Here is a 56,587-nt window from a genome sequence, read left to right as displayed (position 1 = left end):
TTACCGAGCACCACCTCGTACCCCTCGGGAAGGCTGAAGAGATCCTTCAGGCCACCACGCACCCGTGCAACGACGTCCTTGACGGGCTTCTGACGGTGGCTCGTACCGAACACGGACGCACCGACATCCACCAGAGACTGCAGCTGCTCGGGGCGAACCTTGGACGGTCCGCAGCCGAAACGTCCGTCGGCGGGCAGAAGATCAGCGGGAATGATCGGCAATTCGGCCATTGAGCAGCGCATCCTAAGCATCGAGGGAACTGGCACGTACAGGCTAGTCCAAGGGGGTCGATCACAGGTCGCCGGTCTCCACGCGCACGTTGTCCTGGACGCAAGGGTTGCAACCTGCGCATGGGGCTGGAACCTGCGCGTTCACGGTCCGGTGGAGACCGAATGTGCCGTTCGGTCACCTGGGCGCGCCTGCGCGGGTTGCAGCGACTGCGCGTGTTGCAGTACGCGCTCCCACTGAAACCCGCGCGTCGATCGACCGCCGGACGCTGCGCCGGTGTCAGACGATCTGTCCCCAGCCGTCGACGGATTCGGGAGTGCGTGGTGCGGGGCCGGTGTAGATGGCGGCGGGGCGGACGAGTTTGCCGAGGCGTTTCTGTTCGAGGATGTGGGCGCACCATCCGGCGGTGCGGCCGCAGGTGAACATGGCGGGCATCATCTGCGCGGGTACTTCGGCGAAGTCGAGGATGACCGCGGCCCAGAATTCGACGTTGGTTTCGATGGGACGGTCGGGGCGGCGTTCGCGGAGTTCGGCCAGAGCTGCTTGTTCCAGTGCTGCGGCGACTTCGTAGCGCGGGGCGTTCAGGCGCTTGGCGGTTGCGCGCAGGACGCGGGCGCGAGGGTCTTCGGCGCGGTAGACGCGGTGCCCGAAGCCCATGAGCTTTTCCTTGCGGTCGAGGATGCCTTTGACGAGGGCGCGGGCGTCGTCGTTCTTCTCGACTTCCTCGATCATCGGGAGGACGCGGGCGGGTGCGCCGCCGTGCAGTGGGCCGGACATGGCGCCGATGGCTCCGGAGAGTGCGGCGGCGACGTCGGCGCCGGTGGAGGCGATGACGCGGGCGGTGAAGGTGGAGGCGTTGAGGCCGTGTTCGGCGGCCGAGACCCAGTAGGCGTCGATGGCTTCGGTGTGCGCGGGGTCGGGGTCGCCTTTCCAGCGGGTCATGAAGCGTGCGGTGACGGTTTCGCACTGGTCGATCTTCTTCTGCGGCACGGCCGGCTGGTAGATGCCGCGTGCGGACTGTGCGACGTAGGACAGTGCCATGACCGAGGCGCGGGCGAGTTGGTCGCGGGCGGTGGCGTCGTCGATGTCGAGCAGGGGTTGATAGCCCCAGATGGGGGCGAGCATCGCCAGGCCTGCTTGGACGTCTACGCGGACGTCGCCGGTGTGGATGGGGAGCGGGAACGGCTCGGCCGGTGGGAGTCCTGGTCCGAAGCGGCCGTCGACGAGCAGTGCCCAGACGTTGCCGAAGGTGACGTGTTTGGCGACGAGGTCTTCGATGTCGACGCCGCGGTAGCGCAGCGCGCCGCCGTCCTTGTCCGGCTCGGCGATGTCGGTGGTGAACGCGACGACGCCTTCGAGGCCACTGACGAAATCTTCGGGAACCTGTTGTACAGCCATGACCGTAGGACTCTCCTTGTAGCCTCGCGACTCGCGTTCGAGCTTGCCTGGTCAGAACTGTAGCGCTTCGTACCCGGGAGTAACGTGGCGGTTCGTGCACCGAGACAGGCAACCGAGCGACACCTCCCCTCTGGCCGATATGCGGGTCGACTACAAGCAGGACGCCGACGTGGATGCGGAGCGGCTGCTCGGCGGTTGGCTACCGGTGGCGCAGCAGTGGCTCGCCGACGCTGTCGAGGCGAAGATCGCCGAGCCCAACGCGATGGTTCTCGCGACCGTCGATGCCGACGGACGGCCGTCGACCAGGACGGTGTTGTGCAAGGGTCTGGACGCCGACGGTGTGGTGTTCTACACGAACTACGGATCCGACAAGGCGACCCACCTCGCTCACACCCCGTATGCGTCGGTGACGTTCCCGTGGATCGGTATCGAGCGTCAGCTCACCTTCCGAGGGTCCGTCCGAAAGGTGTCCGCGGAGGACACTGCGGCGTATTTCGCGTCGCGGCCTCGCGGGTCGCAGCTGGGGGCGTGGGCGTCGCAGCAGTCGCAGCCGATCGATTCCCGTGAGGCGCTCGAGGCTGCTCTGGCTGAGGTTGCTCGCAGGTTCGACGGTGTGGATGTGCCGGTTCCGCCCGGTTGGGGTGGGTTCCGGCTGAGCCCGGAGACCGTGGAGTTCTGGCAGGGCCGAACCAATCGGTTGCACAACAGAATTCGGTTGACGACGTCGACTCGGCTGGTGGAGCGCCTGCAGCCGTGAATGCTCTTCGCGGTGTCCTGGCCGACACCACTCCGCTGAAGACTCCTGCCTATCGGCGCTTGTGGCTGGCCAACATCATCACCGTCATCGGTGCGCAGTTGTCGATCGTCGCTGTGCCGCAACAGGTATTCCAGATCACGCTCAGCTCGGCGTACGTCGGGTTGACGGGCGTGTTCGCGTTGGTTCCGCTGATCGTGTTCGGGCTGTGGGGCGGTGCGCTCGCCGACGTGATGGATCGTCGAACGTTGTTGATGTGCACCACGTTCGGTCTGATCGGTACGTCCGCGCTGTTCTGGCTGCAGGCGTTCCTCGATCTGAACAACGTATGGGTGGTTCTGGTTCTGCTGGCCGTCCAACAGGCGTTCTTCGCGGTCAACCAACCGACGCGTAGTGCACTGTTGCCGCGCATCCTGCCACCCGGACAGCTCCCGGCCGCGAATTCGCTGAACATGACGGTGATGAATTTCGGCGCCATCGCAGGACCGTTGAGCGCCGGAATCCTGATCTACTACATCGGCTTGGAGACGCTGTATCTGATCGACACGGTGTTCCTGTTCGCGACGCTGTGGGCGGTGATCAAGCTCCCCGCGATCCCTCCGGCGTCGGCGGGTCAGCGTGCCGGTCTGCGTTCGGTGTTCGACGGTTTCGCCTACCTGGCGACGCAGAAGGTGCTGCTCGCGTCGTTCGTGGTCGACATCATCGCGATGGTGTTCGGGATGCCCCGTGCACTTTTTCCGCAGATCGCGCACGAAAGTTTCGGTGATCCGGCGTCGGGTGGGCCGGTTCTCGGCATGCTGTTCGCGGCGATGTCGGCGGGCGCGGTGGTGGGCGGTGTGTTCTCGGGATGGCTTCCGCGTGTGAAACGGCAAGGCATGGCTGTGATCGTCGCGATCATGGTGTGGGGTGCGGCGATGATCGGGTTCGGTGTCGCGGTCGGCCTGGCGTCCGACGGTGCGACGACGGTGGCGTTGTGGTTCGCGCTTGCGTTCCTCGCTCTGGGCGGCGGCGCCGACATGATCTCGGCTGCATTCCGGTCGACGATGTTGCAGACGGTCGCGACGGACGAGATGAGAGGTCGGCTGCAGGGAGTGTTCATCGTCGTGGTTGCCGGTGGCCCCAGGATCGGTGACGTCCTGCACGGCGCTGCGGCGGCGTCGGTGGGTACTGCGGCGGCGGCAGCGGGCGGCGGAGTGCTCGTCGTGATCGGTGTATCGCTTGCCGCGCTGGCTCTTCCGGCATTCATTCGGTACCGGGTCAGGAGCGTAGCCCGCGGAATGACCGAATAAGCCTGTCAGGTAGTGGACAATGGCAGCCATGGCTGACGCATATTCGATCTCGAGCGGGAAGTACCGGGCGGAGATCGCCGCGGCAGGCGCCGGTCTGAGGCTGCTCGAGTTCGACGGATCGCCGCTGACCGAGACGTGGGAAGTGGGCACCATACCACCGCTCTCGGCGGGATTGGTGCTCGCTCCGTGGCCCAACCGTGTCGCCGACGGTGCATTCACTTTCGGTGGTAGCGACCACCAGTTGGAGATCACCGAACCGTCTCGCAACAATGCAAGCCACGGTTTCGTGCGCAGGGTCGACTGGACTCTCGTGGACAGATCGGAGTCTCGCGTCGAGCAGTCGGTGGACATCGGGCAGCACCCGGGTTGGCCGTACAGCGTGGAGGTGACGGTCGTGCACGAACTGTCGAACAGCGGGCTCGTCGTGACCGCGTCGGCGACCAACACCGGTGAGTCCGACGCTCCCTACGGCATGGGTTTTCACACGTTCGTGCGCGTCGGCGATGTTCCGCTCGACGACTGCACGTTGGAGTTCTCCGCCGGCACTCGGCTGCAACTCGACCCTGTTCGCAACCTGCCCAACGGTCCGTCGGTTCCGACCGCGGGTTCGGAGTTCGATTTCACGGCGCCGCGGCTCATGACGGACGTCTGGCTGGACACTCCGTTCAGCGCCGAAGTACCCGACGCCGACGGCAAGGCCTGGCACGTTCTCCGCGGGCCGGACGGCACGGGTACCGGACTGTGGACGGACCGCGAGTTCGATTGGGTGCAGGTGTTCACGGCCGACCCCGGACATGATCAGGCGTACCCGGACCGTGGGCGCGCGGTGGCCGTGGAACCGATGACGTGCCCGCCCGACGCGTTCAATTCCGGCGTAGACGTGATCGTGTTGACGCCGGGGCAAACCTGGACCGGCTCATGGGGAATGGAGTTTCTGACGCGATGACGATTCTGGTGTGCGGCGAGTCTCTCGTCGATCTGGTTCCGGTGCACGAAGGCCCGTTGCTCCCTCCGAAGCTCGGGGGTGGCCCGTTCAACGTCGCGGTGTCGCTCGGTCGTCTGGGCACGAACGTGTCGTTCCTGTCGAGGGTGTCCACGGACGCGTTCGGGGAGCAGATCCTCGCCAGCCTGCGTGATGCAGGCGTCGACACCACATGGGTGCAGCGCGGCGCCGAGCCGACCACGTTGGCGATGACCACCCTGGCGGACGACGGTAGCGCTCAGTACTCGTTCTACGCGGACGGTACGGCCGATCGGCTCGTCGCTGACCCGGGCGAGTTGCCGGACGAGATCACGACTCTGTCCTTCGGCACGCTGTCGCTTCTGTACGAGCCGGGCGCGTCGATGTACGCGGCCCTGCTGCACCGTGCGCACGCGGCGGGGAAGCTGACGATGCTGGACCCCAACATCCGTCCGGCTGCCATCGACAGCACCAGTGGAGACATCACGGCCGACGGTTTTCGTACCCGATTCAAGTCGTGGTTGCCGTCGGTGGACATCTTGAAGGTCAGCGAGGACGACGCGCACTGGTTGGGACTCGGACCCGAGGGGACGACGGTCGACGACTGGCTCGCGGCAGGCGTCGCAGCCATCGTGATGACGCGCGGAGGCGACGGTATCTCGGTGTTCACTTCGGCGGGCGAATTCTCGGTTCCCGGGGTGCCCGTCGACGTCGTCGACACCATCGGTGCAGGTGACACCGTGCACGGAGCTTTACTCGCGTATTTGACAAACGAGACCATTGTCACAACGCGTGACCTGAATGACATGGGCGCGGGAGACTGGAAGGCAGCACTGAGGTTCGCCGCGCGAGCAGCCGCCATCACGGTTTCTCGCCCGGGTGCCGACCCTCCGTGGGCGTCCGAGGCGCCGAGAGACTAGTTTCTCTATCGACTGCAGTAAGTGTCCGATTTAAGTACGTGTCCGTTACATGAGTTCGAGAGGGACCATTCGTGCCCGCTGAGAATGACGCAAAAGCCACCCTCGTTTACCCCGGTGGCGAACACAGCATGTCCATTGCCAAGGCAACCGAAGGCAATGACGGCATCGAGCTGGGTAAGTTGCTGGCCGAGACCGGCTACACGACGCTCGACGGCGGATTCGTCAACACCGCGTCGACGAAGTCTGCGATCACCTACATCGACGGTGCTGCAGGGATCCTGCGCTACCGCGGTTACCCGATCGAACAGCTGGCCGGCAAGTCGAGCTTCATCGAGGTCAGTTACCTGCTGATCTACGGTGAGCTCCCCACGGAGGACCAGCTCGAGAAGTTCACCGACAAGATCCGCAGGCACACACTGCTGCACGAGGACCTCAAGCGATTCTTCGACGGTTTCCCGCGCAACGCTCACCCGATGCCGGTGCTGTCCAGTGCGGTCAACGCGTTGTCCGCGTACTACCAGGATTCGTTGGATCCGAACAACCCCGAGCAGGTCGAGCTCTCGACCATCCGCTTGCTCGCGAAGCTGCCGACCATCGCGGCTTATGCGTACAAGAAGTCCGTCGGTCAGCCGTTCCTGTACCCGGACAACTCGAAGAGCCTGGTCGAGAACTTCCTGACCATGACGTTCGGATTCCCGGCGGAGCCCTACGAGGTGGACCCGGAGATCGTGAAGGCTCTGGACATGCTCCTGATTCTGCACGCGGACCACGAGCAGAACTGCTCGACGTCGACGGTTCGTCTGGTCGGATCCTCGGACGCGAACCTCTTCACGTCCATCTCGGGTGGCATCAATGCTCTGTGGGGACCGCTGCACGGCGGCGCCAACCAGGCCGTCCTCGAGATGCTGGACAAGATCAAGGCGGAGGGCGGCGACGCCACCGACTTCCTGCGTCGGGTGAAGAACAAGGAAGACGGCGTGAAGCTCATGGGCTTCGGGCACCGCGTCTACAAGAACTTCGATCCGCGCGCCACGCTGGTCAAGGAGACCGCGCACAACATCCTCGGCAAGCTGGGCAACGGTGACGAGCTCCTCGACATCGCGCTCAAGCTCGAGGAGACGGCGCTCACCGACGACTACTTCGTCGAGCGCAAGCTGTACCCGAACGTGGACTTCTACACCGGGCTGATCTACCGCGCGATGGGCTTCCCGCCGCACATGTTCACGGTGCTGTTCGCCATGGGACGTCTCCCGGGCTGGATCGCGCACTGGCGTGAGATGCACGAGGATCCGACCACGAAGATCGGTCGGCCGCGTCAGATCTACACCGGTTACACCGAGCGCGACTACAAGGACGTGTCCTCGCGCTAGTCGTCACCGAGCGAAGAGCCGCCTGAACCTGTCACGGGGTCCAGGCGGCTTTCGTCGTTTCGGGGTGCACGTGTCAGTCGAGCACGGCCGTGGCCTCGACCTCGACCATGATGTCCGGTTCGCCGAGCGCGACGACTCCGATGAGCGTGATGGGTTTGACGGGGTCGATGCCGAGCTTCGCTGCGGCCCGCCCGACGCCTTCTCCGAGCAACGGCATCTTCTCGGCCGTCCAGTCGACGACGTAGACCGTCAGCTTCGCGACATCGTCGAACGTCCCGCCGACGGCGTTCAGCGCGGTGGCGACGTTGAGGTAGGCCTGTTCGACCTGCGCCGCGAAGTCGTTCTCCCCGACGCGGTTGCCGTCGGCGTCGCGGGCGACCTGGCCGGAAAGGAACACGAGCTTCGATCCTTCGGCGACCGAGAGTTGGCGGTAGACATCGGGTTTGGGCAGACCGTCGGGGTTGTGCAGGGTGATGGTCATATCTGGCTCCTTCGTCGGGGTTCCGAAAATATAACACTGTTATGTATTGTTGGGGAATGGTCAGAACCAAAGATCCTCGGATCAGGTCGATGCTCATCGAACGAGCCGCGCGAATGTTGGGGGACAGGCAGCCCGTGACGCTGCGTGCGCTCGTCAAGGACACCGAGGTCTCGACCATGGCCGTGTACACCTACTTCGACGGCCTCGACGGTCTGTGGATGGCCGTGCGGCAGGAAGGTTTCAAGAGGTTGGCCGCCATGTCGGAGGCCGCGGAGGTCACGGCGGATCCGGTCCGTGACCTGGCGTCGCTCGGATCGGTGTACACACGTAACGCGTTGGAGAATCCGGATCTGTATCGAGTGATGTTCGACGCGACGGTCGATCTGGAGGATCCGGGCGGCGCTGATGCGGTTCTGCAGCATCTGGTGCTGGGGATCGACCGTGCAAAGGATGCCGGACGATTCCGGGCGGATGTGGATTCGGTGGATCTCGCGCTTCAGGCTTGGATCGTCGGGCATGGGCTGGTCTCGCTCGTCGTGACCGGGCCGCTCGACGAGGCTGCGTTGGCCTACGGGGCGTCGATGCTCACGGCGGTGTACGTCGCCGCCGGCGACGACGAAGCCCGCTGCCGTGAATCCGTGGCAGCGGGCTGGGAGTTCGGGTGACCCGTCAGAACTGTCGGCGGTTCTTCAGGACCGGTAGGTTCTGGCGCACCGACTCGACCTGTGTGGTGTCGATCTCCACGGTCAGCATGCCGGGAGTCGTGTCGAGTTGACCCAGTACCTCGCCGGTGGGGGAGCTGACGATGGAGTGGCCGACGCCCAGGGGCGCGGTTCCGTTCGACTGCTCGGGTTGTGCTTGGTCGCAGGCGGCGATGAACGCCGTGGAGTCGAGGGCGCGGGCTCGGGCGAGCAGCGACCACTGTTCGGCCTTGCCCGGACCGGAGCCCCACGACGCGGCGACGACGACCAGTTGAGCGCCGAGGTCGCCGAGCTTCTGGAACAACGCGGGGAAGCGTATGTCGTAGCACGTCGCGAAGCCGATGCGTACACCGTCGATGTCGAGGACGAGCGGTTCGGAACCCGGTGCGACCGTGTCGGATTCGGCGAAACCGAAGGCGTCGAAGAGGTGGATCTTGTCGTAGCTCGCGTCGACGCCGTCGCCGGTGACCAGGAGGGTGTTGGCGACACGGTCGTCGTCGGCGGGGGTGAACATTCCCGCGACGATCGTGATTCCGACGCTGGACGCGATCGCACGGACGCCGTCGGCCCACGGGCCGTCGAGGGGTTCTGCGACGCCGCGAATCGGTCCGCCGAAGCACCGCATCATCGCTTCCGGGAAGACGACGACGGAGGATCCGGCTTCTTTGGCTGCGCGGGCGTGGGTGTCGATGATTCGCAGATTGTCCGATGGTTCAGTTCCACTGGTGACCTGGGCAAGGCTGATTCGGAGGCTGGTGCTCATCTGCTGATCTCCTGTTTCGTGGGCGCTGTGCATGGTTTCGTAGCGCGTCGAGAGGTATACATATCGTATGCAATCGGTGTCGGGTAGGGACAAGGCGTACTCGTTCGTTCGTGACCAAGTGCTCACGTCACCTGCGGCCACCGGAACATTTCTGAACGAGCAGGACCTGGCGACTCGAATCGGGGTGTCTCGCACGCCGGTTCGTGAAGCCCTGTTGATGTTGCAGGCGGAGGGTCTTGTCGAGATGGTACCCAAGCGGGGTGCTCACGTTCCCGCGATGTCCGGCCGCCAGATCGGTGAGTTGATGGAGTTGCGAGGCGTGCTGGAGCGTCACGCGGGCTCGGTGGCCGTCGGAACCGGCACCCCGCCGGTGGCCCTGATGCGCGACGCCCTCGGTGCTCAGGAGGTGCTCGCCGAGGTTCGAACCGATGATGCTGCAAAGGAATTCATCGACCTCGACGGCAGGTTCCATCAAATTCTGATCGATTCCGCCGGCAGTGAACTGCTGTCGCGGACGTACGCAGGCCTGCGGGCCCGTCAGCTGCGCGTCGGATTGACCGCGTTGTTCGCGGCGTCCGATCGCCAGCGCAACGTGTGCACCGAGCACGAGGCCATCGTCGTCGCTCTCGAGAGCGGCGACGAGGACCTCGTGCATCGGGCGATCGACGATCATCTGGAAGTCACACTGCAGATCCTGTTGAGGGCGTAGTCGCGCGAATGACCTCGTACTCCTCTTCCTCGGCCCGGTCGGGGTTGCGTCCGAGCGCGAGGCCGAGGACGGTCAGGGCGCCGACGACGGCGACGTAGGCGACGATCAGCGTCCAGGTGTCGGTCTTGTCCAGCAGGAAGACGAAGATCAGCGGTGCCATGGCTCCACCGACGACTCCTGCGAGGGTGTAGGCGAGCGAGCTGCCGGTCGATCGCAGGCGCACGGTGAACTGCTCGGTGACGAAGGCTGCCTGCGGTCCGTACATGAACGAGTGGAACGCCAGTCCGACGACGACGCCGAGGATCAGCAGCGGCAGCGAGCTTCCGCCGATGATCAGGAAGAACACTGCGCTCCAGGCGACTCCACCGACGGCGGCGACGCCGTAGACGAGGCGGCGGTTGATGCGGTCGGACAGGGCGCCGGCGAGCGGGATCAGGCCGAGCTGGAATGCAGAGCCGATGAGAATGGCGATCAGAACTTCGCTGCGTTCGAAGCCGAGCTTCTGTGTGCCGTACGTGATGGAGAAGACGGTGAACAGTGCGTAGATGACGTCGGGGGCGATGCGGGACAGAATCGCGGCGATAAGAGGGCGACGCTGAAACTTGAAGACCTCGCTGATCGGCGCTTCGGAGCGATCTCCGCTTTCCTGGAGTGCCTTGAACACCGGAGTGTCCTCCAGCTTCAGGCGAATCCACAGTCCGAAGCCGACGAGTACTGCGGAGAGCAGGAACGCGACGCGCCAGCCCCAGGATTCGAACTGCTCCTCGGTCAGGGCGAGGGTGAGTGCGGCGAGAGCACCGTTGGCGAGGAGGTTTCCGGCTGGGGGACCGATCTGTGCGGCCGACGACCAGAAGCCGCGCTGACGGGGGTTGCCGTATTCGCTCGACAGAAGTACCGCGCCGCCCCATTCGCCGCCGACGGCCACGCCCTGGGCGAAGCGCATCGTGACCAGGAGGATCGGGGCGACGATGCCGATGGTGTCGTAACCCGGGATCAAACCGATGAGGAATGTGGTGACGCCGATCAGCAGCAGCGTGATGACCAACAACTGCTTGCGGCCGATGACGTCGCCGAGGCGTCCGAAGACGAATCCGCCGACGGGGCGTGCCACGTATCCGACCGCGTAGGTCGAGAAGGCCAGCAGGGTGCCGGTCAGTGGATCGCTGTCGGGAAAGAAGACGATCGGGAAGATCAGGGCGGCCGCCGCGGAGTAGACGGCAAAGTCGTACCACTCCAATGCGGTGCCCGTCAGGCTGGCCGCAAATGCCTTGACCAGGCCTTTCTTTTCGACTGTCTGCGCAGTCATGGCAACTCCTTCGTCTGTGCCTTGGATCACTGTATCCGTTGTACTGATTCCATACTTGCTGTATACAAGACGTATGCGCAAGCTTTTCGGCGTATTCGAAACAATCAATTAACGAGAGAGGCATTCACGATGCTGACGTTCACGCTTCCGGACGGAACCACCGAGACCGTCGAACCGCTGAATCTGCTCAACGCCGGCTACGCGGGCCGCAATCAGGAAGAAGTTGCTCATCACATCGCCGAGTTGGCCGAACTCGGTGTTCCGGCACCGACCGTCACGCCCGCGATGTACCCCATCTCGCCGTACCTGGCTCAGCAGACGAACGCCGTGCACGTGCAGCACGGGCGCACCTCCGGTGAAGCCGAGTGGGCGCTCGTCGTTCTCGGCGACACCGACGACGACGTGCTGCTCACCGTCGCGTGTGATCACACCGACCGCGACCTCGAGGTCCACAGCGTCGCGTGGAGCAAGAACGCATCACCCGACGTGCTCGGTTCCGGTGCGTGGCGTCTGTCCGACGTCGCGGACCGCATCGACGACATCACGCTGAAGGCATGGGTCGGCGAGACCCCGATTCAGACGGGGTCGCTGGCCGATCTCCTCGCTCCGAAGTACTGGCTCGACGTGCTCCGTGAGCGCGGGCTGTTCAAGCGCGGAACCATCCTGATCTCGGGCACGATCTCGATGCATCCCGGCGTCGACCAGTTCGCCGACGCGTGGAAGGTCGAGATGTCCGACGCCGCCACCGGAAACGTGCTGACCTGCGAATACGACGTCATTCGCATGGCTGACCCGATCGGCTGACCAGCGCGACGTAGGGTGGAGTGCGTGACGAAGCCAATTATCGAGTTCCAGGCAGGCCCTCCACCCATCGATCTAGTGCTGGTGGACTTGGTCGAGGGAGACGGTGACGAAGCCTCACCCGGCGATACCGTCGAGGTGCATTACGTCGGGGTCGAGTTCGACTCGGGCGAGGAGTTCGACTCCTCGTGGAACCGCGGGGAGTCCATCAAGTTCCCGCTCCAGAACCTGATTCAGGGCTGGCAGGACGGCATTCCCGGGATGAAGGTGGGCGGACGCCGTCAGCTCACCATTCCGCCGGAGCTCGCCTACGGCCCAGCCGGACACGGTCATCGCCTGTCCGGAAAGACCCTCGTGTTCGTGATCGACCTGCTCGGCGTCAACTGACGTAGACCGGTCGTCGACCAAGTACCCACAGTTCGAAGTCTCCCGAAGTAGACTTTTCGGACATGTGGGCATTGGTCGTCGAAAACGACGATCGCGTGGCCCGTGCTCTGCGTCGGTCCTTGCATGCCGAGGGTTTCGACGTCGAACGGGTCGGCGCGGTCGCGGCAGCCCGCCGGGCGATGGCTCGGCAGGACTTCGCCATTGCTCTCGTCGACCTCGGTCTCGACGACGGAGACGGTGTGGACGTGATCCGAGCGCTGCGGGACCATCCGTCCACCGGGGTTATCGCCGTCACAGCGCGTGGGGCCACGAACGACCGCGTCCGCGGACTTCGTGCCGGCGCGGACGACTATCTGGTCAAGCCCTTCGGGATCGCCGAGCTCATGGCGCGTATCGACGCCGTGATGCGCAGGCTCAGGCTCTCGTCCGTACCTCTGGAATCGCAGGGTCGTATCGGGCACGGGGAGCTGTGCATCGATCGCGACCGTCACGAAGTTCTGCTGGCAGGCACGGTTCTTCCGTTGACCCGCAAGGAGTTCGACGTGCTCGTGCTCCTCGCTCAGAACGTGGACGTCGTGGTCGAGCGCGACCGCATCCTGGATCACGTGTGGCAGTCCGCCCGCGAAGGAAACACCAGGACCCTCGACACCCACATGGCGTCGCTTCGCACCAAACTCGGCGCCGCAGCGTCGATCACGACGGTCCGAGGCGTCGGATATCGGCTCGAATCGGCGTCCGAGAGCTGACGGACAGCCGTGCGCAGACGGATCGTTCTCAGCATGGTCCCGGTGATCGCCCTTCTCGTTCTCGGCGTGGGTATCCCGTACGCGATTCTGGTGTCCGAGCGCGCAACCCAGCGTGTGTTCATCGACCGGACCGGTGACGCAGTGCGATTCGCCTCCGAGGTGGACGCGGCGATCGAATCCGGGGAATCGACCGGGCTGGGAGAGGAACTGGCGTCGTACTCGGCGTTGTACGACTCAGCGGTGTGGGTGCTCGCTCTGGACGGGGCGACCGTGTACGACCCCGGCGTTCCGCTTCCCGACGACGAGGAACTGGCCGGTGCCGTCAGGCGTGCGTTCGCGGGCGGCCGGGTGTCCGAGGCGCCGACTGTCTACCCGTGGACCGCCGCTCCCGTGCGGGTGGTCGAACCGGTCGGCCGGGACTCCCAGGTGACCGCCGTCGTCGTCATCGAGGCTCCGACGGACACGTTGCGCGCCGGGAGCCTGTCCCAATGGGCTGTCGGTATCGGAGTGTTGGTGGTCGCCGTCGCCGGGTTGCTCGCCGGGTTGTGGCCGCTGACATCGTGGATTCTTCGGCCCGTCCGCGATCTGGAGCGCAGCACTGCCGGTATCGGCGCAGGCGATTTCACGACCCGCGCGGACGTCGATCGAGGCCCGCAGGAGCTACGCGAACTGTCGGAATCGTTCAACACGATGGCCGACACCGTCGAGCGGTCGATGCAGCGTCAGCGCGCGTTCGTCACCGACGCCGCCCACCAGCTCCGAAATCCGTTGGCCAGCTTGCGTTTGTCGGTCGAGAATCTACGGCCCTGGCTGCGCGACGGTGACGCCCGCGAGGCCCACGAGGATGCCGTTGCCGAGACGGTGGAACTGGGTGCGACGTTCGAAGCGATGCTCGGCGCCGTCTCCGCGGAGCGGGACGACGGTGAACGTGACGGTGACCTGTGCTCGGTCGTCGACGTGTTCGATGCCGCGCGGCCGCGGTGGCAGGCGTGCGCGGAGAGCGCCGGGGTTCGGTTGGTGATCGAGGAACCGGCTCCGGGGTGTCGCACCGTCCGCCAACCCTCCGGTGGCCTCGTCGCGGTGCTCGACGAACTGGTGTCCAACGCCGCCCGGCTGTCCGGCGGCACGACGGTGACGGTCCGGATGCGCACCGAATCCGAGGGTCGCTGGGCGTTGTTCGAGGTGGAGGACGATGGTCGCGGGTTGTCGGAATCGGAGACGACTGCGGCGACGGGGAGATTCTGGCGCGCGCCACGGCATCAGAACGTGGCCGGGACAGGGTTGGGTCTTGCCATCGTGAGTGATGTGGTGGCCGATGTGGGAGGAACGTTCGACTTACGGGGTGCTTCCGGTGGCGGAATCGTGGCGACTGTTCGATTGCCCTGTGCGTCAGCGTGAGTCAGGGTTTCTGTTCGCGGAACCAGTCCGCTGCACCGGGATGCAGTGGAACGGGTGTGGTGGCGGCCCCGGTTCGCGGGTTGATCTGATCTGCTTCCGGGCGGTTCATCGACAGCGCCCTGGCATTCTCGAACGTGCTCGCCGTCAGGAAACGAGCCAAGTCGCGTGGAAACTCGTTGCGCACCAGCACGAACGTGGGAACGGCGAGGGTGCGACTCGACGCGATGTCCGGATACACCGTCCGTGAGATCACGACGCCGACGTACTCTCCGGGATAGGCGGCCCGTACGGCCTCGGTGTCGACGGCGAGATCGACGAATTCGACGGCTCGGCCCACCGCCGAGGCGTCTCTGACCAGCGAGTCGAGGGCCGGTGTCGGCATCGCGGTCAACGAGAAGACTGCATCCAGTTCGCCGGAGAGCAGTGCCCGGGCCGCGTCGTCCTGGCCGTAGGACAGTGGAGTGACGGCGAGCCCGGCCGAGTCGAGGAGTCGAAGCGCGGTGAAGCGGGTTCCCGATCCGGGGAGGCCGACCGCGACCCGCATGCCCGGTAGATCCTGCAGTGTTCGTACCGGCCCGTCGGCCATGACCGCGAGGTGCAGCACCGAATCGAACACCCGGAACAGTGCGGAGAAGTCCGAGACGTACGGTTTCGCGACGTCGGCGTTCACGAAACCCAGGTCGACGGACCCGGCCGTGAGCAGTGCCGCGTTGTCGACGGCCGCGTCGGTTTCGACGATGTCGACGACGTGGCGGGCGAGGGCGTCGTTCCAGCGCTCGGCCAGCGCGGTCCCCGTCTCACGGTAGGTCGCACCCGCCGGTCCCGTCGCGAACGTCAAATTGTCGACGGAGGGAACGGGCCGACTGGAACACGCAGGCAGCAGGGCTGCGAGACTCACGGCCGACACCCCGGCGAGCAGGGTCCGTCGATCGATCCTTCCGCTCACTCGTCTCCTATGTCCGAAATGTGAATGTCAGATCGACCTCAAATCTACGCAACTTTGTTGGTGTGACGGGCGCCACTGCGGAACATTGGCGGCATGGCTTCCACCACCGAGACGGGTGACACCGTCAAGCGCAAGCGTTTCTACCACCAGCTGTACTTCTGGGTTCTCGTCGGAATCAGCGTCGGGATCATCATCGGCCTCACCGCTCCCGGCGTGGCGTCGGAGATGAAGTGGATGGCCGATCTGTTCATCAAACTCGTCAAGGTGGTCATCGCGCCGACGATCTTCGCGACGATCGTCGTCGGCATCGCGGGGATGGGGAACCTGGCCAAAGCGGGTGGTCTCGCCTTCAAGACCGTCATGTACTTCAACGTCACCACCGTGTTCGCGCTGGCGATCGGCCTCGTCGTCGTCAACGTCCTCGGGCCGGGGCGTGGATTGAACTACGACGTCGCTTCCTTCGACTCGTCGGCGGCCGCGGGCACCATCGAGTCGGCCGGCGAAGCGAGCGGAACGGGACTGACCGGGTTCATCCTGAATCTGGTACCCGACTCGTTCGCGAGTGCATTCGTCGACGGAATGTTGCTGCAGGTACTGCTGCTGGCGATCCTCGTGGCCGTAGCGGTGACGATGCTCGGCACGCGGGCGGCACCGGTCGTCAGCGCCCTGGACACGTTCGCCAAGATCATGTTCGGCGTCATCAAGCTCGTGATGTGGGTTGCGCCGCTGGGTGCGATGGGCGGAATCGCGTTCACGATCGGCGAGCACGGCAGCGCGATCCTCGGTTCACTCGCGACGTTCATGGGTTCCTTCTGGCTCACGTGCATCCTGTTCCTGCTGTTCGTCCTCGGCCCCATCTGCAGACTCGCCGGGTTCAGCATCTTCAAGTACCTGCGGTACATCAAGGACGAACTGCTGATCGTGCTGGGCACGTCGTCGTCGGAGACGGTCCTTCCGCGGATGATGGCGAAGATGGAAGCGGCAGGCACACCGAAGCACGTGGTGGGCATGACCATTCCCACCGGCTACTCGTTCAACCTCGACGGCACCGCCATCTACATGTCGATGGGCGCGATCTTCATCGCCCAAGCCTTCGGTATCGACGTCCCCATCTGGACGCAGATCGGTCTGCTCGTGTTCATGCTGATCTCGTCGAACGGTGCTGCAGGCGTGTCGGGCGCAGGCCTGGTCACCCTTGCCGCGTCGTTGACGGCATTCGACTCGGTGATCCCGGTTGCGGGTATCGCGTTGATCGTCGGAATCGATCGCTTCATGTCCGAGGGCCGTGCGCTGACCAACCTGTCCGGCAACGGACTCGGAACGCTCGTCATCGCGAGGTGGACGGGCGAGCTCGATCGAGAACGCCTCGCCTACGTGCTGGACAACCCGAAGACCGTCGACGTCGACGACCTGTTGGATCCCGACGAGCCGGCCGACAAGGAGCTGGCGTCCTCGGGTGCAGCAGGTCGCTAGTGTCCGCGTGCGAGGTCCAGTACCAGTCTGGCCCCACCGAGCGGACTGTCGGTGAAGCGAGCTCGGCCACCGTGCAGTTCGGCCTGCTGCGCCACCAGGGCGAGGCCGAGGCCGGATCCACCCTTCGTCGCCGACGCCCCACGGTAGAAGCGCTCGAAGACGGAATCCCGCTCGGCGGGCGGGATTCCGGATCCGTTGTCGTCGAGGACGATCTGCACCGTGGACTCCGTCTCGGTCAGCGTGATCGCGACGTCGGTGGCCGACCCGTGGCGAACGGCGTTGATGATGGCGTTGTCCAGTGCGAGGCGGAGTCCGGCGGGCAGAGCGTCGACGACGAGCGACGGGGCCGATTCGACGCGGACCGTCAGACCCGGGTTCTGCCGCATCGCGTCCTGAGCGGCCACGTCGCAGATCTCGACGATGTCGACCGGGACGCGATCCTTGTCGCTGGACAGTTCACCGGACGCGAGTTTCTCGAGAGCCGTCAGAGTTGCTTCGACGCGGCCCTGCGTCCGCTGCAGATCCTCCAGGATCTCGAGTCGCTGCGGCGGCTCGAGGTCGAGGGTGCGCAGCACTTCGATGTCGGTGCGCATCGCCGTCAGAGGCGTCCGAAGTTCGTGCGCGGACACCGCCGCGAAATCCCGAGCGGTGCCGAGTGCTTCGGTGGTACGTGCCTGCGCGTCGCCGAGTCGTTCGAGCATGCCTGCGATGGCCACGGCCAACTCGTCGGACTCCTTCACCCCGGTCGAGGTGTCCGGCGACCTCGGGGGCTGCGCACTGACCTGCCGAGTCAGTGTCACGAGCGGTTTCACCGCGCGGCCGCCGAAGATCCAGCCGAGGCCCGTCGACGCGGCGATGGCGGCCAATCCGCCGAAGATGACCCACCGCTGTTGATCGTCGGTGATCTCCTGCGCCTCGGCGGCGGGAACGCCGATGGAGATGATGATGTTTGTCGCCGACACAGCCTCCGAGGTGTAGACGCGGAAACGGTCTCCTCCCACGTCGACGGTCTCCGAACCCTCGTCGAGCTTCGGCAGCTGCGTCGGAGTCGACGCGATGACGGTGTCGCCGGTTCGGATCGTCACCGCGAACGCCCCTGAGCTGCCCAGCTGGTCGAGGAACAGTTCGAGGCTCGATGCACTGGGAATCAGAACCTGGGACGCCGTCGTCAACCGGTCGTCGAGGTTGCTCACGTTGTTGCGGGAGATGACCACGGAGGCGACGGTCGCGAGCGTCGCGACGACGATCGTCGCACCCAGCGCGGTCGCGACGGCCACTCGGGCGCGAAGAGAGAACCTCACGAGCTCGGCCGCAGCACGAAACCGACACCGCGCACGGTGTGCAGGACACGGGATTGACCGTCGACCTCGATCTTGCGCCGGAGATAACCGACGAACACGTCGACGACATTGGTGTCGGCCACGAAGTCGTACCCCCACACCAGCTCGAGCAGCCGCTCACGCGTCAGGACGACGCCTGCGTTCCTGGCGAGGACTGCGAGCAGTTCGAATTCCCGTTTGGTCAGATCCAGTTCGCGCATCCCGACGTGGGCGCGATGGCCCGGGATGTCGACGCTCAGCCCGCCGACGGTGATGGCGGAGCTGGATTCGGGTGGCGCAGGTGCCGTCGCGCGTCTGCGCAGCATCGCGCGGATCCGAGCGACCAGCTCGGCCAGGACGAACGGTTTGGTCAGGTAGTCGTCGGCGCCGGATTCCAGGCCGGAGATGCGATCGTCGACCGAGCTCCGAGCACTCAACACACAGATGGGTACGTCGTTGCCCATCGCGCGGAGGGCTTTGACGACGCTGGCGCCGTCGAGGACCGGCATGTTGATGTCCAGGACCACCACGTCGGGTGATCGCTGGGAGACCGCGGTGAGCGCTTCGGCGCCGTCGACCGCGGTGATGACGGTGAATCCGGACAGGCGGAGTCCGCGTTGAAGCGAGGCGAGCACGTCCGCGTCGTCGTCGACTACGAGTACGGTGGCTGATTCGGGCACAGCTCTATCGTGCTATGCCGCCCAGCTCCGGACGGTCATCTCGCGCTCCTCGGGCGATTTGGCGAAGAATTCCTCGAGCGCACTGCGGCGTTCGCGATCGGCATCGAGCGTCCACGCCAGTTCAGGTGCATTGGCGTAGAGCTTGGCGTAGTAGGCGTCGAACGTGCACGTCGTGTCGATCAGCGACGCCGCTCCCGGAAAGATGGGGGTTGCTGTGTTTCTCATGTTTCCCAAGGTAGAAGGCTACTTTGGGGACTCGGTGAGGCAAACGTGGGAGAACTGTGAGAAATGGATTGTCGAACAGTCCCGCGGGTATGAATACACGCATGACTGTGGTGTGGTTTCGACGTGACCTGCGAACCGGTGATCTTCCGACGCTGACGGCTGCGGCCGATTCCGACGGGCCCGTGCTCGGATTGTTCGTTCTCGACGACGTGCTGCTGAAGGCGTCGGGCGGGCCGCGTCGGGACTTTCTCTTCCGTTCGCTCGAGGCACTCGACGAGCAGTTGGACGGTCGACTGCTGGTCGTGAAGGGTGATCCGGAAACCGTGGTACCCAAGGTCGCGAAGGCCGTCGACGCCGAGGAGGTCCACATCAGCGCGGATTACGGGCCGTACGGGCGGTCCAGGGACGAGCGCGTCGGTGAACACGTGTCGTTGGTGTCGACGGGATCGCCCTACGCTATCGCCCCCGGCCGCGTCACCAAGAACGACGGCGAGCCCTACCGCGTGTTCACGCCGTACTTCCGGCAGTGGATGGAGCACGGATGGCGAGGCCCGGCGGACACGTCGGCGAAAACCGTGTCGTGGCTCGACCCGTCGGATGTGAAGGGGCTTCCCCGACGCGTGAAGATCCCCACCGAAAAGGACGCGTCCGACGCGCCTGCAGGGGAGAAGGCTGCGTCCGGCGCCTGGGCCGAGTTTCTGGAGCGAGTCTCGGACTACGACGACGAGCGCAACCGGCCGGACCTGGACTCGACCTCGCGTATGTCGGTCCACCTGAAGTACGGCACCATCCACCCGCGGACGATGCTGGCTGACCTCGGAAAACTGCGCAGCGAGGGGTCCGCGTCGTACCGTCGCCAGATCGCCTGGCGAGACTTCTACGCGGACATTCTGTTTCAGCGCCCGGACAGCGCGCGGGAGAACTACGACAAGAAGTTCGACAAGATCGAGCTGGACACCAGCAAGCACGCCCAGGAGCTGTTCGACGCGTGGAAGGACGGCAAGACCGGCTTTCCCATCGTCGACGCCGGTATGCGACAGCTGAATTCCGAGAACTGGATGCACAACCGGGTCCGCATGATCGTGGCGTCGTTCCTCGTCAAGGATCTGCATCTGCCGTGGTGGTGGGGAGCGCGATACTTCCTGGACCGATTGGTCGACGGCGATCTGGCCAGCAACCAACACGGCTGGCAGTGGACGGCAGGCACGGGAACCGATGCGTCCCCGTACTTTCGTGTGTTCAACCCGATCACCCAGGGCGAGAAGTTCGACCCCACCGGTGATTACGTACGCCGCTGGGTTCCCGAGCTGCGCGGGGAAGAAGGCAAGGCCGTGCACACCTTGAAGTTCGGACGCCCCAAGGATTACCCCGACGCCATCGTCGACCACAAGCACGAGCGAGAGGTCGCGATAGCCCGGTTCAAGGCGCTGTGACGCTCACCGTCGGCGAGAGAGCCCGACGCCGACGAGGCAGACGACGCCGCCCAGCACTGCGAGGATGTGCGGAACTTCGTTCAGCAGGGCCCAGCTCAGCGCAACGGTGATGGGTGGGACGGCGTACGTGGTGATGCCGAGCCTGCCTGCATCCATTCGGGTGAGCGCGTAGGCCCACGTGGAGAACGCTAGCGCTGTCGGAACGAGGCCGAGGTAGAGCAGGCCTCCGGTTGCCTGGGCGGATGTGTCGGCCAAGTCGTCGAGCAGGGCCGGGGCGAACGGGAGAGTGCACAGGGCGCCGATCGCGCAGGCCATCCACGTGACCTGGAGGCCGGGCACGCTGCGCAGCACCGGTTTCTGGCAGAGCACACCGATTGCGTAGGTCACCGCGGAGACGAGGCACAGTGCGATGCCGAGGGCATCCGCGTCGGTTCTGACGGTGTCGGTGGTGGTCACGGCAGTGACGACACCCACGAGCACGGCCCCGGAGAACGCGATCGCCGCGCCGATCACGAGCCACCGCGGAAAGCCCTCGCCGAGGAGGAGTCCGGCGAACAGGGCAACGAGAATCGGGCCGATCTGAATGATCATCGAGGTGGTGCCTGCATCGACGCGTTGTTCGGCGGCGTTGAGGGCCACGTTGTAGATCGCGAACCAGAACACCCCGACGCTGAGGATCTGGATCCACTGGGTGCGGGTAGGTCTGACCCAGGTGCGTTTCGCCAGGAGAATCAGCCCGAGCGCGCCCGTGCCGATCAGCAACCTGCCGAGCGCCAGCGGACCCGCTCCGAACGACGTACCGACTCCCCGAATCGCGACGAACGCCGACGCCCAGGACACCACGGTGACCGTCACCGCTCCGAGCGCAAGCCAATCAGTCTTCATCGTCACTGCGACATCGGTCATGGCATGAGATTACGGCGAGCGGACCGCCTGGGGCGCGCGGATTTCGGACAACCTTACTCGTTTTCCTGCCCTCACCTACGGAGTAGCTTCTCCAGCGCATCCAGAACCGCTGGATCCTCGATCGTCGACGGCACCCCGTACTCCTCACCTGCGACGATCTGCCGCATGGTCTTGCGCAGGATTTTCCCGGACCTCGTCTTGGGAAGCGCACCGACGATCGTCACGTCCCGGAATGTCGCGAGTGCGCCGATCTGGTCACGCACCATCGCGACCAGTTCCGTGCGCAACCGATCCTCCTCGATGGTTTCGCCCGCCTTGAGGACCACGTACCCACTCGGCCGCTGGCCCTTGAGGTCGTCGTGAATTCCGATCACCGCGCATTCGGCCACCGCGGGGTGGCTCGCGACGACGGCTTCCATCGATCCTGTCGACAGTCGATGTCCCGCAACGTTGATGACGTCGTCGCTGCGACCGAGGACGTACACGTACCCGTCGGCGTCGATGTAACCGGAATCGCCGGTCAGGTAGTAGCCGGGGAACGTGTCGAGGTACGAGCGCTGGAAGCGGTCCTCGTCGTTCCACAATCCCACCAGGGTGCCGGGAGGCAGCGGGAGCTTCACGACGATGTTGCCCTCGGTACCGGCGTCGACTTCGGCGCCGGCAGCGTCCACGATCGTCACCTCGAAACCCGGTACCGCGACGGTCGGCGAACCGGATTTGATCGGAAGCGGCTCCAGCCCGCGGAGATTCGCCGCGATAGCCCAGCCGGTCTCGGTCTGCCACCAGTGGTCGACGACGGGCCGGTCCAGGGTTCGGCTGATCCACTCGTAGGTATCGGGATCCAGTCGCTCGCCCGCGACGAACAGTGTCTCCAAGCTCGAGACGTCGTACTTCTTCAGTTCCTCGGCGTGCGGATCCACCTTGCGAATGGCGCGTAACGCCGTCGGGGCGGTGAACAATGCTCGCACACCGTGACTTTCGATGACCCGCCAGAAGGCCCCGGCGTCGGGAGTGCCGACGGGTTTGCCTTCGTAGAGAATTGTTGTCGCACCTGCCAGCAGTGGGCCGTAGACGATGTAGGAATGCCCGACGACCCAGCCGACGTCGGACGCCGTCCACATGACCTGACCCGGACCGACGTCGTAGATGTTGTGCATCGACCATCGCAGTGCGACGGCATGGCCACCGTTGTCGCGTACGACGCCTTTGGGTTTTCCGGTGGTCCCCGAGGTGTAGAGGATGTAAAGGGGATCCGTAGCCTTGACCGGAACTGGTTGCGCCGGTGACGCTTCGGCCATCTCGGCATCCCAGTCCAGCCATCCGTGATCGCTCGGAATCCCGTCGCGGCTCTTGACGATCACCGTCGGCGACGAGGACAGAGCGAGCGCCTTCTCGACGATCGGGAGGTACTCCACGACCCGTCCCGGCTCGAAACCGCCACTCGCCGTCACCACCAGCACCGGTTCGGCGTCGTCGATCCGCGCCGCGAGCTCCTTCGCCGCGAATCCGCCGAACACCACCGAATGCACCGCACCGATTCGCGCACACGCCAGCATCGCCACGGCTGCCTCGGGAATCATGGGCAGGTACAGAATGACGCGGTCACCCTTCCCCACACCGTTGCGCACGAGAACTCCCGCGAACAGCGCCACCTCGTTCAGCAGCTCGGCATAGGTGTACCGGCGCTGCGTACCGGTCATCGCCGAGTCGTAGATCAGCGCGGTACGGTCCCCGTCGCCCGCATCCACATGCCGATCGAGCGCATTGACACATGTATTGAGCACGCCGTCGGGGAACCAGCGGCCATCGAACGCCGTCGTCGGAGCACTGACCCAATCGATCCCCTCGGCCGCGTCCAGCCAGAAACCCTCACGATCGGACCTGGCTCTGTCGAATGCTTCTCGATACTCGCCGCTCATGTCCCGAGCCTAGTGCCACGAATTGCCCGATACTTTTCGAATCGGCGGGATCCCGAGGAATTGCACAGTATCGGGCAATCCATCGCATCGGATCTGTCGGAGGTATGCGCCATCATGCGCGCATGGGGGTACTCACCACGAAAGCGCAGCTGATCGCGCAGGGACTCAGCGTCAGCACCATCTCCCGTCGGAGCCGAAGCGGCGGGCTCACTCGGCTGCTGCCGGGCCTGTACGCGACGGAGAAACCGGGCTACATGGACCTGTGTCGCGCCGTCGCTCTGTGGAAACCGGACGCGGTGTTCAGCCATTCGACCGCGGGTTGGCTGTGGGGCCTGGTAGAGGCGGAACCGCGCTCGGTCGAGGCGACCGTCGCACCCAACGCGCAGGTCCGGTCACCCGATTGGGTCGTGCTACGCCGACGTGCACTTCCTGACGTGCAAAAACTACGGGGGCTGCACGTCGTGTCGATCGAGCAGGCGTTCGTCGACCTCGCGGCAACGATGCCGACGGCCGAACTCGAGAAGTTCTTCGACGCCGCCGTCGGCACGCACATTCCTGCGCGCCGGCTGGCGGCGTTCTGCGATACCGCCAAGGGGATGGACGGAATGCAGGCCTTACGCACACAACTCCGACGGTGCTGCCCCGGCACGTTCTCGGAAGCGGAGCGCGTGGTGGCGCGCGCATTGACCGCACGCAATCTGTTCATGGACATCAACGCGAGAGTCGGACCGTACTACGGAGACCTCGTCGACTTTCGTGCGCGCGTCATCGTCGAGATCGACGGGCGCGAGTTCCACAGCACAGGTGCGGTGTTCACGAGCGATCGCCGACGCCAGAACGCGCTGGTCCTCGACGGGTGGCTGGTGCTGCGATACTCCGTGGCCACCGTCATGTCGGACCTGGATGCCGTGGTGGAGGAGATCGTGTCGGTGGTGAAGCGTCGCCGTCGGTCGATCGACGCCGACCGGACATCCCACGCGTAATCGGTGGCGGCATGAATTGCCCGATACTTCTCGATACGACGGAATCCTGCCGACTCGCGGAGTATCGGGCAATCCGTTGCAGCGGACGGCGTCGGTGGCAAGGCCGCGTAGACGTCGACCCCGTGGCCATAATGATTCCGTCAAGATCCTGGCGACGCGGTGGGGGCGGATGGAGACTCGCTGATGTGACTCTTTTCGAGATGCTGCCGTCTCTTCGTAATGCAGGCCGACCACGATTCGATTCGGAGTTGTGGCCGTCGGGCACGGGTTTTCGTGATGGGCGATTGATGGTCGACGGGGTGTTCGTCGACGATTTTGCTGATTGCGAGGGCACGCCGGCGCGGTTGGGTTGTGTGGTGGTGACGCGGGTGCGGTCGGTGATTGCCGGGATCGTGCGTGTCGATGCCGTGCTCGGGTGCGTGGAGGTCGCCGATATCGCCAACCGTCATTCGGTGGTGGGTCGGCAGTTCTTCGCGATGGGCGACGCCAAGGTGGAGCTTCCGTCGGATGTGCGGGCCGGTGACCTACTGGCCGTGATTCCCGAGGCCCAGGCGTCGGTACCGGGCGAGGCGTGAGGACACGCGGTCGTCGTCGGAGCTGATGTTGCGCAGTTCTCGTGCGATGGCTCCGGCGATGCGGATCGAGAAATCGACGGGTTCCTCTGCTGCATCGGGATGTTCGGGGACGATGGCGTCGACGATGCCGTCGCGGAGCAGGTCCATGGACCGAATGCCTTGTGCCTCGGCCATGTCCGACGCATGTGCTGTGTCGCGGTGAACGATGGCGCTGGCGCCTTCCGGAGGAAGCGGTGCGAGCCAGGCGTTCTGTGCGCACAAGGTGCGGTCGGCGGGCAGCAGGGCGAGGGCGCCGCCGCCTGTTCCCTGGCCGAGGAGGACCGACACCGTCGGGGTGTCGACGGTCACGAGATCGCTGATGCATCGGGCGATTTCGGGTGCGATCCCGCCTTCTTCCGCTTCCTTGGACAGTGCTGCGCCGAACGTGTCGATGACGAGGACCAGGGGAATACGGAGCTCCTCGGCCAGTTTCATTCCACGCCGAGCCTGACGCAGCGCGCCTGGTCCCATCGTCGCGGTGATGCTGTGGCTGCTTCGGTCGTTGCCGAAGACCACACAGGAGATTCCTCGGAATTTGCACAGCGACAACAGGATCGTCGTGTCCGACTCGCCTTGGCCGGTGCCGCTGAGCGGAACCTGTTCGCTGGCTGCATGTTCGAGGAGTTCCCGCACGCCCGGCCGATCGGGGCGACGTGAGGATTCCACGGAATGCCACGCGGAACGATCAGGGATGTCGCCGACGGTGGGAGCCGGGTCGAGGTGGTGGGCTGTCTCGCCGTCGGGGCTGACGACGCGGAGCGCGCGGACCATGAGGTGTCGGAGGCTGTCCACGGGAACCACACCGTCGATGACGCCATGGTGGTAGAGGTTCTCGGCGGTCTGTACGCCTTCGGGAAAGGGTTTGTCGTACAAGGCTTGATAGACGCGCGGGCCGAGAAATCCGATGAGCGCACCAGGCTCGGCGAACGTCACGTGAGCGAGCGATCCCCAGGATGCGAAGACGCCCCCGGTCGTCGGATTGCGGAGATACACCAGGTACGGCAGGCCGGCTTGTTTGTGCAAGGTCACCGCACCCGCGATCTTCACCATCTGTACGAACGCGAGGGTGCCCTCCTGCATGCGAGTCCCACCCGACGTGGGCGACGCGATCAGCGGAAGGTTCTCCGCGGTGGCGCGCTCGATGGCAGTGGCGATTCGTTCGGCGGCCGCCACGCCGATCGACCCGGCCAGGAAAGCGAACTCGCACGCAATGATGGCCACCGGCCTGCCGTCGACCAGTCCCTGTCCGGTCAGAACGGACTCGTCGACGCCGCTCTTGTCTCGGGCTTTCGCCAAGTCGGCGGCATACTTCGGGCCGGGGGAGACGTCGATCGGCGCACGATCCCACGACACGAACGATCCGCCGTCGAGAACTGCATCGAGTATCTCGGCGGCGGACGTCCGTGTTGTCATGAGCGGGATCCTAACGGGCGAATGCTTCCTTCCACGTGACGGTCTTGCCGATGCGCAGAATGGACCGCTGGTAGATCTTGGCGGCGACGACGGCGAGTGCCGCGGTGGTGGCCGCCATGATGAGGGCGGTTCCGATGATCTGGTAGACCGGCGCGACGCCTGCGGCGATACGGAGCGGCATCATGACGGCGGAGAACGGCGGAATCCAGCTGAGAACGTTGCTGAGTGTGCTCTCCGGGTCGCCGACCGAGTAGAACGCCGCGAAGAACATTGCCATGATCAGCAACAGGAGCGGCATCGTCGTCGAATTGACGTCTTCTTGCCTCGAGACCATCGATCCACCGGCTGCGTACAGGACCGCGAAGAAGGCGAAGCCGAGCACGAACCAGCCTAGTGTGCCGGCGAAGACGCTGATCGCGGTTCCGGTGATGGTGAGTGTGCCCGTTGCAAGTCCGGCGCCCACACCTGCCGCACCGTAGAGGGCGAGTTGCAGGATTCCGACGGCTCCGATGCCGAGGATCTTGCCCCACAGCAACTGAAGCGGCCTGACGGTGGAGAGCAGCAGTTCGACGACGCGCGAGGACTTCTCTTCGACGACGCCCATGGCAACGTACATTCCGAAGCCGATGATCTGGGCGTACAGGATGAACACGGCGGCCAGGGACAGCGCAACTCGTTGTCCTGCTTCGGGATCCGGCGGGTCGATAGCTTCGACCGTGACCGTTGCGTTCGCGACGGCGGTAGCGACGGCGTCCCGGTCGACGCTTTGCTGCGCCAGCGCGGCGTCGGTGGCCTGCGATTGGACACTGCCTTCGACGACGGCTCGCAGTGCTCCGGTGAGCTCGGAATCCGTGATCGCGGTGTAGGCGCCGGATCCTGCCGGTACGAGAGCTACTGCGACGTCGCCGGATTCGACGTCCGATCGAGCTGCGTCGGCGTCGGCGATCTCGCGGATGTCGACGGGGCTGCCGACGGCGTCTCCGGTGGCGGTGATGACGGCCGCGATCTGTTGGTCGCCGACGATGCCGACGACGTCGCGGTCTTCGTCGTCTCCGCCCGCGAAGATGGAGTATGCGATGATGCCGCCGATGATGACGGCGAGAATGATGACGTTGGAGATGACGAAGCTTTTCTTCATCACCTGAACGGTGAACTCGCGCTTGGCGATCAGGCCGATTGCCCGGCTCGAAGATACTTGGGTGCTCATGCCACTGCCTCTCGGAACAGGTCGCTCAACGACGGTTTGTGGAAGGAGAATTCGTGTACGGGTCCGGTGGCGAGGGCGGCACGAAGGATGGCCTGGTCGTCGGTTCCCGGTGCGATCGAGAGGAGCGTCCGGCCGGCGCTGTGACTGACGGCCCGGGCGCCTGCGATGCCGTCGGCCCAGCCGGGCTGGGCGTTCGGTGCGTGTACTTCGAGTTGCGCTTCACCTGATCCGCGGAGTTCGTCGACGGTGCCGACGGCTTTCATGGATCCGGCGGCGATGATGCCGACTCGGTCGCACAGTCGTTGCACGAGATCCAACTGGTGGCTGGAGAAGATCACCGGGACTCCGGACGACGCTTTCTCGCGGAGTACGTCGCTCATGACGTCGACGGCAACCGGGTCGAGACCGGAGAACGGCTCGTCCAGTACCAGAACCGCGGGGTCGTGCACGAGTGCCGCGGCGAGCTGAACGCGCTGCTGGTTGCCCAGGCTGAGTGCGTCGACGGTGTCGTTCAGTCGTTCCGAGATACCGAGTCGTTCGGTCCACGTGCCTACGGCCGACTTGGCGTCCGACGGTGAAAGGCCGTGCAGTTCGGCCAGATACGCGAGCTGCGGGCCGACCTTCATCTTGGGATAGAGGCCGCGTTCCTCCGGCATGTAGCCGATGGTGCGGCGGACATCGAGGTCGACGGGTTTGCCGCCGAGCAGGACCTGCCCGGAGTCGGCGGACAGTACGCCGAGGGTGATGCGCATGGTGGTGGTCTTGCCTGCGCCGTTGCTGCCGACGAAGCCGAAGAGTTCACCGGGGTGTACGTCGAACTTCAGGGAGTCGAGGGCGATCTTGTCGCCGTATCTCTTGGAGATGTTGTCGATCGTAAGGGTGCTCATGGTGCCCTTTCTTCTCGTTTCTCAGAGGTCTTCCGGGTCGGGGTCGGGAGTGATCCAGGCGAGAATCATTGCCGGGGAGCAGATTCCGGCCATCAGGCTGACGAGTGTCCACAACGCGCCTGCGTAGGCGAGTCGCTCGTTCTCGTATCCGGTGGCGAGGATGATCAGCGTGAACACCGAGACCATGACGAGGCCCTGGGTGACGGTCAAGCCGATCGACCGAGCCTCGTTGCGCTGCTGTACTTCCCATTCGTCGAGTGCGCCCACGGGTGCATCGCTGTGGCGGCCGGAGGCGGTTTGCAGCATCGTCCACAGCACGAGGAAGGCGACGGTGCCGGCGACCCACAGGATGGGTGCCCACTTCCAGAACAGCGATGCAACAGCGATGGCGAGAAGCGCGACGAGGGTGGAAATTACTGCAACCGCAAGGATTCGACGGCGCTTCTGGGTTCGCCACTTCGGCAGCATGTGCCGAGTCTTCGCGTCGTTCTCGAGAAACCTGCGTGTGCGGTAGTCCTGGTAGCGCGTCAGAATGTTCGAGTCGGGGGTGGTCACTTGTCGTTCTCCCTTCTGAACAGTTCGGCGGAGAGTGGACCGAGTTCCTTGCGTGAGAACACTGCTTCGACGGGAAGGTCGAATACTTCACAGATGCGCAGTGCCAGGTCGAGGCTCGGATAGTGGTCGCCCCGCTCGAGGGCGCCCACTGTCTGCGGGTTGACTTCGATGAGTTCGGCGAGTTGCGCGCGGCTCATCTTTCGTTCGGCCCGCAGAACTCCCACCCGGTTGAAGATCGGGAGCGTGTTCCCACGCTTGACGGGGCTCATGGAACAAAGTGTTGTATAAACCCAACGATCTGTCAACCGTGGATAACGTCAGGCCTCGGTGAGTTGCCCCGACGTCATGGTCCACCGACGGGTCGCGCGGACGGTGCCCAGCATGCGGCGGTCGTGGGTGACCAGCAGGAGCGTGCCCTCGAAGTTCTCCATCGCCCGTTCCAACTGCTCGATGGCCGGAAGGTCCAAGTGGTTCGTCGGCTCGTCGAGCACCAGAAGGTTGACGCCGCGCGCCTGCAGCAGGGCCAAGGCAGCGCGGGTGCGTTCACCGGGGGACAGGGAGCCTGCAGGCCGGAGGGGATCGTCGCCGCGTAGGCCGAATTTCGCCAGGAGGGTCCGCACATCGGCGTCGGGCCAGTCGGGGACTGCTGCGCTCAGCGAGTCCGATACGGTCGCTGTCCCGGTGAACAGCCCACGAGCCTGATCGATTTCGCCGATCGCGACGCCGGAACCCAGGGACGCCGTCCCGTCGTCGGGAAAGAGTTTTCCGAGCAGAACGGACAGCAATGTGGTCTTGCCCGAGCCGTTCTCGCCCGTGATCAAGACTCTGTCACCGAATTCGATCTGCGTGGTGACGGGTCCGAACGTGAAACCTGTCCGACGGACGACAGCACCGCTCAGCACCGACACGACGGTCCCGCTTCGGGGTGCAGCTGCGATCTCCATGCGCAGCTCCCACTCCTTGCGGGGCTCTTCGACCACCTCGAGCCGTTCGATGCGCCGCTGCGTCTGACGGGCTTTCGCGGCCTGCTTCTCGGTGGACTCCGCCCGAGTCTTGCGGCTGATCTTGTCGTTGTCGGTCGCCTTGCGGCGTGCATTGCGGACACCGGATTCCATCCAGTTGCGCTGCATCTGCGCACGAGATTCGAGCGAGGCCTTGGTGTCGGCGAATTCGTCGTACTTCTCCCGCGCGTGCTGACGGGCGATCTCTCGCTCGGCGAGGTAGGACTCGTAACCCCCGTCGTACACGTCGATGCGGTGTTGCGCGCGATCCAACTCGACGATGCCGGTGACCGTCCTGGCCAGGAACTCACGGTCGTGGCTGACGACGACGATCGCCGCTCGCGTTTCGACCACGAACCGTTCCAACTGCTCGAGGCCGGCCAGGTCGAGGTCGTTGGTCGGCTCGTCGAGCAGCAGAATGTCGTACCTGGCCAGCAGGATGGCGGCGAGCCCTGCCCGGGCAGCCTGGCCACCGGACAGCGACGTCATGAGTGCGCTTCCGTCGACATCGAGACCGAGGTCGGCGAGCACCTTCGCCGTTCGCTCGGCGAGATCGGCGCCGCCGAGGGCAAGCCATCGCTCCAACGCGGGAGTGTAACGATCCTCACCGTCGTCGTCGCCGAGGGCTTCGGCTGCATCGTTCATCGCCTGCTCAGCGGCCGTGACGCCGGTTCGTCGTCCGACGAACTCCACGATGGTTTCATCGGCGATACGTTCGGGTTCCTGCGCGAGATATCCGACGGTGGCGTCGGGCGGGCTCGTATGGATCTCACCCTCGGAATCGGCGGTTCCGACGCCGGCCAGAAGCGTGAGCAACGTCGATTTACCTGCACCGTTGGCTCCGACGAGACCGATGACATCGCCTTCGGTCACGGTGAGATCGAGGCCGGAAAACAGCGTGCGGTCACCGTGGAAAGCAGCAAGGTCGTCGATACGGAGCGTGGCAGTCACGTGCATCAGTATTCCCCCTGCACACCCCGGTCATTCCGCAGGCTCCACTCCTGCACAACCCGGTCATTCCGCAGGCTCCACTCCTGCACAACCCGGTCATTCCGCAGGCTCCACTCCTGCCAGGGAACAGACTCGCACCGCCGACCGTTGGCCTTCGTATGACGTTTTCACCGCAGACAAGCACTGTCCCGACGATCACCCTCAACGACGGACATGCGATTCCGCAGCTCGGCTTCGGCGTGTGGCAGGTCCCGGACGACGGCGCGCACGACGCGGTAGCCGAGGCTCTGAAGGTCGGTTACCGCAGCATCGACACCGCCAAGGTCTACGAGAACGAGACCGGTACCGGTAAGGCGATCGCGGAGTCCGGCATCGCCCGCGACGAGCTGTTCGTCACCACCAAGCTGTGGAACGACGACCAGGGCTACGACTCCACGCTGAAGGCCTTCGACGCCAGTCTGGAGCGCCTCGGCCTCGAGTACCTGGACCTGTACCTCATTCATTGGCAGCAGCTGGACCGCGACAAGTACATCGATACGTTCAAGGCGTTCCAGAAGCTGAAGGCCGACGGACGGGTCGGTTCCATCGGCGTCTCGAACTTCACGATCCCGACACTGGAGAAGCTTGCCGACGCCGTGGGCGAGACTCCGTCGATCAACCAGATCGAGCTTCACCCGCGCCTCATCCAGGAGGAACTGCGGGCTTTCCACACCAAGCACGGCATCGCGACCGAGGCCTGGAGCCCGCTCGGCTCCGGCACGGTTCTCGAGGAGCCCGCCCTGAAGCCGATCGCCGACTCTCACAGCGTCACCCCGGCGCAGGTCATTCTGCGTTGGCACATCCAGCTCGGCAACGTCGTGATCCCCAAGTCGGTCACTCCCGAGCGCATCGCGAGCAACTTCGACGTGTTCGGCTTCGAGCTGTCGAACGACGAGATCCAGCAGATCAACGCACTCGACTCTGCTGACGGCCGTACCGGCCCGGATCCGGACAAGTTCTCGTCCTGATTTCTCTTCACTCACGCGCGGACGCAGACCTCAGGGTCTGCGTCCGCGCGTGTGTAGGTGGGCCGGCCCTCGGCGCTTATGCTGAGCGGCATGGCACCGCTGACGGGGAAAACGATCGCGCTGACGGCCGAGCGTCGGGCCGACGAGTTCGCGACTCTTCTCGAGCGCCGGGGCGCCCGGACCGTGCACGTTCCCGCGATTCACGTACTTCCCCTCGTCGACGATTCCGATCTGCGGGAGAAGACCGAAGGCATCATCGCGAATCCGCCGGAGCTGGTCGTCATCAGTACCGGTATCGGTTTCCGCGGTTGGCTCGACGCCGCGGGGACCTGGGATTCCCGCGATGCGCTGCTGAGCGCTCTGGGGAATTCCCGCATCATTGCGCGAGGACCCAAGGCGCGCGGCGCAATTCGCGGCGCCGGACTCCGCGAAGTCTGGTCCCCGGCCACCGAGGCGTCGCAGGAAGTAGCCGATCACCTCGAGTCCGAGGGGATCGCGGGCGTGGATGTCGCAGTGCAGCTTCACGGCACCATCACCGAATGGGAGCCGACGATTCATCTGAGCGACGCCCTCGAGCGGCTCGGCGCCGAGGTGCGCGCCATCCCTGTGTACCGCTGGATTCGCCCACTCGATCAACAGCCGCTGATCGACCTGCTCGCCAAGATCCTGAACCACGAGGTCGACGCCGTCACGTTCACCAGCGCACCGGCGGTCGCTTCGCTTCTGTCGACGGCCAAGGACAACGGACTGCTCGACGAGTTTCTCACCGCTCTGCGCGGTCCTGTCGCTGCGATCTGCGTCGGGCCGGTCACGTCGGCGCCGCTGGATGCTCTGGATGTTCCGACGCGTATGCCGGAACGGGCGAGGTTGGGTTCGCTGGCGAAGTACGTGGTCGACGTCCTCCGTTGTGAGTGAAAATGTAGGCCCTGGGCTACATTTCCACTCACGTGTCGAAGAGTGAGGTCAGAGCCGGGGCCACGTCCCGGTAGGTGCTGACCGTTCGAATCCGGCCGTGGCCGAGACGAGCGAGATCGCGGCCGAGTTCGACGTCGTTCTCACCGGACATGTCCAGCAGAACATCGAGCCTGGGGATCGTCGCGGCGACGTACCGCGGATCCGGTCCGGCGTTGTGTACGCAGTCCGAGAGCAACAACACCCGCTTGTCCGGCGCGGACACTCCGCGCAGCAGCGTCGCTGCGGTGTCCAGCGCGAACTGCACGTTCGTCAGTCCACGAGCCGGGATGCTCAGCACGGTGTCGAGAATCCCGAGCGGGGTCGTCGGATCGCCGAACCGGGCGAGCACGGCGGCGTCGGACCAGAATGCGACGACAGCCAGATCGTCCGCGTTCAGCTCACCCGCCACCGCACCCACCGTCGCCGCCGCGGTACGTACCCGTTCCCCCTTCATCGATCCCGAGATGTCGACGACGAGAACGATCGACCTCTTGGTGTGCAGCCGCTCGCGTACGACGATGTCGTCGTCCTCGGGATACGGGTTGGCTGCGAGCACGTCGATCGTCCGGTCCATGTCGAGTTCGTCGGAGCCGTCGCGGTATCGCAGCGACGTCAGTTCGCCGATTCCACGGCGAGCGCGGACGTCGCGTCGGGGGCGGCGAACTGCCAGGCGTGCAGCGATCTTTCGGGCTCTGGCCCGCGTCGCGGCATCGATGGTGGTGTTCTCGCTTGCCTCGAACAGCGAGATGATCTCGGCAGACTCGTCGGTGAAACCGGGTGCCGACGGATTGTTCTCACCGGCAGCGTGTCCAGGCCGACCGCGGCCGTCGGCGACGAGAACGACTCCACCGGCGCCCGGGCGATACAGGGACGGTGATTCGGTGAGCTGTTTCGGTTTGCGGCGCAACGGCGTCAGTGCCGAGGTTTTCGAACTCGGTCGACGGACGGGTGAATCCGCCGGTACTGCTCTTCAACCCGGAGCGGCGGCAGCCGGCTGAAGCAGGAAGTGGTCTTCCCATATCCGGTACAGGATCGTTTCCGGCGTGGCGTCGGCGGTATCGTCGACGTGGATACGCCCGGACAGGGCGACGTAGACGGCGTCGAGCATCACCTGTCGGTAGTCGTCGGGTAAGTCGCGCGGGGGTTCGATGTCGGTGACGTCGGGGACCGTCACCTCGCGCAACGACGCCAGTTGCCAGGCCACGAGCGTCAGATCGATCGCTCCTCGGACGCTGCTGCCCTGGGTGATGTCCTCGTGTTCACGAGTCGCCCGGGTGATGGCGACGGCGTCGGCGATCAGTCTGAGAGAGTCGGATTCGGTTCTCAGGGCTACGATTCCGCGCTCGGCCTCGGCGTCCTGGTATCCGATGGCCAAGCGGCACAACCGGTCGTGCACGCTGGTGGAGAGTCGAGTGGTGCCGACGTTGTCGTACGGGTTCATCGACGCCACCACGCGGAACGACGGCAGAGCGGACACCGTTCCGACGCGGGGGATGGTGATTCTGCGTTCGGCCATGGCCGTCAGCAGAGTGTTGAGCGTGTCCTCGGGCGCACGATTGAATTCCTCGACGTACAGGAAACCGCCGGTGCGCATGGCCTCGACCAGCGGGCCCGGTACGAAGTTGTCCTCACTGTAATCCTCCCGGAGTACCCGAGAAGGATTGTGATGCCCGACGATTCGAGCCGGCGTCAGGTCGGCGTTGCCTTCGACGAACAGCAGCGGGATGCCCCAGTCCGCCGTGATCGCACCGAGCAGTGTGGATTTGCTGGTGCCGGGCGGACCCTCGATCAGCAGATCGCGCCCGGCGGCCACGGCAGCCAGCAGCAGGTCGAGTTCACGATCCCGCCCGACGATGTGCGCCGCGATCCGGCGGCGCACATCGGTGATCGACGTCAGCAGCGTCATTTGATCGTGTATCCCGCATCGACGGGAATGGTTGCCCCCGTGATGTATCGGGCGGCATCCGAGACCAGGAAGGCGATGGCATTGGAGATGTCGATCGGTTCGACCCACGGGATGGGCAGTGTGTTGGTGGTCGCGAAGATCGGCTCGGCCTTCTCGCGGCTCGGGTTCGGGTCGTCGGGCGCGAACAGACCCCACGTCTTCGGGTTCTGAATCATCACGGTGTCCACACCGGTGGGATGAACGGTGTTGACGCGGATACTGTGCTGGCCGAACTCGTTCGCCAGCGTTCGCATAATGCCGACGACGCCGTGTTTGGTTGCGGTGTAGTGCACGGTGTTCGGGGTGCCCTTCAGACCTGCCGTCGAGCTGGTCAGGACGATCGATCCACCGCGTCCGCCGGCGACGATGTGGGGGAGCGCCGCCTTGCACGTGTTCCACACACCGGTGAGGTTGACGTCGATCATGGTGCGCCAGGCGTCGTCGGTGATGTCGAGCGCGGGTGAAATCTCGAAGACGCCGGCGTTGCCGAGGGCGATGTCGAGGCGTCCGAGCTCGGCAACCCCGTCGTCGACGGCCTTCTTCAGGCCCGCCGAGTCGCGGACGTCCACCTGGGTGGCGACGATGCGACGATCGAGTGCCTCCACCTGCTTCACGGTGTCATCCAGTTCGGCACGCGTTGCGCCAGGGTACATTTCGATGGTGTCGACGGGCCCGCAGATGTCGACGGCGATGATGTCCGCGCCTTCCTCGGCGAGCCGGAGTGCGTGGCTGCGGCCTTGGTTGCGGGCAGCTCCGGTGATGAAGGCGACCTTGCCTTCGAGTGTTCCGGTCATTTGATCACCGACCCGGCGTCGACGGGCAACTGGACTCCGGTGATGTAGCGAGCGTCGTCGGACACCAGGAAGGCGATGGCATTGGAGATGTCGACGGGTTCGACCCACTCGATCGGAAGTGCGTTGAGTGTCTTGAACGCGGCGCCCGCATCTTCCTTCGTGGGATTCGGGGTGTCCGGCAGGAAGAGGTTGTACGTCTCCGAGTTGTGGATCATGTCCGTGTTCACCGAGGTGGGGTGTACCGAGTTCACGCGAATGTCGAAGGGTGCCAGTTCGTTTGCGAATGTCTTGACCAGCCCGACTACTCCGTGTTTGGCAGCGACGTAGTGCGCCAGGTTGGCCAGGCCCTTGATCCCGGCGGTGGAGCTGGTCAACACGATCGCGCCCCCGTTCCCGCCGGCCTTGAGGTGCGGCACGGCGGCGCGGACGGTCTTGAACACGCCGGTGAGGTTGATCGCGATCATCTCGTCCCAGACGTCGTCCGTCAGGTCCTCGAGCGGCGCGAACGTGGCGATGCCTGCATTCGCGAGAACGATGTCGAGGCGACCGAGTTCGGCCACGCCGTCGTCGACGGCCTTGGTGACCTGGGCGGTGTCACGGACATCGGCTTTGGAGGCGACGATCCGTCGATCCAGAGCTTCGACCTGGCGGACCGTCTCGGCGAGGTCCTCCTCGGTGGCGAGCGGATACCCGACGGAGCCGACCTGCTCGCAGATGTCGATCGCGATGATGTCGGCACCTTCCTGGGCCAGTTTCAGCGCGTGGCTTCTGCCTTGGCCGCGTGCGGCTCCGGTGATGAATGCAACTTTCCCGTCGAGCTTTCCCATGTGCGAACTTCCTTGTTCGTGTGCGGTGAAAACCTGTGCGAGCGCGGAACGTTCACGCACCGAGGCGGTACGTTCCGCGGCAGGACGCCCAAGATGGAGGGCATGCAAAGAAACCTATCCGACACTCAGTGCAGAAGTGGGCGATTTGCTTGAATTTTCTACGTGTAACCGACGGTTTCGGGTAAGAACCGGATCCGGAACATCACTACCGATCTCGAATTCGCACTTGTGCAGATCGAATCGGCAGAATCACCTGCACAAGTGCGAACTCGGCGAGCTATCTGCTGCCGAGGGTGTCGAGGAGTTCGGTCACTGCGGCGCGGCCGGCGCGGTTGGCGCCGATGGTGCTGGCGGAGGGACCGTAGCCGAGGAGGTGGACGCGGTGGTCGGAGGCGACGCGGGTGGCGAGGCGTCCGTCCATGACGATGCCGCCGCCGTGGCCCCGGAGCCGCAGGGGTGCGAGGTGGTCGAGTGCACTGCGGAATCCGGTGGCCCAGAGGATGACGTCGGCGTCGAGGAAGGAACCGTCGGCCCAGCGCACTCCGCCCGGTTCGATGGTGCTGAACATCGGTAGCCGGTGCAGGGCACCTCGGTCGCGTGCGGCCTTCAGTCGGTCGGTCAGCAGCAGCCCGGTGACGGAGACGACGGATCCCGGTGGCAGCCCGGCGCGGACGCGTTCTTCGACCATGGCGACGGCGGCGCGTCCGGCGTCGGGTCCGAAGTCGTTGTTGCGGAACTCGGGTTCGCGCCGTGTCACCCAGGTCGTGGAGGTGACGAGGGAGATCTCGTCGAGCAGTTGGACAGCGGAGATGCCGCCGCCGACGATCACGACGTGCTTGCCGGCGAACTCGTCGGCTGTGCGGTAGTCCTTGGTGTGGAGTTGGCGTCCGGTGAACGTCTCGGCGCCGGGGTACCTCGGGACGAACGGTTTTTCCCAGGTTCCGGTTGCGTTGATCAGCCCGCGAGCCGAGAGCACGATGTCCTCCGACTCGACTCGGAAACGGGGTTCGCGGTCGCAGACCACGGTGACGGTGACCGGTCGTCGAACCTGCAGGTCGAACTTCTTCTCGTAGACGTCGTAGTAGCGCGGGACGGCCTCGGCGGCGATCACTCCGTCCGGGTTCTGGTCGGTCAGCACCTCGGCGAACTCCATGCCCGGCAGGTCGTGGACTCGGTTGACGGTGCTGAGGGTCAGCGACGGCCACCGGTACTGCCACGCGCCTCCGGCGGCGGGAGACCTGTCGAGCATGACGAATCCTTCGCCGGCCACCAGCCCGGCTCGGCGGAGGTGGTAGCCCGCGGACAGGCCTGCCTGGCCGGCCCCGATGACGGCGACATCTGTTTCGATCACGTTCACCAGTACATCAGCCCGCAGTAGTCGCTCACATCTACCGATGGGTAACGTCTGATCTCATGATCGGACAGACTCGTGACGGAGATGTCGTCACCCTCGAGCTCCAGCGCCCCGAGCGCCGCAACGCTTTGAACACCCAGCTGTGCGTGGCACTGCGGGAGGGGATCGAGAAGGCCGTCGCCGACGATGCCCGCGTCATCGTCGTCACCGGCCAGGGAACCAGCTTCTGCGCGGGTGCGGACCTGGACGGCGACGACTTCGCCAAGGAGTTCCCCGAGGCTCTCGAATCGCTGCTCAGGGCGGTCGACGGTGCACCTGTTCCTGTCATCGCGGCGATCAACGGACCGGCCGTGGGTGCGGGAACGCAGCTCGCGATCGCGAGTGATCTGCGCGTGGTGGCGGACGGTGCGTTCTTCGAGATCCCGTCGACGAGGCTCGGCATCGCCGTCAACAACTGGACGATCAAGCGGCTGGCGTCCCTCGCCGGTGGCAGCGTCGCCCGGACGATCCTGATGGGCGGCGAGCGGCTCGACGCCGACCGCGCCTACACCAGCGGTCTCGCGAACAAGCGCGGCGACCTCGCGGTGGCGATGGAGTGGGCGTCGGCGATCACCGAACTCGCGCCGCTGGCGCTGAAGCACCTCAAACTCGTCTTCAACGACGACGGCACGCACGACGAGCCGACGCGGGAACAGTGGGACGCGTTCGGTGCCGCGTGGACGAGCGAGGACATGAAGGAAGCGCGGCGCGCGCGCACCGAGAAGCGCAAGCCGAAGTTCCAGGGTCGTTGAGGGGCCGGTGACACTCGGCGCACCCGACACGGGTGACACTGCCTGGCTGCTCGTCTGCACCGCGATGGTGCTGCTGATGACGCCGGGGCTTGCGTTCTTCTACGGCGGCATGGTGCGCGCCAAGAGTGTGCTGAACATGATGATGATGAGCCTGTCGGCCATCGCCGTCGTGTGGCTGCTGTGGTTGCTGTTCGGGTTCGGAATGGTGTTCGGTGACGGTGTGCTGGGCGGCTGGATCGGCAATCCGCTGCAGTTCGTCGGGCTCGGTGATCTGCTGGGCGGAACGTATTCCGGTGACGCCGTGTCGATTCCGCTCGTCGGGACCGTCCCCGGCTTGGTGTTCGCGGCGTTTCAGGCGGGGTTCGCAATGGTCACGGTCGCGCTCATCTCCGGCGCCGTCGCGGACAGGATGCGGTTCGTGCCATGGGTTCTGTTCGCAGGACTGTGGGCGACGCTCGTGTACTTCCCGGTGGCGCACTGGGTGTTCTCTCTCGACGGACTGGTCGCCGAGACCGGCGGGTGGATTTCGAATGCTTTGGGAGCGGTCGACTTCGCGGGTGGCACCGCCGTCGAGATCAACGCGGGAATGGCGGGTCTGGTTCTCGCGCTCGTCGTCGGCAACCGTCGGGGATGGCCGCGAGAAGCGATGCGCCCGCACAATCTTCCCGCCGTCATGCTCGGTGCGGGGTTGCTGTGGTTCGGGTGGTTCGGCTTCAACGCAGGATCGGCGCTGGCGGCCGACGGTGTTGCCGCCGTCGCGTTGGTGAACACCCTCGGGGCAGGCGCGATGTCGATGGCGGCGTGGCTCGTCGTCGAGAAGATCCGCGACGGCAAGGCCACCTCCTTCGGTGCTGCCTCGGGGGTCGTCGCGGGACTCGTGGCGATCACGCCGTCCTGTACGGCGGTGACGCCGATCGGTGCTGCGGGCATCGGCATCGCAGCGGGAGCATTGTGTGCGCTGGCCATCGGCCTGAAGTACCGCTTCGGTTACGACGATTCGCTCGATGTCGTCGGTGTGCACCTCGTCGGAGGAATCGTCGGCACTCTGATGATCGGATTGCTGGCGAGCGCCGACATGCCGGCGGGCGTCGACGGCCTGTTCTACGGCGGCGGACTGCATCAGCTGTGGGTTCAGTTCGTTGCGGTCGTCGCCGTGATGGCCTACACCGGCGTCGTGACCGCCCTGATCGCACTCGGAATCAAAGCCGTCATGGGTGTGCGTGCGGACGCCCAACACGAAGCCGACGGGTTGGACGAACACGAGCACGCGGAGTCGGCGTACGACTTCGCCGTCGGTCACGGTGGGTCCAACGGGCCGGGCTTGTTCGGCAAGAAATAGGATGGCGATTACCGGTTCTTGAATCTACGAAATCCTTTCTGTCCCTTCGGGGTAGAACTGATTCACTGTTAACGCTATGGACGTGCCCCGTCTCTCTGTCGTCCAGTATGCGGACTCGCTCCGCGCCGTAGTTTTGCGCCGCACCCAGAAGGGGTGTGTGAAGCAGACACCGGAAGACGGGGAACATGAAGATCGGTAGATTCGCAGCAACGTCGGCATTGGTCATCGCCGCAATGACGACCGCAATGGGGACGTCCTACGCGGACCCGGCGCCCGCTCCCGCGCCCGTGGGGTGGAACGTCACCGCACAGGGTGACCAGGTGCTCGTCGACACCTCCGCAGGCACACTGAGCAATGAGAACAATCACCTGGTCGTCCGCGACGCAGGCGGAGCCCTCGTCGATTCGGTTCCGCTGTCCATCGCGTTCGAGGGGCTCGCGCACCCCGTTGCCGCGGAGATCGACGGCAACCATGCAGTGCTCACCGCCGACGTGTCGCCCGCGGCCGCGACGCCGGTGTCGACGCAGATTCCCGGCCTGCAGCAGGTCGACCTTCCCGCTGCAGTCGCAGGCGTCAAGGACAACCTGAGCCTGTCGGCATCCGTCGGCGGATTCCTGGGTGCAGCAACGGGACTCGTCGGTGGCTGCCTGCTCGGCGCAGTCGCGGTCGGCGTCGTGTCCGCACCCGCAGCTCTGCTCTTCGGCGCAGGACCACTCGCGGGCTGCATCGGCGGCGCACTGCTGCTCGGTTCCACGGCATCGCTCGCCGGAACGGCCATCGGCGGTCTGTCCGCACTCGCCAGCAACGCGGGACCGTTCATCACCCTGCTGAACGCACCGCCCGTCAAGAAGTAGCTTCTGCGTCTTGCTCCGGCCTGCCGGGCCGGAGCAGGATGTAGCGGTGAATCCTGGGGAGCAGGACGGTGCGCGCCTTCGATACGACGCCGACGACGGAACACGTCGGGACGTCGCGCTGTCGCCGGAGCTCGGCAGGCTGACGCTCGGGCGGTCCGTACAGGCGGACGTGTCCTTCCCCGACGACCACGAGGTCTCGCGCCTGCACGCGACGGTCGAATGGATGGGCGGCCACTGGACCATCGTCGACGACGGGCTCTCCCGCAACGGCACCTTCGTCGGCGGAGACCGGCTGACCGGGCGGCGCCGGCTGCGGCACGGCGACACCATCCGCATCGGCACGTCGCTGCTGACCTTCCACGACTTCTCCGGCGTCGGAGACGAGGCCACGCGCATCGCATCCGACATGCCGAGTACGCGGTCACTCACCGAGACGCAGCGAGCTGTCCTCGTCGCACTGTGCAGGCCGTACAAGCACAACGCGACCTTCGCCAACCCGTCGTCCAATCAGCAGATCGCGTCGGAGATCTTCCTCAGCGTCGACGCCGTCAAGACGCATCTGCGGGTGCTGTTCGCCAAGTTCGGAGTCGAGGACCTTCCGCAGAATCAGAAGCGTGTCAGGCTGGCCGAACGCGCCATGCACAGCGGGGTCATCTCACAACGCGACCTCTAGGACGCGCCTCGCCCCATCGTGACGCGAGGCGGGGTCGGCTTGGGCGACGAGCGTGGCCACCGCGTCGGCGACCTCACCGGCACGTTCCAGGATGACCATGTGCCCGGCCTTCTCCACGGTCACCATCCGCGCCGCGGGCAGGAAGTCGGCGATGACGCGGGAGTGGCGTATCGGCGTCATCAGATCGTCGGAGCCGCACAGGACCAGCGTCGGGACCACGGCGAGAGCCGGCAGGTTCTCCGATTCGTCGAATTCGTGCAGCGATCCGAGGAATCCCGCCATGGTCACCACCGAGGTGTCGTTCAACATCGCCGACGCCAAGGCGACCACCCGCGGGCTGACGCGTCGCGATCCGCAGCCCGCCGCCCGCACGATGGGCGCGCAGATTCCCCTGCTCAGGCGCTTCGACGCGGCCATGACGCTCGGTGCGCGTCGGACAGCGGTGCGGAACATCGACACGACGGGGTGAGCGAGACAGGCGCCGAGTCCTTCCTCGGCGATGCCGTTCGCGGCGGACGCGATCAATCCGACGCCGACGAGGCGGCTGCCCAGCTCGCCGAGGTGCTGGCGAGCGTAGGACATGGCGGTCATCCCGCCCATCGAGTGCCCGATCACGACGTATCGGCCGGTGGGGACCAATGCCCTGACCACGGCACCGAGGTCGCGTCCGAGCTGCTCGATCGTGTACGTCGACGCGTCGGCGGTCGCCGACGAGCCGTGTCCGCGGTGGTCGTAGAACACCATCCGCACCTCGTCGCCCCAGGCCTGCCGCAGCTGGTCCCGGACGTCGAACCAGGATTCCTTCGCCAGGCAGTGGCCGTGCACGAACACCACGGTGAGCGGCGCATCGCGGCGACCGGTCTCGAACAGCGAGAGCGCAGTGCCGTCGTCAGTCACGACGGTGCTTCGTCCGTAGGTTCGCTCGCTCATGCTGATCTCCGTTTCCGGCCGCTGTGTAGGGCTATTCGCCGACGCGTGACTTGCTGTTACGCCCTGATTCATCGTGCGTTTCTTCGCGCGGCAACGCAGGAACCCGAAGAGGTGAGCGTCGGGCACCGCAGGGGTGGGCTCACCTCACCCTGGGGTGGGTATCGACCAAGCCGAATCCGCCGCAGGATCGAACTACACACAAGGTGCTTCGGTAAGTCAGGGAGGACTTCGGCGATGACGAACGACATCGTGGACATGCTCGACACGCGGGTTCCGCTTGCAGTCGGCGGCGATCGACGAGCTCTCGAGGACGTCATTGCGCTGGTCAGGCCCAGGCTCGCTCGTTACTGTGCAACACGTTTGGGCAATCTGGACGTGGCGGCAGACGACGTGGTGCAGGATGTGTGTCTGGCGTTGGTGACGGCTATTCCCAAATACCGAGACATGGGTAAGCCGTTCATGGCCTTCGTCTACGGCATCGCTGCGCACAAGTTGGCCGATGCCGGTCGCAAAGCCACTCTCCGGCGGTCGTATTCGCTGGAATCGGTGGTGGACGAGCCGTCCACCGACGACACACCGGAAGAGCATGCCATCGAGGGCGAATTCCGAAGCGAAGCAATGGCGTTGATGGCAACCCTGCCTCCTCGCCACCGCAAGATCATCCTGATGCGGGTGGTGTGGGGCATGACCGCACCGCAAACCGGTCGAGCGCTCGGGATGAGCGCCGGTGCAGTACGTGTCGCCCAGCATCGAGCGATGAACCAACTGCGAGCGGAAATGGCGAACTTCGTACTGCTCAGTGCGTGAAGGTCCGCACTGTGGTTGCCTCCTGGGCATGACACAGGGGGACGAAGTACGGAAGCGTCGACCGACATCGGCGCAATACGTGGTTGCAGGCAGCGTCGTCGCCTTCGCGGTGGCGGTGTTTCTGCGGTACGTGCTGACGGAGGCGGGGGCCGCGCAGACCGCTGCGTTCTACGTCGGCATTCCTGCGGTGGTGGCGGTGATCGTAGTGCTGTCCGCTCCGAGTCGAAGCGCCGTCGGTATCACGATGAAAGTCATCACCGTCCTGCTTCTGATGTCGATGATGCTGCTGGGCGAGGGCTTCATCTGTGTCATCTTCGCGGCCCCGATCTTCTACCTGATCGGCGGACTCGTCGCCATCGTCGTGGAGAAGATCACCAAGTCGGGACCGGGAGACGACAGGATGCATGCGGTGGCCGTCCCGGCGCTCGTCCTCGTCGCCGTCGCGGCATCGGAAGGCATCGTGCCCGCGACGACGCTCGACGGTGCGACCACCGTGTCCGCATCCAGGACGCTGAACGCCGACGTGGACGACGTCGTCGCGGCGTGGGAACGACCACTGGACTTCGGTGGAACACCCCTCCCCGGAGTTCTGTCCTGGGGTTTTCCGGAGCCGCTCGCCGACAGCGGTGGATCGCTCGAGGTGGGCGCACGTCGAACCGTCACGTTCGCCGGAGCGCACCATCGGCCATTGCTGGTGTCCGAGCACCACTGGGGCGAGCACACGACCGAGCTCACCTTCGAGGTCGTGTCGCGCACATACGATTCCGCGCGCCTCGCGGTCGTCGGTGACACCACGCCCATCTCGTCGTGGCTGACGTGGAATGTCGCCGACATTACCTGGAGCGCAGTGGATTCGACGCACACTGCGGTGGATCTGGAGCTTTCCTACACGCGTGAGCTGGCGCCCGCGTGGTACTTCGGTCCCATCGAGGAGTACGTCACCGAACGCGCCGCGGGGTGGCTGCTGGACAGCCTGAACCAGTGAACATCGACACCGGTCTGTCAGTGGCTGCGCTGCGTTCCTGCGCAGTACTGCTGCCGGTGCTGCTGGTCGGTGCGTTCTGGGTGGCCTCGTCCGCACGGGTTCGCGGCGCCGCGTTTCTCGCGATGCTCTGGAATTTCCTGGCTTTACTGCTGGTGAATGTCGTTGCTGTGCAGAACGGTTGGTGGAGCTTCGGCACCACGGGAACCATGTGGTCGTCGGTGCCCGTCGACGTCGTGCTCGGATGGTCCGCGCTGTGGGGTGCACTACCGATACTGCTGGCCCGGTGGGTGAACGTGTCGGTCACCGTGTGCGTCCTGATCGCGGCGGACGTGCTCGCCATGGGTAGCCTGCGGCCGCTGGTGACGCTCGAACGCGCGTGGTGGTGGGGAGAACTGCTGGCCGTGGCTGCCGCACTGCTGCCCGGAGTGCTGCTCGGCACGCTGACGTCGAACCAGCGGGCGCTCAGGACCCGCGCGAGCATGCAGGTCGTGCTGTTGGCGCGGTCCTCGTGTTCGGCCTCCCCACCGTCTCCTTCGAGCTCGCGAACGTCCTCCTGGCGTCCGATTCCGGATGGTCGACGGTCGGGAACCGGCTCGCGGCCGGCGGCGGTGGCGTCGTGGATTCCCTGTTGCTCCAACTTGCCCTCGTCGTCGTCGTGATCGCCCTGCGGGCTGTCGCCGATTTCGCGGTGATCGGAGGCGGCACACCGTTCCCGTGGGATCCACCGATTCGGTTGGTCACCACCGGGCCGTACGCATACGTCGCCAATCCCATGCAGGCGTCCGCCGTCGTGCTCCTGCTGATTCTCGCGGGTCTGTTCCGCGAGCCGTTTCTCGCCGGCGCGGCGTTGCTCGCGGGCGCATTCGGTGCCGGGCTCGCGACATGGCACGAGAAAGCAGACCTGGTGACGAGGTTCGGGCCTGGCTGGGACGACTACCGCCAGTCGACGAGGGACTGGATTCCCCGGTGGACACCCGCTCGGATTCCGTCGGCGACGCTCTACGCGTCGGTCACGTGCGACCCGTGCTCGACCGTCGGACCGTGGTTCGCTCGTCGACGCCGGGTGTCGCTCGAGACCGCGGCCGCCGAGGACCATCCCGAGAGCTCGACTCGTGTGCGTTACGAAGGAGCGGTGACGCTGACCGGGACCAGAGCGATCGCGGCAGCGCTCGAACACGTCTCGTTGGGATGGGCCGTGCTGGGCTGGATCCTGCGTGCGCCGATCCTCGGGTGGTTCCTGCAGATACTCGTCGACGCAGCCGGGGGAGCCCCACGCACCGTCAGAGTGCCCGATTAGTCAGGTTTGCGGCTCTGCGTAACAGCATCTGTACTTCGCGTGACGTGGGCGACACGTAGCGCTTCTACCTTCCTTGCATGACCGCTGTGCAGCCTGCGCCGACAGATTCGGCACTGAAGGAAACGCTGGAGGACTACACGCTGCGCTTCGCGCCGCGTAGCTACCGCAAGTGGGGCACAGGCGTCGTCGCCACGTCCGCACTGGGCGGCATCGCGTACCTCGCCGACTTCGCGATCGGCGCCAACATCGGCATCTCCTACGGCACCGGAAACGCGCTGTGGGGAATTCTCGTCTTCGCCGTCGTCATCTTCCTCACCGGTCTACCGCTGGCCTACTACGCCGCCCGGTACAACATCGACCTCGACCTGATCACGCGCGGAAGCGGATTCGGGTACTACGGATCCGTCGTCACCAACGTCATCTTCGCGACGTTCACCTTCATCTTCTTCGCCCTCGAAGGTTCCATCATGGCGCAGGGCCTCGAGCTCGGGCTCGGCGTCCCGCTGCCGATCGGGTATGCGGTATCGACTCTGATGGTCATTCCGCTCGTCATCTACGGCATGAAAGCGCTGGCCAAGCTGCAGGTGTGGACGACGCCGCTGTGGCTCGTCCTGATGGTCTTTCCGTTCATCTACCTCGTTGCTGCACATCCCGATTCGGTCGGAACGTTCTTCGCCTACGGCGGCGCCGACGGTGCCGAGGGCAAGGGCGTCAACTTCGGCTCGGTCATGCTGGCGGCCGGTGTCTGTCTGTCGCTGATCGCGCAGATCGCCGAGCAGATCGACTACCTGCGGTTCATGCCGCCCAAGACTCCGGAAAACCAGCGCCGCTGGTGGACTGCAGTACTGCTCGCCGGGCCCGGCTGGGTCATCTTCGGTGCACTCAAGCAGGTCGTCGGACTCTTCCTGGCGGTGTACCTGATCGCCAACGTCGCCGACGGAGCCACCATCGCCAACGAACCCGTGCACCAGTTCCTCGAGATCTACGAGAACATGATGCCGGGCTGGCTTGCCATGACTCTCGCGGTCATCCTCGTCGTCATCAGTCAGATCAAGATCAACGTGACCAACGCGTACTCGGGCTCGCTCGCGTGGACCAATGCGTACACACGCGTCACCAAGACCTACCCGGGACGCATGGTGTTCGTGCTGTTCAACCTCGCCATCGCGTTGATCCTGATGGAAGCCGACATGTTCAGCTTCCTGGGCGACATCCTCGGCTTCTACGCCAACTGCGGCATCGCCTGGATCGCGGTGGTGGCGTCGGACATCGTCTTCAACAAGTACATCCTGAAGTTGTCGCCCAAGGTCCCGGAGTTCCGTCGCGGCATGCTCTACAACGTCAACCCCGTCGGCTTCGTCTCCATGCTGCTCGCTGCCGGCCTGTCGATTCTGACGTTCTTCGGCGGCCTCGGTGGCGCACTGGAGCCGTATTCGCCGATCGTCGCACTGATCATCGCCATCGTCATGCCGCCTGTGCTGGCTGTCGCGACGAAGGGGAAGTACTACCTTCGCCGTACCGACGACGGTATCGATCTGCCGATGTTCGACGAGCACGGAAACCCTTCGGACGCAACGCTTCTGTGCCACGTGTCCGGCATGGAATTCGAGCGACCGGACATGATCGCCTCCAACGTTCCCGGTCCCGACGGCGAGAAGCAGTACATCAGCTCGCTCTCGCTCAGTACCGACAAGACGGGTGAACACATTCTGCCGGAACAGAAGTGAGGGTCTACCGGCCGGAGAACCTCGGATCGCGACGGCTCAGCATGGCGTCGACTGCTTCGGCGTGGTCGGCCGTGGTGTGGGCGACGGCCTGATACGCGGCGGACAGCTCCAACAAGGATTCGAGGCTCTGGTGCTGACCTTCGCGCAGTAACTTCTTGGTCATGCGCAGTACCTGAGGGGGATTGGCGGCGACGCGGTCTGCCAGCGCGTGGGCGGCGCCGAGCAGGTCACCGGGCTCGACGACCTGCGACACCAATCCCCACTCGAGTGCAGTTGCCGCGCCGATCGCCTCACCGGTGAACGCCATCTCGCTGGCGCGCGCCATACCGATCGCTCGGGGAAGAAGCCAGGCCCCGCCGTCGCCGGGGATGATGCCCACTTTGACGAAGCTCTCGGCGAACGTGGCCGTCGTCGACGCGATGCGGAGATCGCACATCAACGCCAGATCGCAACCGGCACCGATCGCGGCACCGTTGACCGCGGCGATCGTCGGGATTTCGCAGTGATACAACGCTTTCGGGATCCGCTGAATGCCGTGTCGGTACCCCTGCCTCAGCTCGGCGGGGCTACCGCCGAACATTCCTTCCTTGTCGCGCATGTGCTTGACGTTTCCGCCGGAGGAAAACGCGGACCCTGCCCCGGTGAGAATCGCGACCCGAACGCTCGGATCGCGATTCACGTCGGAGACGGCGTCTTCGATCGCCTCCACCGTCTCGATGTCGGAGATCGGATTGCGCGACTCGGGATTGTTCAGCGTCCATACGACGGCATCGCCGCGGCGCTCGGTCAGCAGGAGTTCGGTCATGCCTACAGTGCAACACGCTCGGGTTCGGTCTCCGACGAGGCGCGCACCGTGCTGCGGCTCGCAACGGTGAGCTTGCGGTGTCCGACGGCCATGAGTACCGCCCCGGCCGCCACCCACGCGGCGAGAACCAGCCAGGGCTGAGTCGTCGACGCGCCAGGGAAGTACGACAGGTCGCGGAGCAGGGTGGCACCTGCTCCCGGCGGGAAGAACTGCCCGACGGCTCCCCAGGGCTCGGGGAGGAACTGCCACGGCTGTATGGCGCCGGAGATCTGGTTTCCGATGAACATCATCAGGACCGCCACGACGCCGATTCCTGCGGGTCCGATCAGCGAGGTCAGGCCGACGATCAGCGCGCTCACCGCCAACACCGACAGCGCTACGGCGGCGATATTCGGAACGAACGCGCCCTGCAGGATTCCGAACCACCCCTGCGTGATCGCGACGACGACGATACCGGCGCCGACGCCGTACACCGCGGTCGCCAGAAGCCGTCGCCCTGTGCCCTTGACGAGCATGGAGATGATGACGCCGCCGACTATTCCGCCGATGACAAGGGGGAAGGCCATCGCGGAGAGCCCGGCACCTCGGGCGTCGGTCGCCGCAAGGGGCACGATGTCGGACGCCGTCGTGTTCAGGGCAGCGGCCACGCCGTCGAACATCTGAGTGACGACGGTGCCGTTGGCGGATGCGGTGAGGACCTCGGGCGAGGGTCCCGGAACGACGGCGCCGTAGACCTCGCGTGCTGTGATCAGATCGAGGGCCGCAGCGCGGTCGGGCACGGTGGTGACGTCGAACGACGATGCCAACTGGCTGGTCAAGGCCGGGTTCTCGCCGACGACCGCGACAGGAACATCGTGGGCCGTCGATGTGACCGAGGGCCACAGAAAGGCAAGTACGACGACGGCGAGCGCGGCAGCGCCTGCGAGTGCGACGACCACTGCGCGTGGCCACGGGGTGGACTTCATGACGACTCCTCATTTAAAACGAATAACCGTTCTTTATCTTGGGTGGGCGGGTCTCGGTTGTCAAGAACGAAGATTCGTTTTTAATATGGACGCGTGCCCAAGGTAAGCGAAGACCACCGTGAGGAACGCCGCAGACAGATCATCGACGCGGCGATGACGTGTTTCGCGAGGTCAGGTTTCGAGAAGACGTCGATGGCGGACATCATCGCCGAGTCGGCGTTGTCCGCGGGCGCGATCTACAGCTACTTCAAGAACAAGCAGGATCTGGTTCTGCACGTCACGCGGGATGTGTTGAAGAGTCGGACCGAGGATCTCGACGGGCTGGAGAAACAGCACCCTCTGCCGCCGCCTGCTGTCGTGGTGCGACTGTTCCTGGACGGCATGACACGCGACGTCGGCAATCCCAGCATTCTGCTGCAGATCTGGGCCGCGGCAGCCAGGGAGACCGACGCGGACTCCACCGTGGTGCCCGTCGTTACGGAGTTGCGCGGTCTGTACGAGCGATACTTGCGAGTGTGGTTCACCCGCAACGGCTTCGATGATCCAGACACCAGGGCGCAGTCGATGGCGCCGTTGGTGGTCGGCCTCTGTCAGGGATTCATCCTGCAGTCGGCACTGCTACCCGACTTCGATTCCGAGGGCTATCTGAAGGCCCTGGATCACCTCTCGCTGTGAGTGGAAATGTAGCGTTCCCTGGTCGCTCCGCAGGCTCCGCTCCTGCCCCAGGGCCTACATTTCCACTCACGTGCGGCGGAGCCGCCTAGACGGTTCTGGTCAACCGATCGGCCAGCAGACGAGAGAACTTCGCCGGATCCTTCAACTCGGTGCCTTCGGCGAGAAGAGCCGTCGCATAGAGCAGTTCGGCGGTCTCGGCAAGGGAGGCGTCGTCGCTGCGCTCCTCGCGTGCCTTCTTGAGCCCCGTCACCAGATCGTGCGTCGGGTTGAGTTCGAGGATGCGCTTGGAGGTCGGAACGAACTGTCCCGACGCCTTGTACATCTTCTCGAGCTGCGGGGAGAAGCTGAACTCGTCACCGACGACGCAGGCGGGCGAGGTGGTCAGGCGGGTCGAGAGGCGAACCTCCTTGACGTCCTCGGACAAGGTCTCGGTGAGCCACTTCAGCAGCTCCTCGAACTCCTTGTCCTGCTCCTCGCGCTTGGCTTCGGCGTCCTTCTTCTCCTCTTCGGTGTCGAGGTCGACCTCGCCCTTGGAGATGGACTGGAAGTATTTGCCGTCGAACTCGGGGACGTTGCCGACCCAGACCTCGTCGACGGAGTCGGTCAGCAGCAGCACCTCGATGCCGCGCGCCTTGAACGCCTCCATGTGCGGCGAGCTTTCGATCTGCTGACGGGATTCGCCCGTCATGTAGTAGATCTGCTCCTGTCCGCCCTTCATCCGGTCGACGTACTCGGCGAGGGTGGTCAGACCCTCCTCGGAGTTGGTGGACGCGAACGACGACACCGACAGCAGCGTCTCGCGGTTGTCGGCGTCGGAGATCAGGCCTTCCTTGAGCGCGCGGCCGAACTGAGACCAGAACGTCTGGTACTTCTCGGCGTTCTCGCTCTGCAGCTCCTTGACGGTGGAGAGGACCTTGCGCGTCAGGCGACGACGGATCGCACGGATCTGACGGTCCTGCTGCAGAATTTCACGAGAGACGTTGAGCGAGAGGTCCTGTGCGTCGACGACACCCTTGACGAAGCGCAGGTACTCCGGCAGCAGCTCCTCCGAGTCGTCCATGATGAACACGCGCTTGACGTACAGGTGCACACCCGACTTGCCTTCGCGCATGAACAGATCGAACGGTGCCTGCGACGGAATGAACAGCAGCGCTTGGTATTCGAACGTGCCCTCGGCCTTGAACGGGATGACCTCGAGCGGCTCGTCCCAGGCGTGCGAGACGTGCTTGTAGAACTCCTTGTACTCCTCGTCGGACACTTCGTCCTTCGGGCGAGTCCACAGAGCCTTCTGCGAGTTGATCGTCTGCGTCTCGATTTCGACGGTGTCCTCGGCGCCCTCTTCGGTTGCCTTGACCGTCTTCTCGACGTCGATGCGGATGGGCCACGCGATGAAGTCCGAGTACTTCTTGACGAGCTGCTTGATCTTCGATTCCGACGCGTAGTCGTAGAGGTGATCCTCTTCGTCGGTCGGCTTGAGGTGCAACGTGATCGAGCTGCCCTGCGGTGCGCCGTCGACGTCGGAGATCTCGTAGGTGCCCTCGCCGGTCGACTCCCAGCGGGTGGCGCTGGTTTCGCCGGCCTTGCGGGTCAGCAGCGAGACCTTCTCCGCAACCATGAACGTCGAGTAGAAGCCGATACCGAACTGGCCGATCAGCTCCTCCGACGCCGCGGCGTCCTTCGCTTCCTTGAGCTTCTTGCGCACCTCGGCCGTACCGGACTTGGCGAGCGTGCCGATGAGGTCGATGACCTCGTCACGCGTCATGCCGATGCCGTTGTCACGGATCGTGAGCGTCCGGGCTTCCTTGTCGATGTCCAACTCGATGTGGAGATCGGAGACGTCGACGTCGAGGTCCTTGTTGCGGTAGGACTCGAGCCGCAACTTGTCGAGGGCGTCGGATGCGTTGGAGATCAGCTCCCTGAGGAAGCTGTCCTTGTTGGAGTAGATGGAATGAACCATCAGGTCCAAGAGCTGGCGCGTCTCGGCCTGAAATTCCCGCTGTTCGGTGGTCATGAGTGTGTGCGATCTCCTTCTAGAGCAAAACCGTCGCGAGCATTCTACTTACGAGCCGCATCGCCCAGCTGCGGGACTATCTCGTTCAATGCCCAATCCAGACTGAGCGGCGACGGGAACGCGATCGATTGTGCCTGCGTGGGCGAGAGCGGCACGAACGCACCCCGTCCAACGGCGGGGAGAGACTGCACGGCGGGCTGGGCGGCGAGCTCGTCGACGGAACCTGGCAGGCCGGTCGCGATGATGACGTCCGCGTCCGTCTCCGACAGGTAGTCGTAGCTGATCTGCGCGCGGCCCGGGATGGTGCTGACGGGTTGGGCGGTGGCGAACTCCGTCGGGGTCATGCCGAGCTGTCCCAGCAAGCTGGCACCCGCGTCGTCCGGTGAGTTGACGATGTAGACCGCGCCTTCGCTCGGTCCGACGAAGAACGTGAAGGTCTTGCCGTTCAGTTCGGGGAACTGCGCGGCCGCGTCGGCGATGCGGGACTCGGTGTCGGCGATCACCTGCTCGCCCGTCTCGGGAACCCCCAGCGCCGACGCCACCGTCGCGGTCGCGCTCTGCCACGTCTCCGACGACGGGGTGTCGGCGAAGTGGACGACCGGCGCGATCTCTTTCAGCTGGTCGTACGCGCGCGCGAGGGTGAAGGACTTGGTGGCGACGATCAGATCGGGTTGCAGGGCCGCAATCTCCTCGATGGGGATCGTGGCTCCGCTCGCTTCCCACACGGGAGGGGTCTGCGGCACCGCGTTCTCGAACCACGGTTGATAGCCGGAGTCCGTCTGGGCCTGTGCCACGGAAATCGGCGTTACGCCCAGGGAGAACACGATGTCCGCGTCGGTCCACGTCAAGGCAACGACGCGTTCGGGCTTGTCCGGCACGTCGGCGGTGCCGAGGGCGCCGGCTACCGAGACCGGAAAAGCGCTGTTCGACGCTGGTTCCCGGGCCGGTTCGCCGTCGTCGGCCGAGGAGCATGCGACGAGGGTCAGAGCTGCGGTGGCGGTGACCAGCGTCATGGCCAGTGTGCGTCCGAAAGGCATGAGGTGAGGCTAGCCAACGACCGCCTGTCCTGTTCGCCCGGTTCGGCTCACCTATCCTCGCGGGGGTGACCAAACAGCGGATCGTGCCGATCGCCCTCGGCATCGCAGGTGCAGCATGGGTGGCCCGAGCGGCGTGGGGACTCCCGGCTCAGATCGGTGCGACAGCAGGCAAGATCGCGCCGTACGCGGCAGGGTCGGCACGCTACCGCGACCGCCGATTCCACAACACCGAACCCAGCTCGAGCTTCTCCGGCGGCGGCGACGAGTCGATTCTGGTGTCCTTCCTACGGCGCCGCGCGCTGGGCAAGCCGCAGCAACCGATTCCCCTCGCACCCCAGGTCGCTCCCGTCGACGCCGGTGAAACAGCCGTCACCTGGTACGGCCACTCGTCCGTGCTGATCGAACTCGACGGCAAGCGCATCCTCGCCGACCCGGTGTGGAGCCACCGAGTGTCGCCCTCGCGCACCGTGGGGCCGTCGCGGCTGCATCCGACGCCGGTTGCCCTCGACGCGCTTCCCTCCGTCGACGCGATCGTCATCTCCCACGACCACTACGACCACCTCGACAAGGCGACCATCGTGCGCCTCGCGAGCCTGCAGACGGCGACGTTCGTCGTCCCGCTGGGGATCGGTGCCCACCTGCGCCACTGGCGGATACCCGAGGACCGAATCGTCGAGTTGGACTGGGACGAACAGACCGAGGTCGCCGGAATCACGATCACCTGCACCGAAGCCAGGCACTTCTCGGGTCGAGGGCTGAGGCGTGATCTGACGCAGTGGGCGTCCTGGGCGTTCGCGGGACCGAAGCACCGGGTCTTCTTCGGCGGTGACACCGGCTACACGGTCAAGTTCGCGGAGATCGGCGCCAAGTACGGCCCGTTCGATCTGACGTTGCTGCCGGTCGGTGCCTACGACCCACGCTGGGCGGACATACACATGAACCCGGAAGAAGCCGTGCGGGCACACGGAGATCTGGGCGGCAACGTGCTCGTCCCCGTGCACTGGGCGACGTTCAATCTGGCGTTCCACCCGTGGTCCGAACCCATCGTTCGGCTGAAGGCCGCAGCCGACAGCGTCGGCGTTCCCACGGTCGTGCCGATGCCGGGTCAGCGGATCGATGCATCCAGGGGAACACAGGACGATCGGTGGTGGGCGAGGCTCGGCTGACGACCACTACTCTGTGTCCATGTCGATCGAGACGGACGCGCAGTGGGAACGTGGACTCACCGAAGCGGAAGTAGCGCAACTTCGAGCCGACGGAAAATCCAACGACGTTCCGGCCCGGGCGAGTCGTTCGGTCAGGGACATCGTCCGCGGCAACGTGTTCACGCGGATCAATGCAATTCTGGGTGTCCTGCTGATCATCGTGCTCTCGACGGGATCGATCGTCGACGGCATGTTCGGGTTGCTGATCATCGCCAACAGTGGCATCGGCATCATCCAGGAGATCCGGGCCAAGAAGACTCTGGACGAACTGGCGATCGTCGGCCAGAGCAAACCGGTCGTTCGACGGGACGGCGTCGCGCGCGAGGTCGCCCCCGACGAGGTGGTCCTCGGTGACGTCATCGAGTTGGGCCCGGGTGATCAGATCGTCGTCGACGGCAGCGTGGTCGAAGCGTCGTCGCTGGAAGTCGACGAGTCGCTGCTGACCGGAGAAGCGGACGCGGTGCACAAGGAAATCGACGCGCCGATCCTGTCCGGCAGTTTCGTCGTGGCCGGTAGTGGTGCCTACCGCGCGACGAAGGTCGGCCGCGATGCGTACGCCGCCAAGCTCGCCGAGGAGGCGAGCAAGTTCACCCTGGTGCACTCCGAGCTGCGGAGCGGCATCGACAAGATCCTGAAGTTCATCACCTACCTGATGATCCCGGCAGGCGCACTCATCATCTACAACCAGCTGTTCTCGTCGGGGCAGTCGCTGGGCCCTGCGCTGAACGGCATGGTCGCAGCTCTCGTTCCGATGGTGCCCGAAGGTCTGGTGCTGATGACGTCGATCGCGTTCGCCGTCGGTGTCGTTCGGCTCGGGCAACGCAAGTGCCTCGTCCAGGAGCTTCCCGCAATCGAGGGGCTCGCGCGCGTCGACGTGGTCTGTGCGGACAAGACGGGCACGTTGACCGAGAACGGTATGCGGCTCGCGGAGCTTCGCGTCGTGGAGGAAGGGGACACGGCCGCGCTGCCCCGCGTCCTCGCCGCGCTCGCACACGACGATCCACGACCGAACGCCAGTGTTCTGGCGATCGCCGAAGCGTTCCCGGAGGATCCGGGGTGGACCGAAACCGCGGTCGCGCCGTTCTCGTCGGCGAAGAAGTGGAGCGGCTTGTCGTACGGAGACGACGGCAACTGGCTTCTCGGAGCGCCCGACGTGCTGCTGGACCCGACCAGCGACATCGCCCGCCAGGCAGAGGAAGTCGGCTCGTCGGGACTGCGTGTTCTGCTGCTCGCCAGCAGTGATCTCCCGGTCGACGACGACGCGGCCCCCGGTGTGGTCACTCCGCGGGCGCTGGTGATCCTGGAACAGAAGGTGCGGTCCGACGCCCGCGAGACACTCGAGTACTTCGCGAGCCAATCCGTTGCCGTGAAGGTCATCTCCGGGGACAACGCCGTGTCGGTGGGGGCCGTCGCGGGATCTCTCGGCCTCGCCGGCAGCCCCATCGACGCACGCAACCTACCCGAGCGCACCGAGGACCTCGCCGACACCGTCGAGAATTCCACCACGTTCGGACGAGTGCGCCCCGATCAGAAGCGTCGGATGGTCGGCGCCCTGCAGTCCCGCGGACACACCGTGGCGATGACCGGCGACGGCGTCAACGACGTGCTCGCACTCAAGGACGCCGACATCGGTGTCGCCATGGGCTCGGGCAGTGCCGCGACACGCGCAGTCGCGCAGATCGTGTTGCTGGACAACAAGTTCGCGACGCTGCCGTACGTCGTGGGTGAAGGCCGACGCGTCATCGGCAACATCGAACGCGTCTCGAACCTGTTCCTCACCAAGACCGTGTACTCGGTGTTGCTGGCGTTCCTCATCGGCCTGTCCGGGGTGCTGTCGCAGATCTTCCACTTCGAGCCGATTCCGTATCCGTTCCTGCCGCGTCACGTCACCATCGCCGCGTGGTTCACGATCGGCATCCCCGCATTCATCCTGTCGCTCGCCCCCAACAACGAGCGTGCGCGGTCCGGGTTCGTCCCGCGCGTGATGCGCCTCGCGGTGCCGTCGGGCCTGATCGTCGGCGTCGCGACGTTCGTGTCCTACCTGCTCGCCTACCAAGGACCGCAGGCGACCGAGGAACAGGTGACCCAGGCCAGCACGACGGCACTGATCACGTTGATCATGATCGCCGTATGGGTGCTCGCCGTCGTCGCTCGGCCGTACGTGTGGTGGAAGATCGTGCTGCTCGCCGGTTCGGTGCTGGGCTACCTGGCGCTGTTCACCATCCCGTTCTGCCGCACGTTCTTCAAGCTCGACCCGTCGAACATCGCGCTGACGACTTCGGCGTTCGTGATCGGCGCCGTCGGAATCGTGCTCGCGGAGGTGTCCTGGCGCATCAGCGCGGCCCTGCAACGAAACGGTTCCGCGAAGTAAGCTTCATCCCGCCAGCACAATCACAGCGAATGGAGTGATCTCATGGGTTTCGCAGACAACCTCAAGGGCATCGTCGACAAGGGCAAAGAGCTCGCCGCCGAGAACTCCGACAAGATCGAGGACGTCGTCGACAAGGCAGGCGATTTCATCGACGACAAGACCGGTGGCAAGTACGCCGACAAGGTCGACAAAGTGCAGGAAGCGGCGAAGAAGGCCATCCCGGACAAGCCGTGAACGGATGATCGTGTGCGAGTCGGCTGCGCGAGGCCGCGCAGCTGACGGCATGATCTAGCTGTGGACGGACCAGTACTACTACTCGTCGTGATCGCGGCCGTCGCGGTGGCGGGTTTCGCCAAACGCTTCGACCTTCAGGTGCCGCTGGTGCTCGTCGCGGTCGGATCGGCGGCGTCGTTCGTTCCAGGAGTTCCTCAGCTGACCCTGTCACCCGAGCTGATCCTCGGCGTGGTGCTGCCTCCGCTGTTGTACTCGGCCGCCCTCGACTTCTCGTTC

58 protein-coding genes (2 of these 58 running past the window's edge) are annotated in these 56,587 nt (G+C 65.1%); 31 read left to right on the top strand and 27 right to left on the bottom strand.

Going from position 1 to position 56,587, the window contains the following annotated elements; translation table 11 throughout:
* A protein-coding gene (serC, locus tag CH292_RS03680) for a phosphoserine transaminase (protein ID WP_019664365.1) crosses the window boundary here: on the bottom strand, positions 1-230 show its 5' portion. Its footprint begins 892 nt before the window's first position; 230 of the gene's 1,122 nt are visible here — the first part of the coding sequence; it begins with the start codon at positions 228-230; its stop codon lies off the left edge, out of view.
* Positions 231-507: 277 nt separating this feature from the next.
* On the bottom strand, positions 508-1,626 hold the full coding sequence (locus CH292_RS03675) for a citrate synthase 2 (RefSeq protein WP_019664367.1): 1,119 nt from the start codon (positions 1,624-1,626) through the stop codon (positions 508-510).
* Positions 1,627-1,765: 139 nt separating this feature from the next.
* Between CH292_RS03675 and pdxH the strand changes: the two genes are divergently transcribed.
* The 5 genes from pdxH (at position 1,766) to CH292_RS03650 (ending at position 6,920) form a co-directional block, all read left to right on the top strand.
* Positions 1,766-2,383 (top strand): pyridoxamine 5'-phosphate oxidase, encoded by a 618-nt coding sequence (gene pdxH, locus CH292_RS03670; RefSeq protein ID WP_020111506.1) that lies wholly within the window; start codon positions 1,766-1,768, stop codon positions 2,381-2,383.
* On the top strand, positions 2,380-3,669 hold the full coding sequence (locus CH292_RS03665) for an MFS transporter (protein WP_020111505.1): 1,290 nt from the start codon (positions 2,380-2,382) through the stop codon (positions 3,667-3,669). Before pdxH ends, CH292_RS03665 begins: the two co-directional genes overlap by 4 nt.
* 19 nt (positions 3,670-3,688) lie before the next feature.
* On the top strand, positions 3,689-4,615 hold the full coding sequence (locus CH292_RS03660; protein WP_094654010.1) for an aldose 1-epimerase family protein: 927 nt from the start codon (positions 3,689-3,691) through the stop codon (positions 4,613-4,615).
* Entirely contained in the window at positions 4,612-5,550 is a 939-nt protein-coding gene (locus CH292_RS03655) for a carbohydrate kinase (protein ID WP_094654009.1), read from the top strand. The genes CH292_RS03660 and CH292_RS03655 overlap by 4 nt, the downstream gene beginning before the upstream one ends.
* A 71-nt stretch (positions 5,551-5,621) precedes the next feature.
* Positions 5,622-6,920, top strand: coding sequence for a citrate synthase (locus CH292_RS03650; RefSeq protein ID WP_026347662.1), 1,299 nt, complete (start codon positions 5,622-5,624; stop codon positions 6,918-6,920).
* Positions 6,921-6,993: 73 nt separating this feature from the next.
* On the opposite strand, the gene CH292_RS03645 is transcribed toward CH292_RS03650, so the two are convergent.
* Positions 6,994-7,401, bottom strand: a complete 408-nt coding sequence (locus tag CH292_RS03645; protein ID WP_019664373.1) for a RidA family protein — start codon at positions 7,399-7,401, stop codon at positions 6,994-6,996.
* A 56-nt stretch (positions 7,402-7,457) separates the two neighbouring features.
* Here CH292_RS03645 and CH292_RS03640 point away from each other — a divergent pair, with 56 nt between their 5' ends.
* Entirely contained in the window at positions 7,458-8,066 is a 609-nt protein-coding gene (locus CH292_RS03640) for a TetR/AcrR family transcriptional regulator (RefSeq protein WP_020111502.1), read from the top strand.
* Positions 8,067-8,070: 4 nt separating this feature from the next.
* On the opposite strand, the gene CH292_RS03635 is transcribed toward CH292_RS03640, so the two are convergent.
* Positions 8,071-8,865: a carbon-nitrogen hydrolase family protein gene (locus CH292_RS03635; protein ID WP_218830165.1), complete on the bottom strand. Its 795-nt coding sequence runs from the start codon at positions 8,863-8,865 to the stop codon at positions 8,071-8,073.
* A 67-nt stretch (positions 8,866-8,932) separates the two neighbouring features.
* Here CH292_RS03635 and CH292_RS03630 point away from each other — a divergent pair, with 67 nt between their 5' ends.
* A complete protein-coding gene (locus tag CH292_RS03630; RefSeq protein WP_019664376.1) occupies positions 8,933-9,574 on the top strand; it encodes a GntR family transcriptional regulator in 642 nt (213 codons plus the stop codon).
* On the opposite strand, the gene CH292_RS03625 is transcribed toward CH292_RS03630, so the two are convergent.
* Positions 9,546-10,880, bottom strand: coding sequence for an MFS transporter (locus tag CH292_RS03625; protein WP_019664377.1), 1,335 nt, complete (start codon positions 10,878-10,880; stop codon positions 9,546-9,548). The genes CH292_RS03630 and CH292_RS03625 overlap by 29 nt on opposite strands.
* A gap of 129 nt (positions 10,881-11,009) precedes the next feature.
* Here CH292_RS03625 and CH292_RS03620 point away from each other — a divergent pair, with 129 nt between their 5' ends.
* The 4 genes from CH292_RS03620 to CH292_RS03605 all read left to right on the top strand — a co-directional run bounded on the left by CH292_RS03620 (position 11,010) and on the right by CH292_RS03605 (position 14,212).
* Entirely contained in the window at positions 11,010-11,684 is a 675-nt protein-coding gene (locus CH292_RS03620) for a DUF2848 domain-containing protein (protein ID WP_019664378.1), read from the top strand.
* 24 nt (positions 11,685-11,708) lie between these two features.
* Complete coding sequence (locus tag CH292_RS03615; protein ID WP_026347664.1) at positions 11,709-12,068, top strand: FKBP-type peptidyl-prolyl cis-trans isomerase; 360 nt, start codon at positions 11,709-11,711, stop codon at positions 12,066-12,068.
* A gap of 62 nt (positions 12,069-12,130) precedes the next feature.
* The gene (locus CH292_RS03610; RefSeq protein WP_019664380.1) at positions 12,131-12,814 is read left to right on the top strand and encodes a response regulator transcription factor; all 684 of its coding nucleotides are present in this window, start codon (positions 12,131-12,133) and stop codon (positions 12,812-12,814) included.
* Positions 12,815-12,847: 33 nt separating this feature from the next.
* A complete protein-coding gene (locus CH292_RS03605; protein WP_230621147.1) occupies positions 12,848-14,212 on the top strand; it encodes a HAMP domain-containing sensor histidine kinase in 1,365 nt (454 codons plus the stop codon).
* Position 14,213: 1 nt separating this feature from the next.
* Here CH292_RS03605 and CH292_RS03600 read toward each other — a convergent pair whose 3' ends face one another.
* On the bottom strand, positions 14,214-15,158 hold the full coding sequence (locus CH292_RS03600; RefSeq protein WP_094654007.1) for a TAXI family TRAP transporter solute-binding subunit: 945 nt from the start codon (positions 15,156-15,158) through the stop codon (positions 14,214-14,216).
* 93 nt (positions 15,159-15,251) lie between these two features.
* Between CH292_RS03600 and dctA the strand changes: the two genes are divergently transcribed.
* Positions 15,252-16,631, top strand: a complete 1,380-nt coding sequence (gene dctA / locus CH292_RS03595; protein ID WP_019664383.1) for a C4-dicarboxylate transporter DctA — start codon at positions 15,252-15,254, stop codon at positions 16,629-16,631.
* Here the strand turns inward: dctA and CH292_RS03590 are convergent.
* The 3 genes from CH292_RS03590 to CH292_RS03580 are packed head-to-tail and all read right to left on the bottom strand — an operon-like array spanning position 16,628 to position 18,855.
* Positions 16,628-17,908 carry a sensor histidine kinase KdpD gene (locus CH292_RS03590; protein ID WP_019664384.1) on the bottom strand — a complete coding sequence of 427 codons (1,281 nt, stop codon included), beginning with the start codon at positions 17,906-17,908 and terminating at the stop codon, positions 16,628-16,630. The two genes, dctA and CH292_RS03590, sit on opposite strands and share 4 nt — an antisense overlap.
* A 20-nt stretch (positions 17,909-17,928) precedes the next feature.
* On the bottom strand, positions 17,929-18,630 hold the full coding sequence (locus tag CH292_RS03585; RefSeq protein WP_019664385.1) for a response regulator transcription factor: 702 nt from the start codon (positions 18,628-18,630) through the stop codon (positions 17,929-17,931).
* Positions 18,631-18,642: 12 nt separating this feature from the next.
* A complete protein-coding gene (locus tag CH292_RS03580; RefSeq protein ID WP_019664386.1) occupies positions 18,643-18,855 on the bottom strand; it encodes a hypothetical protein in 213 nt (70 codons plus the stop codon).
* Positions 18,856-18,956: 101 nt separating this feature from the next.
* Here CH292_RS03580 and CH292_RS03575 point away from each other — a divergent pair, with 101 nt between their 5' ends.
* Positions 18,957-20,288, top strand: a complete 1,332-nt coding sequence (locus CH292_RS03575; protein WP_019664387.1) for a deoxyribodipyrimidine photo-lyase — start codon at positions 18,957-18,959, stop codon at positions 20,286-20,288.
* 3 nt (positions 20,289-20,291) lie between these two features.
* On the opposite strand, the gene CH292_RS03570 is transcribed toward CH292_RS03575, so the two are convergent.
* Both CH292_RS03570 and CH292_RS03565 read right to left on the bottom strand, forming a co-directional pair.
* Positions 20,292-21,194 (bottom strand): DMT family transporter, encoded by a 903-nt coding sequence (locus CH292_RS03570; protein ID WP_094654006.1) that lies wholly within the window; start codon positions 21,192-21,194, stop codon positions 20,292-20,294.
* Between the two features lie 71 nt (positions 21,195-21,265).
* A complete protein-coding gene (locus tag CH292_RS03565; protein WP_094654005.1) occupies positions 21,266-23,113 on the bottom strand; it encodes a propionyl-CoA synthetase in 1,848 nt (615 codons plus the stop codon).
* Between the two features lie 122 nt (positions 23,114-23,235).
* Between CH292_RS03565 and CH292_RS03560 the strand changes: the two genes are divergently transcribed.
* On the top strand, positions 23,236-24,096 hold the full coding sequence (locus tag CH292_RS03560; protein ID WP_094654004.1) for a DUF559 domain-containing protein: 861 nt from the start codon (positions 23,236-23,238) through the stop codon (positions 24,094-24,096).
* Between the two features lie 185 nt (positions 24,097-24,281).
* A complete protein-coding gene (locus CH292_RS03555) occupies positions 24,282-24,671 on the top strand; it encodes a hypothetical protein (RefSeq protein ID WP_143545716.1) in 390 nt (129 codons plus the stop codon).
* On the opposite strand, the gene CH292_RS03550 is transcribed toward CH292_RS03555, so the two are convergent.
* Genes CH292_RS03550 through CH292_RS03525 form a run of 6 tightly spaced genes read right to left on the bottom strand, consistent with a single transcriptional unit; the run spans position 24,621 to position 30,724 of the window.
* Entirely contained in the window at positions 24,621-26,123 is a 1,503-nt protein-coding gene (locus CH292_RS03550; RefSeq protein WP_094654003.1) for a carboxyl transferase domain-containing protein, read from the bottom strand. The two genes, CH292_RS03555 and CH292_RS03550, sit on opposite strands and share 51 nt — an antisense overlap.
* A 10-nt stretch (positions 26,124-26,133) precedes the next feature.
* Complete coding sequence (locus CH292_RS03545) at positions 26,134-27,330, bottom strand: ABC transporter permease (RefSeq protein WP_094654002.1); 1,197 nt, start codon at positions 27,328-27,330, stop codon at positions 26,134-26,136.
* Positions 27,327-28,217, bottom strand: coding sequence for an ABC transporter ATP-binding protein (locus CH292_RS03540; protein WP_094654001.1), 891 nt, complete (start codon positions 28,215-28,217; stop codon positions 27,327-27,329). Before CH292_RS03540 ends, CH292_RS03545 begins: the two co-directional genes overlap by 4 nt.
* 21 nt (positions 28,218-28,238) lie before the next feature.
* Positions 28,239-28,772, bottom strand: coding sequence for a membrane protein (locus CH292_RS03535; protein ID WP_037161615.1), 534 nt, complete (start codon positions 28,770-28,772; stop codon positions 28,239-28,241).
* Complete coding sequence (locus CH292_RS03530; RefSeq protein ID WP_019664396.1) at positions 28,769-29,041, bottom strand: helix-turn-helix transcriptional regulator; 273 nt, start codon at positions 29,039-29,041, stop codon at positions 28,769-28,771. The genes CH292_RS03535 and CH292_RS03530 overlap by 4 nt, the downstream gene beginning before the upstream one ends.
* Before the next feature lie 48 nt (positions 29,042-29,089).
* Positions 29,090-30,724 carry an ABC-F family ATP-binding cassette domain-containing protein gene (locus CH292_RS03525; RefSeq protein WP_094654018.1) on the bottom strand — a complete coding sequence of 545 codons (1,635 nt, stop codon included), beginning with the start codon at positions 30,722-30,724 and terminating at the stop codon, positions 29,090-29,092.
* A gap of 158 nt (positions 30,725-30,882) precedes the next feature.
* On the opposite strand from CH292_RS03525, the gene CH292_RS03515 reads away from it, so the two are divergent.
* Together CH292_RS03515 and CH292_RS03510 are read left to right on the top strand one after the other, a co-directional pair.
* A complete protein-coding gene (locus tag CH292_RS03515) occupies positions 30,883-31,731 on the top strand; it encodes an aldo/keto reductase (protein ID WP_094654000.1) in 849 nt (282 codons plus the stop codon).
* Between the two features lie 78 nt (positions 31,732-31,809).
* Entirely contained in the window at positions 31,810-32,646 is an 837-nt protein-coding gene (locus tag CH292_RS03510) for a uroporphyrinogen-III synthase (protein WP_094653999.1), read from the top strand.
* A gap of 28 nt (positions 32,647-32,674) precedes the next feature.
* Here the strand turns inward: CH292_RS03510 and CH292_RS03505 are convergent, their stop codons facing one another.
* The 5 genes from CH292_RS03505 to CH292_RS03485 form a co-directional block, all read right to left on the bottom strand.
* Positions 32,675-33,592 carry a VWA domain-containing protein gene (locus tag CH292_RS03505; protein ID WP_094626334.1) on the bottom strand — a complete coding sequence of 306 codons (918 nt, stop codon included), beginning with the start codon at positions 33,590-33,592 and terminating at the stop codon, positions 32,675-32,677.
* Positions 33,593-33,655: 63 nt separating this feature from the next.
* The gene (locus tag CH292_RS03500) at positions 33,656-34,591 is read right to left on the bottom strand and encodes a MoxR family ATPase (RefSeq protein WP_020111485.1); all 936 of its coding nucleotides are present in this window, start codon (positions 34,589-34,591) and stop codon (positions 33,656-33,658) included.
* Entirely contained in the window at positions 34,588-35,424 is an 837-nt protein-coding gene (locus CH292_RS03495; RefSeq protein WP_037185029.1) for a mycofactocin-coupled SDR family oxidoreductase, read from the bottom strand. The genes CH292_RS03500 and CH292_RS03495 overlap by 4 nt, the downstream gene beginning before the upstream one ends.
* On the bottom strand, positions 35,421-36,251 hold the full coding sequence (locus CH292_RS03490; protein WP_033190821.1) for a mycofactocin-coupled SDR family oxidoreductase: 831 nt from the start codon (positions 36,249-36,251) through the stop codon (positions 35,421-35,423). The genes CH292_RS03495 and CH292_RS03490 overlap by 4 nt, the downstream gene beginning before the upstream one ends.
* A gap of 277 nt (positions 36,252-36,528) precedes the next feature.
* Positions 36,529-37,608 (bottom strand): NAD(P)-binding domain-containing protein, encoded by a 1,080-nt coding sequence (locus CH292_RS03485; protein WP_037161605.1) that lies wholly within the window; start codon positions 37,606-37,608, stop codon positions 36,529-36,531.
* Positions 37,609-37,664: 56 nt separating this feature from the next.
* Here CH292_RS03485 and CH292_RS03480 point away from each other — a divergent pair, with 56 nt between their 5' ends.
* From CH292_RS03480 to CH292_RS03465, 4 genes are all read left to right on the top strand, one after another.
* Entirely contained in the window at positions 37,665-38,396 is a 732-nt protein-coding gene (locus CH292_RS03480; RefSeq protein ID WP_019664407.1) for an enoyl-CoA hydratase, read from the top strand.
* Positions 38,397-38,403: 7 nt separating this feature from the next.
* Complete coding sequence (locus CH292_RS03475) at positions 38,404-39,735, top strand: ammonium transporter (protein ID WP_019664408.1); 1,332 nt, start codon at positions 38,404-38,406, stop codon at positions 39,733-39,735.
* A gap of 185 nt (positions 39,736-39,920) precedes the next feature.
* Entirely contained in the window at positions 39,921-40,589 is a 669-nt protein-coding gene (locus CH292_RS03470; protein ID WP_019664409.1) for a hypothetical protein, read from the top strand.
* Between the two features lie 46 nt (positions 40,590-40,635).
* A complete protein-coding gene (locus CH292_RS03465; protein WP_019664410.1) occupies positions 40,636-41,262 on the top strand; it encodes an FHA domain-containing protein in 627 nt (208 codons plus the stop codon).
* Here the strand turns inward: CH292_RS03465 and CH292_RS03460 are convergent.
* A complete protein-coding gene (locus tag CH292_RS03460) occupies positions 41,245-42,192 on the bottom strand; it encodes an alpha/beta fold hydrolase (protein WP_094653998.1) in 948 nt (315 codons plus the stop codon). The genes CH292_RS03465 and CH292_RS03460 overlap by 18 nt on opposite strands.
* Before the next feature lie 234 nt (positions 42,193-42,426).
* Between CH292_RS03460 and shbA the strand changes: the two genes are divergently transcribed.
* From shbA to CH292_RS03440, 5 genes are all read left to right on the top strand, one after another.
* Positions 42,427-42,999, top strand: a complete 573-nt coding sequence (shbA, locus tag CH292_RS03455; protein WP_019664412.1) for an RNA polymerase sigma factor ShbA — start codon at positions 42,427-42,429, stop codon at positions 42,997-42,999.
* Positions 43,000-43,027: 28 nt separating this feature from the next.
* Positions 43,028-43,984 (top strand): hypothetical protein, encoded by a 957-nt coding sequence (locus CH292_RS03450; RefSeq protein ID WP_256977900.1) that lies wholly within the window; start codon positions 43,028-43,030, stop codon positions 43,982-43,984.
* The gene (locus tag CH292_RS29235; protein WP_256977899.1) at positions 43,981-44,643 is read left to right on the top strand and encodes a hypothetical protein; all 663 of its coding nucleotides are present in this window, start codon (positions 43,981-43,983) and stop codon (positions 44,641-44,643) included. Before CH292_RS03450 ends, CH292_RS29235 begins: the two co-directional genes overlap by 4 nt.
* The gene (locus CH292_RS29230) at positions 44,601-45,281 is read left to right on the top strand and encodes an isoprenylcysteine carboxylmethyltransferase family protein (protein ID WP_256977898.1); all 681 of its coding nucleotides are present in this window, start codon (positions 44,601-44,603) and stop codon (positions 45,279-45,281) included. The genes CH292_RS29235 and CH292_RS29230 overlap by 43 nt, the downstream gene beginning before the upstream one ends.
* Positions 45,282-45,358: 77 nt before the next feature.
* Positions 45,359-47,008, top strand: a complete 1,650-nt coding sequence (locus tag CH292_RS03440) for a cytosine permease (RefSeq protein WP_094653996.1) — start codon at positions 45,359-45,361, stop codon at positions 47,006-47,008.
* A gap of 4 nt (positions 47,009-47,012) precedes the next feature.
* Here the strand turns inward: CH292_RS03440 and CH292_RS03435 are convergent, their stop codons facing one another.
* A complete protein-coding gene (locus tag CH292_RS03435) occupies positions 47,013-47,813 on the bottom strand; it encodes a crotonase/enoyl-CoA hydratase family protein (RefSeq protein ID WP_094653995.1) in 801 nt (266 codons plus the stop codon).
* 2 nt (positions 47,814-47,815) lie between these two features.
* Positions 47,816-48,778: a hypothetical protein gene (locus tag CH292_RS03430; RefSeq protein ID WP_094626327.1), complete on the bottom strand. Its 963-nt coding sequence runs from the start codon at positions 48,776-48,778 to the stop codon at positions 47,816-47,818.
* A 93-nt stretch (positions 48,779-48,871) separates the two neighbouring features.
* On the opposite strand from CH292_RS03430, the gene CH292_RS03425 reads away from it, so the two are divergent.
* Complete coding sequence (locus tag CH292_RS03425; protein ID WP_019664418.1) at positions 48,872-49,453, top strand: TetR/AcrR family transcriptional regulator; 582 nt, start codon at positions 48,872-48,874, stop codon at positions 49,451-49,453.
* Between the two features lie 85 nt (positions 49,454-49,538).
* Here the strand turns inward: CH292_RS03425 and htpG are convergent, their stop codons facing one another.
* Positions 49,539-51,464, bottom strand: coding sequence for a molecular chaperone HtpG (htpG, locus tag CH292_RS03420; RefSeq protein WP_094653994.1), 1,926 nt, complete (start codon positions 51,462-51,464; stop codon positions 49,539-49,541).
* Positions 51,465-51,508: 44 nt separating this feature from the next.
* A complete protein-coding gene (locus CH292_RS03415) occupies positions 51,509-52,501 on the bottom strand; it encodes an ABC transporter substrate-binding protein (RefSeq protein ID WP_037143815.1) in 993 nt (330 codons plus the stop codon).
* Between the two features lie 65 nt (positions 52,502-52,566).
* Here CH292_RS03415 and CH292_RS03410 point away from each other — a divergent pair, with 65 nt between their 5' ends.
* The 4 genes in view from CH292_RS03410 to CH292_RS03395 are tightly spaced (at most 60 nt apart) and all read left to right on the top strand, a layout consistent with a single transcriptional unit that may run on beyond the window.
* Positions 52,567-53,667, top strand: coding sequence for an MBL fold metallo-hydrolase (locus tag CH292_RS03410; RefSeq protein WP_020111469.1), 1,101 nt, complete (start codon positions 52,567-52,569; stop codon positions 53,665-53,667).
* A 19-nt stretch (positions 53,668-53,686) separates the two neighbouring features.
* Positions 53,687-56,077: an HAD-IC family P-type ATPase gene (locus CH292_RS03405; RefSeq protein ID WP_179277898.1), complete on the top strand. Its 2,391-nt coding sequence runs from the start codon at positions 53,687-53,689 to the stop codon at positions 56,075-56,077.
* Positions 56,078-56,119: 42 nt separating this feature from the next.
* Entirely contained in the window at positions 56,120-56,311 is a 192-nt protein-coding gene (locus tag CH292_RS03400; protein ID WP_019664423.1) for an antitoxin, read from the top strand.
* 60 nt (positions 56,312-56,371) lie between these two features.
* Positions 56,372-56,587 carry the 5' end (the start) of a Na+/H+ antiporter gene (locus CH292_RS03395; protein WP_019664424.1) on the top strand. It continues 1,422 nt past the right edge of the window, so the window shows 216 of its 1,638 coding nt (coding positions 1-216); its start codon is at positions 56,372-56,374; its stop codon lies off the right edge, out of view.

The organism is Rhodococcus sp. 14-2470-1a (genome assembly GCF_002259425.1).
GTDB classification, from domain to species: domain Bacteria; phylum Actinomycetota; class Actinomycetes; order Mycobacteriales; family Mycobacteriaceae; genus Rhodococcoides; species Rhodococcoides fascians_E.
The sequence above is the reverse complement of the archived record's forward strand: the minus strand, read 5'-3'. Positions and strand labels throughout refer to the sequence as shown.

What these genes read in the sequence shown, in the direction of transcription:
- CH292_RS03675 (WP_019664367.1), bottom strand. Translation starts at nt 1,626, where the DNA reads ATGGCTGTACAACAGGTTCCCGAAGATTTCGTCAGTGGCCTCGAAGGC.
- pdxH (WP_020111506.1), top strand. Translation starts at nt 1,766, where the DNA reads ATGCGGGTCGACTACAAGCAGGACGCCGACGTGGATGCGGAGCGGCTG.
- CH292_RS03660 (WP_094654010.1), top strand. Translation starts at nt 3,689, where the DNA reads ATGGCAGCCATGGCTGACGCATATTCGATCTCGAGCGGGAAGTACCGG.
- CH292_RS03655 (WP_094654009.1), top strand. Translation starts at nt 4,612, where the DNA reads ATGACGATTCTGGTGTGCGGCGAGTCTCTCGTCGATCTGGTTCCGGTG.
- CH292_RS03645 (WP_019664373.1), bottom strand. Translation starts at nt 7,401, where the DNA reads ATGACCATCACCCTGCACAACCCCGACGGTCTGCCCAAACCCGATGTC.
- CH292_RS03640 (WP_020111502.1), top strand. Translation starts at nt 7,458, where the DNA reads ATGGTCAGAACCAAAGATCCTCGGATCAGGTCGATGCTCATCGAACGA.
- CH292_RS03635 (WP_218830165.1), bottom strand. Translation starts at nt 8,865, where the DNA reads ATGAGCACCAGCCTCCGAATCAGCCTTGCCCAGGTCACCAGTGGAACT.
- CH292_RS03630 (WP_019664376.1), top strand. Translation starts at nt 8,933, where the DNA reads ATGCAATCGGTGTCGGGTAGGGACAAGGCGTACTCGTTCGTTCGTGAC.
- CH292_RS03625 (WP_019664377.1), bottom strand. Translation starts at nt 10,880, where the DNA reads ATGACTGCGCAGACAGTCGAAAAGAAAGGCCTGGTCAAGGCATTTGCG.
- CH292_RS03620 (WP_019664378.1), top strand. Translation starts at nt 11,010, where the DNA reads ATGCTGACGTTCACGCTTCCGGACGGAACCACCGAGACCGTCGAACCG.
- CH292_RS03610 (WP_019664380.1), top strand. Translation starts at nt 12,131, where the DNA reads ATGTGGGCATTGGTCGTCGAAAACGACGATCGCGTGGCCCGTGCTCTG.
- CH292_RS03605 (WP_230621147.1), top strand. Translation starts at nt 12,848, where the DNA reads ATGGTCCCGGTGATCGCCCTTCTCGTTCTCGGCGTGGGTATCCCGTAC.
- dctA (WP_019664383.1), top strand. Translation starts at nt 15,252, where the DNA reads ATGGCTTCCACCACCGAGACGGGTGACACCGTCAAGCGCAAGCGTTTC.
- CH292_RS03580 (WP_019664386.1), bottom strand. Translation starts at nt 18,855, where the DNA reads ATGAGAAACACAGCAACCCCCATCTTTCCGGGAGCGGCGTCGCTGATC.
- CH292_RS03575 (WP_019664387.1), top strand. Translation starts at nt 18,957, where the DNA reads ATGACTGTGGTGTGGTTTCGACGTGACCTGCGAACCGGTGATCTTCCG.
- CH292_RS03570 (WP_094654006.1), bottom strand. Translation starts at nt 21,194, where the DNA reads ATGACCGATGTCGCAGTGACGATGAAGACTGATTGGCTTGCGCTCGGA.
- CH292_RS03565 (WP_094654005.1), bottom strand. Translation starts at nt 23,113, where the DNA reads ATGAGCGGCGAGTATCGAGAAGCATTCGACAGAGCCAGGTCCGATCGT.
- CH292_RS03560 (WP_094654004.1), top strand. Translation starts at nt 23,236, where the DNA reads ATGGGGGTACTCACCACGAAAGCGCAGCTGATCGCGCAGGGACTCAGC.
- CH292_RS03550 (WP_094654003.1), bottom strand. Translation starts at nt 26,123, where the DNA reads ATGACAACACGGACGTCCGCCGCCGAGATACTCGATGCAGTTCTCGAC.
- CH292_RS03545 (WP_094654002.1), bottom strand. Translation starts at nt 27,330, where the DNA reads ATGAGCACCCAAGTATCTTCGAGCCGGGCAATCGGCCTGATCGCCAAG.
- CH292_RS03540 (WP_094654001.1), bottom strand. Translation starts at nt 28,217, where the DNA reads ATGAGCACCCTTACGATCGACAACATCTCCAAGAGATACGGCGACAAG.
- CH292_RS03530 (WP_019664396.1), bottom strand. Translation starts at nt 29,041, where the DNA reads ATGAGCCCCGTCAAGCGTGGGAACACGCTCCCGATCTTCAACCGGGTG.
- CH292_RS03515 (WP_094654000.1), top strand. Translation starts at nt 30,883, where the DNA reads ATGACGTTTTCACCGCAGACAAGCACTGTCCCGACGATCACCCTCAAC.
- CH292_RS03510 (WP_094653999.1), top strand. Translation starts at nt 31,810, where the DNA reads ATGCTGAGCGGCATGGCACCGCTGACGGGGAAAACGATCGCGCTGACG.
- CH292_RS03500 (WP_020111485.1), bottom strand. Translation starts at nt 34,591, where the DNA reads ATGACGCTGCTGACGTCGATCACCGATGTGCGCCGCCGGATCGCGGCG.
- CH292_RS03495 (WP_037185029.1), bottom strand. Translation starts at nt 35,424, where the DNA reads ATGACCGGAACACTCGAAGGCAAGGTCGCCTTCATCACCGGAGCTGCC.
- CH292_RS03490 (WP_033190821.1), bottom strand. Translation starts at nt 36,251, where the DNA reads ATGGGAAAGCTCGACGGGAAAGTTGCATTCATCACCGGAGCCGCACGC.
- CH292_RS03480 (WP_019664407.1), top strand. Translation starts at nt 37,665, where the DNA reads ATGATCGGACAGACTCGTGACGGAGATGTCGTCACCCTCGAGCTCCAG.
- CH292_RS03470 (WP_019664409.1), top strand. Translation starts at nt 39,921, where the DNA reads ATGAAGATCGGTAGATTCGCAGCAACGTCGGCATTGGTCATCGCCGCA.
- CH292_RS03460 (WP_094653998.1), bottom strand. Translation starts at nt 42,192, where the DNA reads ATGAGCGAGCGAACCTACGGACGAAGCACCGTCGTGACTGACGACGGC.
- shbA (WP_019664412.1), top strand. Translation starts at nt 42,427, where the DNA reads ATGACGAACGACATCGTGGACATGCTCGACACGCGGGTTCCGCTTGCA.
- CH292_RS03450 (WP_256977900.1), top strand. Translation starts at nt 43,028, where the DNA reads ATGACACAGGGGGACGAAGTACGGAAGCGTCGACCGACATCGGCGCAA.
- CH292_RS03440 (WP_094653996.1), top strand. Translation starts at nt 45,359, where the DNA reads ATGACCGCTGTGCAGCCTGCGCCGACAGATTCGGCACTGAAGGAAACG.
- CH292_RS03435 (WP_094653995.1), bottom strand. Translation starts at nt 47,813, where the DNA reads ATGACCGAACTCCTGCTGACCGAGCGCCGCGGCGATGCCGTCGTATGG.
- CH292_RS03430 (WP_094626327.1), bottom strand. Translation starts at nt 48,778, where the DNA reads ATGAAGTCCACCCCGTGGCCACGCGCAGTGGTCGTCGCACTCGCAGGC.
- htpG (WP_094653994.1), bottom strand. Translation starts at nt 51,464, where the DNA reads ATGACCACCGAACAGCGGGAATTTCAGGCCGAGACGCGCCAGCTCTTG.
- CH292_RS03415 (WP_037143815.1), bottom strand. Translation starts at nt 52,501, where the DNA reads ATGCCTTTCGGACGCACACTGGCCATGACGCTGGTCACCGCCACCGCA.
- CH292_RS03405 (WP_179277898.1), top strand. Translation starts at nt 53,687, where the DNA reads ATGTCGATCGAGACGGACGCGCAGTGGGAACGTGGACTCACCGAAGCG.
- CH292_RS03400 (WP_019664423.1), top strand. Translation starts at nt 56,120, where the DNA reads ATGGGTTTCGCAGACAACCTCAAGGGCATCGTCGACAAGGGCAAAGAG.